The 57,671-nt window shown below is 43.8% G+C and carries 42 protein-coding genes and 3 tRNA genes (1 of these 45 running past the window's edge); 36 read left to right on the plus strand and 9 right to left on the minus strand.

Going from position 1 to position 57,671, the window contains the following annotated elements; translation table 11 throughout:
* Positions 1 to 468: 468 nt before the first annotated feature.
* A complete protein-coding gene (locus IEY67_RS24045; RefSeq protein ID WP_183672487.1) occupies positions 469 to 1,029 on the minus strand; it encodes a YdeI/OmpD-associated family protein in 561 nt (186 codons plus the stop codon).
* A 26-nt stretch (positions 1,030 to 1,055) separates the two neighbouring features.
* Complete coding sequence (locus IEY67_RS24050) at positions 1,056 to 1,907, minus strand: helix-turn-helix domain-containing protein (RefSeq protein WP_183672488.1); 852 nt, start codon at positions 1,905 to 1,907, stop codon at positions 1,056 to 1,058.
* Between the two features lie 183 nt (positions 1,908 to 2,090).
* Between IEY67_RS24050 and IEY67_RS24055 the strand changes: the two genes are divergently transcribed.
* From IEY67_RS24055 to IEY67_RS24155, 21 genes are all read left to right on the plus strand, one after another.
* The gene (locus IEY67_RS24055) at positions 2,091 to 3,215 is read left to right on the plus strand and encodes an efflux RND transporter periplasmic adaptor subunit (RefSeq protein WP_373292279.1); all 1,125 of its coding nucleotides are present in this window, start codon (positions 2,091 to 2,093) and stop codon (positions 3,213 to 3,215) included.
* A gap of 11 nt (positions 3,216 to 3,226) precedes the next feature.
* Positions 3,227 to 6,403, plus strand: a complete 3,177-nt coding sequence (locus IEY67_RS24060) for an efflux RND transporter permease subunit (RefSeq protein ID WP_183672490.1) — start codon at positions 3,227 to 3,229, stop codon at positions 6,401 to 6,403.
* A gap of 2 nt (positions 6,404 to 6,405) precedes the next feature.
* Positions 6,406 to 7,767: an efflux transporter outer membrane subunit gene (locus IEY67_RS24065; protein ID WP_183672491.1), complete on the plus strand. Its 1,362-nt coding sequence runs from the start codon at positions 6,406 to 6,408 to the stop codon at positions 7,765 to 7,767.
* Between the two features lie 127 nt (positions 7,768 to 7,894).
* Complete coding sequence (locus IEY67_RS24070; protein ID WP_183672492.1) at positions 7,895 to 9,250, plus strand: dipeptidase; 1,356 nt, start codon at positions 7,895 to 7,897, stop codon at positions 9,248 to 9,250.
* A complete protein-coding gene (locus IEY67_RS24075; RefSeq protein ID WP_183672493.1) occupies positions 9,247 to 10,557 on the plus strand; it encodes a DEAD/DEAH box helicase in 1,311 nt (436 codons plus the stop codon). Before IEY67_RS24070 ends, IEY67_RS24075 begins: the two co-directional genes overlap by 4 nt.
* Positions 10,554 to 11,810: an amidohydrolase gene (locus IEY67_RS24080; protein WP_183672494.1), complete on the plus strand. Its 1,257-nt coding sequence runs from the start codon at positions 10,554 to 10,556 to the stop codon at positions 11,808 to 11,810. Before IEY67_RS24075 ends, IEY67_RS24080 begins: the two co-directional genes overlap by 4 nt.
* 3 nt (positions 11,811 to 11,813) lie before the next feature.
* Positions 11,814 to 12,641 carry a purine nucleoside phosphorylase I, inosine and guanosine-specific gene (locus IEY67_RS24085; protein WP_183672495.1) on the plus strand — a complete coding sequence of 276 codons (828 nt, stop codon included), beginning with the start codon at positions 11,814 to 11,816 and terminating at the stop codon, positions 12,639 to 12,641.
* Between the two features lie 137 nt (positions 12,642 to 12,778).
* Positions 12,779 to 12,851 (plus strand) — tRNA-Gly (locus IEY67_RS24090).
* Between the two features lie 49 nt (positions 12,852 to 12,900).
* Positions 12,901 to 12,985: transfer RNA gene (locus tag IEY67_RS24095), tRNA-Leu, on the plus strand.
* 3 nt (positions 12,986 to 12,988) lie between these two features.
* Positions 12,989 to 13,072: transfer RNA gene (locus IEY67_RS24100), tRNA-Leu, on the plus strand.
* Between the two features lie 237 nt (positions 13,073 to 13,309).
* On the plus strand, positions 13,310 to 14,227 hold the full coding sequence (locus IEY67_RS24105; protein WP_183672496.1) for a helix-turn-helix domain-containing protein: 918 nt from the start codon (positions 13,310 to 13,312) through the stop codon (positions 14,225 to 14,227).
* Positions 14,228 to 14,347: 120 nt separating this feature from the next.
* Entirely contained in the window at positions 14,348 to 15,484 is a 1,137-nt protein-coding gene (locus IEY67_RS24110) for a GNAT family N-acetyltransferase (RefSeq protein ID WP_183672497.1), read from the plus strand.
* Between the two features lie 15 nt (positions 15,485 to 15,499).
* Positions 15,500 to 16,720, plus strand: coding sequence for a beta-ketoacyl-[acyl-carrier-protein] synthase family protein (locus tag IEY67_RS24115; RefSeq protein ID WP_122373492.1), 1,221 nt, complete (start codon positions 15,500 to 15,502; stop codon positions 16,718 to 16,720).
* 26 nt (positions 16,721 to 16,746) lie between these two features.
* Positions 16,747 to 16,998 carry an acyl carrier protein gene (locus IEY67_RS24120; RefSeq protein ID WP_122351379.1) on the plus strand — a complete coding sequence of 84 codons (252 nt, stop codon included), beginning with the start codon at positions 16,747 to 16,749 and terminating at the stop codon, positions 16,996 to 16,998.
* Positions 16,991 to 17,416 carry a hotdog family protein gene (locus IEY67_RS24125; RefSeq protein WP_122373311.1) on the plus strand — a complete coding sequence of 142 codons (426 nt, stop codon included), beginning with the start codon at positions 16,991 to 16,993 and terminating at the stop codon, positions 17,414 to 17,416. Before IEY67_RS24120 ends, IEY67_RS24125 begins: the two co-directional genes overlap by 8 nt.
* A 14-nt stretch (positions 17,417 to 17,430) precedes the next feature.
* The gene (locus IEY67_RS24130) at positions 17,431 to 17,811 is read left to right on the plus strand and encodes an ApeI family dehydratase (protein ID WP_122373310.1); all 381 of its coding nucleotides are present in this window, start codon (positions 17,431 to 17,433) and stop codon (positions 17,809 to 17,811) included.
* A gap of 10 nt (positions 17,812 to 17,821) precedes the next feature.
* Positions 17,822 to 19,297: a phytoene desaturase family protein gene (locus IEY67_RS24135; RefSeq protein ID WP_183672498.1), complete on the plus strand. Its 1,476-nt coding sequence runs from the start codon at positions 17,822 to 17,824 to the stop codon at positions 19,295 to 19,297.
* 13 nt (positions 19,298 to 19,310) lie between these two features.
* Positions 19,311 to 20,039, plus strand: coding sequence for a flexirubin biosynthesis SDR family reductase FlxB (gene flxB / locus IEY67_RS24140; protein ID WP_183672499.1), 729 nt, complete (start codon positions 19,311 to 19,313; stop codon positions 20,037 to 20,039).
* A gap of 80 nt (positions 20,040 to 20,119) precedes the next feature.
* Entirely contained in the window at positions 20,120 to 20,545 is a 426-nt protein-coding gene (locus IEY67_RS24145) for an acyl-CoA thioesterase (protein ID WP_221267845.1), read from the plus strand.
* Positions 20,546 to 20,581: 36 nt separating this feature from the next.
* Positions 20,582 to 21,562: a CDP-alcohol phosphatidyltransferase family protein gene (locus IEY67_RS24150; RefSeq protein ID WP_122373306.1), complete on the plus strand. Its 981-nt coding sequence runs from the start codon at positions 20,582 to 20,584 to the stop codon at positions 21,560 to 21,562.
* A gap of 155 nt (positions 21,563 to 21,717) precedes the next feature.
* Complete coding sequence (locus IEY67_RS24155) at positions 21,718 to 24,273, plus strand: DUF5686 and carboxypeptidase-like regulatory domain-containing protein (RefSeq protein ID WP_183672500.1); 2,556 nt, start codon at positions 21,718 to 21,720, stop codon at positions 24,271 to 24,273.
* Between the two features lie 66 nt (positions 24,274 to 24,339).
* On the opposite strand, the gene IEY67_RS24160 is transcribed toward IEY67_RS24155, so the two are convergent.
* Positions 24,340 to 25,227, minus strand: coding sequence for an AraC family transcriptional regulator (locus IEY67_RS24160; RefSeq protein ID WP_122351371.1), 888 nt, complete (start codon positions 25,225 to 25,227; stop codon positions 24,340 to 24,342).
* Positions 25,228 to 25,565: 338 nt separating this feature from the next.
* Between IEY67_RS24160 and IEY67_RS24165 the strand changes: the two genes are divergently transcribed.
* Positions 25,566 to 28,562, plus strand: a complete 2,997-nt coding sequence (locus IEY67_RS24165) for a glycosyl hydrolase (RefSeq protein WP_183672501.1) — start codon at positions 25,566 to 25,568, stop codon at positions 28,560 to 28,562.
* Between the two features lie 18 nt (positions 28,563 to 28,580).
* Here the strand turns inward: IEY67_RS24165 and IEY67_RS24170 are convergent, their stop codons facing one another.
* Positions 28,581 to 29,105: a TlpA family protein disulfide reductase gene (locus tag IEY67_RS24170; protein ID WP_122351369.1), complete on the minus strand. Its 525-nt coding sequence runs from the start codon at positions 29,103 to 29,105 to the stop codon at positions 28,581 to 28,583.
* An 821-nt stretch (positions 29,106 to 29,926) separates the two neighbouring features.
* Between IEY67_RS24170 and IEY67_RS24175 the strand changes: the two genes are divergently transcribed.
* The 8 genes from IEY67_RS24175 (at position 29,927) to IEY67_RS24210 (ending at position 39,719) form a co-directional block, all read left to right on the plus strand.
* Positions 29,927 to 30,457, plus strand: coding sequence for a dihydrofolate reductase family protein (locus IEY67_RS24175; protein WP_129734848.1), 531 nt, complete (start codon positions 29,927 to 29,929; stop codon positions 30,455 to 30,457).
* Between the two features lie 530 nt (positions 30,458 to 30,987).
* The gene (locus IEY67_RS24180) at positions 30,988 to 31,863 is read left to right on the plus strand and encodes a helix-turn-helix domain-containing protein (protein ID WP_183672502.1); all 876 of its coding nucleotides are present in this window, start codon (positions 30,988 to 30,990) and stop codon (positions 31,861 to 31,863) included.
* 257 nt (positions 31,864 to 32,120) lie between these two features.
* Positions 32,121 to 33,380 carry a DUF3575 domain-containing protein gene (locus IEY67_RS24185; RefSeq protein WP_129734852.1) on the plus strand — a complete coding sequence of 420 codons (1,260 nt, stop codon included), beginning with the start codon at positions 32,121 to 32,123 and terminating at the stop codon, positions 33,378 to 33,380.
* Positions 33,381 to 33,392: 12 nt separating this feature from the next.
* The gene (locus IEY67_RS24190) at positions 33,393 to 34,391 is read left to right on the plus strand and encodes a DUF5119 domain-containing protein (protein ID WP_262711685.1); all 999 of its coding nucleotides are present in this window, start codon (positions 33,393 to 33,395) and stop codon (positions 34,389 to 34,391) included.
* Positions 34,392 to 34,474: 83 nt separating this feature from the next.
* Positions 34,475 to 35,395 (plus strand): fimbrillin family protein, encoded by a 921-nt coding sequence (locus IEY67_RS24195; protein ID WP_129734856.1) that lies wholly within the window; start codon positions 34,475 to 34,477, stop codon positions 35,393 to 35,395.
* A 93-nt stretch (positions 35,396 to 35,488) separates the two neighbouring features.
* On the plus strand, positions 35,489 to 38,050 hold the full coding sequence (locus IEY67_RS24200; protein ID WP_129734858.1) for a fimbrillin family protein: 2,562 nt from the start codon (positions 35,489 to 35,491) through the stop codon (positions 38,048 to 38,050).
* Positions 38,051 to 38,218: 168 nt separating this feature from the next.
* A complete protein-coding gene (locus IEY67_RS24205; RefSeq protein WP_129734860.1) occupies positions 38,219 to 39,070 on the plus strand; it encodes an RteC domain-containing protein in 852 nt (283 codons plus the stop codon).
* Positions 39,071 to 39,410: 340 nt separating this feature from the next.
* On the plus strand, positions 39,411 to 39,719 hold the full coding sequence (locus tag IEY67_RS24210) for a helix-turn-helix domain-containing protein (protein ID WP_129734862.1): 309 nt from the start codon (positions 39,411 to 39,413) through the stop codon (positions 39,717 to 39,719).
* Between the two features lie 141 nt (positions 39,720 to 39,860).
* Here the strand turns inward: IEY67_RS24210 and IEY67_RS24215 are convergent, their stop codons facing one another.
* The 4 genes from IEY67_RS24215 to IEY67_RS24230 form a co-directional block, all read right to left on the minus strand.
* Positions 39,861 to 45,935 (minus strand): helicase-like domain-containing protein, encoded by a 6,075-nt coding sequence (locus IEY67_RS24215; RefSeq protein WP_129734864.1) that lies wholly within the window; start codon positions 45,933 to 45,935, stop codon positions 39,861 to 39,863.
* Complete coding sequence (locus tag IEY67_RS24220) at positions 45,922 to 46,368, minus strand: DUF1896 family protein (RefSeq protein ID WP_129734866.1); 447 nt, start codon at positions 46,366 to 46,368, stop codon at positions 45,922 to 45,924. Before IEY67_RS24220 ends, IEY67_RS24215 begins: the two co-directional genes overlap by 14 nt.
* A 158-nt stretch (positions 46,369 to 46,526) precedes the next feature.
* Positions 46,527 to 48,632: a type IA DNA topoisomerase gene (locus IEY67_RS24225; protein WP_129734868.1), complete on the minus strand. Its 2,106-nt coding sequence runs from the start codon at positions 48,630 to 48,632 to the stop codon at positions 46,527 to 46,529.
* Positions 48,633 to 48,658: 26 nt separating this feature from the next.
* Positions 48,659 to 50,257 (minus strand): DUF4099 domain-containing protein, encoded by a 1,599-nt coding sequence (locus IEY67_RS24230; protein WP_129734870.1) that lies wholly within the window; start codon positions 50,255 to 50,257, stop codon positions 48,659 to 48,661.
* A 180-nt stretch (positions 50,258 to 50,437) separates the two neighbouring features.
* Between IEY67_RS24230 and IEY67_RS24235 the strand changes: the two genes are divergently transcribed.
* The 3 genes from IEY67_RS24235 (at position 50,438) to IEY67_RS24245 (ending at position 52,854) form a co-directional block, all read left to right on the plus strand.
* Positions 50,438 to 50,824, plus strand: a complete 387-nt coding sequence (locus tag IEY67_RS24235) for a hypothetical protein (protein WP_129734872.1) — start codon at positions 50,438 to 50,440, stop codon at positions 50,822 to 50,824.
* A 136-nt stretch (positions 50,825 to 50,960) separates the two neighbouring features.
* The gene (locus IEY67_RS24240) at positions 50,961 to 51,845 is read left to right on the plus strand and encodes a restriction endonuclease (protein ID WP_165359937.1); all 885 of its coding nucleotides are present in this window, start codon (positions 50,961 to 50,963) and stop codon (positions 51,843 to 51,845) included.
* A gap of 385 nt (positions 51,846 to 52,230) precedes the next feature.
* A complete protein-coding gene (locus IEY67_RS24245) occupies positions 52,231 to 52,854 on the plus strand; it encodes a hypothetical protein (RefSeq protein ID WP_129734875.1) in 624 nt (207 codons plus the stop codon).
* A 19-nt stretch (positions 52,855 to 52,873) separates the two neighbouring features.
* On the opposite strand, the gene mobC is transcribed toward IEY67_RS24245, so the two are convergent.
* Positions 52,874 to 54,883 (minus strand): conjugal transfer protein MobC, encoded by a 2,010-nt coding sequence (mobC, locus tag IEY67_RS24250; protein WP_183672503.1) that lies wholly within the window; start codon positions 54,881 to 54,883, stop codon positions 52,874 to 52,876.
* 336 nt (positions 54,884 to 55,219) lie between these two features.
* On the opposite strand from mobC, the gene dndC reads away from it, so the two are divergent.
* From dndC to IEY67_RS25290, 3 genes are all read left to right on the plus strand, one after another.
* A complete protein-coding gene (gene dndC / locus IEY67_RS24255) occupies positions 55,220 to 56,554 on the plus strand; it encodes a DNA phosphorothioation system sulfurtransferase DndC (protein WP_129734879.1) in 1,335 nt (444 codons plus the stop codon).
* Complete coding sequence (locus IEY67_RS25285) at positions 56,554 to 57,174, plus strand: AAA family ATPase (RefSeq protein ID WP_229801190.1); 621 nt, start codon at positions 56,554 to 56,556, stop codon at positions 57,172 to 57,174. Before dndC ends, IEY67_RS25285 begins: the two co-directional genes overlap by 1 nt.
* Before the next feature lie 215 nt (positions 57,175 to 57,389).
* A protein-coding gene (locus IEY67_RS25290; RefSeq protein WP_229801191.1) for a hypothetical protein crosses the window boundary here: on the plus strand, positions 57,390 to 57,671 show its start. 999 nt of this gene lie beyond the right edge of the window; only the first 282 of its 1,281 coding nucleotides appear in the window; its start codon is at positions 57,390 to 57,392; its stop codon lies off the right edge, out of view.

Genomic DNA, 57,671 nt, shown 5'->3' on the forward strand with positions numbered 1-57,671 from the left:
CCGATCCCCGACCGATGAGCTTGAAAGAAAAACAGCGCATGACACAGTTTATTTTACGCCCCCTAAAAAAGTAATTCCATTATTATCAAACCTGCTATAAACTAGCTCTTTGGCTATTACTTATAAATCATTGAACCTTCATCATTAAGCTTTGCGACCTTTGTCGTTAAGCTTAATGACAGTGGTGGGTAAGCTTATCGAGCTTGGTCGTTAAATGAATAAACTATAATGTTTAACTTAATCAGTCTGGACTTTTCGCTCAGTGATCGATAATGTAAGTCATAATAATAAGTGATCTAAAAAAGATGAAGGTGAAGGTTTGTATAAACCATTCACCTTTTTGAGCAACCATTCACCCGATAAATAATTAATTTATATATTGTTTTTCAGGTTGTTATGCTATGTCTGGTGAACGGTGAATGGTGAATGGAAGAAGTGCCATATTATAACATGAAAAGAATATCCTTTTTACATTAACTTTTTGTTCTGCTCCAATAACCCGACTATTTTCTCTAATCTTTTCAGGCGGGTGTCTTCTCTTTTTGCTTCAAAGTAGAAACCGACAAAATTATTTTGAGTCGACTTTGCTGTCGTAAGGTAATTAGCATAAGCCTGATTGTAGTCTTTTATCAGGGATTCAAATTCAGACTTTTGAGTATCGGTAACATTTCTGTCCCGTACCTTTTCCCATTCTCCGCTTCTTTTGGCTTCTTCGATGGCCTGCATTCCGAATCCGGTCATTCTTCCTTCTTTGATAAGCTTTTCTACAATCTTTTTATTCTTTTCCGACCATTTACTTCCTTTCCTTCTTTGGGAAAAGTACTTTTTGTATTTGTGCTCGTCGATAGAGTTGATCAGCCCGTCGATCCAACCGAAACATAATGCTTCTTCCAACGCATCTTCTGCGGATAATGTTTTTAATGTTTTTGTTTTCCCGAATAGTAACCAGATACCCTCGTTTGTCTGGCCGTAATTCTTTAACCACTCCTGAAAGTCTTCTCTTGTCGCGAAAATTAATTCTGTTTCCATTTTTAATTGGTTTTATTTCGTGAGTATTATTTTAAGTAGATATTCCGGTATTCTGTCGGTGACGATCCGGTATGTCTCCGGAAGAAACGGCACATATATGACGGATCTTCGAAATTCATCTCAGCTGCGATGCTTTTAATAGATAAATTAGTATTGGAAAGATAAGTTTTGATCTCTACGATGATCATTTGTTCGATTATCTCTTTGGGGCTTTGCTCCATTCCTTTATAAGCCAATTTGTAAAGATAATCAGGTGTTATACAGAGTTTGTCTGCATAAAAACTTACTTCCCGGTGTTGATGGCAATGCTCTGCTAACAGGCTGGCGAACTTTCCCAGGATAGCCCATGTCTGATCTCTTTTATAGTGATCGTTGATTCCTATGTTTTTTTCTTTCGCTTCACTGTCGATAGCCATAAAAAGGCTGTGGATGTTGTTGCGTAACAGTGTCAGTTTATATTCTGGTGCACATTCGTCAATAATCCATTTTGTTTGCTGATACCACGTATGTAGTAGCATGGATTGATTTTCTGATAGATGGAGAATAACGTGGTCATATATGAAATACCAAAACGAAGTAGGAGTAATTTTATAAAAGACTTCTTCCATCACTTCTTCGGAAAGCGAAACATACAGGGCGGAAAATGTATCTGACACTTCGATCGTAACGAATACTATATCGGTAAAGATAAAGACCGCATCTCCTTTTTTCATTATTCGCTTTTGAAAATTGGTAGAGACAGTAGCCATCCCTGCCGTACATAACAGGATTGTGCAACAGTTTGGATCCAACGGATGTCCTATGCTCTCTTTCAGGTCGGTTATTCCGGCTGCATTTTCGTTTCCAGGTCGGTGTAAAGCGTATTTTATATTTGTCATATTTTATTCGGATCTTCTCTGCGAAGATAGTATGTTTTTTTAGAATCCCTCTTTGGTTTGTATTGAAAAGTACCCGATATGGCAGGATTATGATATGTGATCAGGTTACGACAAACTATATCTTTGCGCTCCGGTAAATCAGTTGTTACCGGAGATAGTTCCAGATAATGAAAGATTGTTCAAATTAGTAACCGTATGAAAAATTTATCTCAATTTATTACCATTCTCTGCTTTATGTTTCTGATATCTTGTAAGAATAAACAAGAAGGGGAGTTTCATCAGGCTTATCCAGTATTAACCGTGACGTCTGCTCCGGCGGAAATCAAAGAATCTTATTCAGCCTCTATCCGGGGGCGACAGGATATTGAAATTTATCCGCAAGTGTCGGGTACGATATTCCGGCTTTGTGTTCAGGAAGGCGAAAAAGTGAAGAAGGGAGAAACTCTTTTTGTTATCGATCCGGTTCCTTACCAAGCTGCTTTAAGAACAGCGACGGCAAATGTACATGCAGCACAAGCGCAAGTGGAAACAGCCCGGCTGACTTACGAAAGTAAACAGGAATTGTTCCGTGAAAACGTCATTTCGGAATATGAATTATCGACAGCACGGAATGCACTGTCTGTTGCCAATGCAGGACTGGAGCAAGCCCGGGCACAGGAAGTGAATGCCCGCAACAGCCTCTCCTACACAGAAGTAAAAAGTCCGTCGGACGGTATTGTCGGGATACTTCCTTACCGGACAGGTGCTTTGGTTAATCCGTCGATGGCTCAACCGCTGACCACCGTATCGGACAATTCACAAATGTATGTCTATTTCTCTATGACGGAAAATCGTCTTCGGGCATTGATCCGGCAATATGGTTCGCCGGACGAAACGATAAAGCAGATGCCGTCGATCGAACTGCAGTTGAATGATGGAAGTCTCTATGAGGAAAACGGATATATCGAAAGTATCAGCGGCGTTATCAACCAACAGACGGGAACAGTATCGGTACGAAGCGTATTTCCGAACGAGAACCGTATGTTATTCAGTGGCGGGATCGGTAATGTCGTTATTCCTTATAAAATGGATGATGTGATTGTCATTCCTCAGTCTGCTACCTATGAATTACAGGATAAAGTATTTGCTTACAAAGTGCAGGAAAACGGAAAACTTTCCGCTGTTCAGCTACAGCTAGAAAAGCTGAACGACGGTACTGACTATATTGTTCGCTCAGGTCTTCAGCCGGGCGACCGGATTGTCAGCGAAGGTGTCGGATTGTTGCAAGACGGAATGGAGATACTTGTCAAAGAAACCGAAAAACAATAAAATAAAAAAGTATGAACCTAAGATATTTTATAGACCGTCCTGTCTTATCGATTGTTATTTCCATAACAATTGTTCTGATGGGTATTATTTCTTTGTTTACGCTACCTGTCGAGCAGTATCCCGATATTGCGCCTCCTACGATCCAGGTCTTTACCAATTATCCGGGAGCCAATGCTGAAACTGTTCAGAAAAGTGTCATTGTCCCGTTGGAGGAAGCAATCAATGGGGTGGAGAATATGAACTATATCACTTCCACGGCCTCAAATAGTGGCGATGTGTTCCTCAATATCTTTTTCAAACAAGGAAGCGACGCAGATATGGCGGCAGTGAATGTACAGAACCGTGTTTCTACGGCGTTGAGTTTGCTGCCTGCCGAAGTAACCAAGATCGGTGTCACGACCATGAAGCAGCAGAACGCTGAGCTGAAGACTTTTGCTCTTTACTCACCGGACGATGCTTACGATCGCCAGTTCCTCAATAATTATATGAAGATCAATGTGGAACCTCGTATCAAGCGTATTGCCGGAGTAGGGCAGGTTATGCAATTCGGTTCCAATTATAGTATGCGTATCTGGCTCAAACCGGATAAGATGGCACAGTATAAACTGGTTCCGGGAGATATCTCGGCTGTATTGGATAAACAGAATATCGAAGCAGCTACGGGAGCATTCGGAGAAAATCATGATAATACCCATCAGTACACCATGAAGTATCGTGGACGCTTCTCTACACCGGAAGAGTTCGGTAATCTTGTGATACGTTCTTTGCCGGGGGGCGATGTGTTACGGTTACGTGAGGTTGCTGATATTGAACTGGGAGATGAGGCTTATAATTATGCAACGGAGGTGAATGGTCATCCGGCTGCACTGGCAATGGTGTTTCAGACTGCCGGGTCGAATGCATCAATTATCATCAATGAAATCGATGCCACACTGGAAGAGATAAGCAGTGATCTTCCTAAAGGAATGGAGTTTATAACACTGAATGACACAAACCGTTTCCTGTATGCTTCGATCCATGAGGTGGTAAAAACATTGTTGGAGGCTATCTTGCTGGTAATCCTGGTGGTATATGTCTTTTTGCAGGATATACGTTCTACGTTGATCCCGACTATTTCAATTTTTGTTTCCATTATCGGTACGTTTGCCTTTATGTCGGTAGCCGGGTTCTCGATCAACCTATTGACATTGTTTGCTCTGGTATTGGCCATTGGAACGGTGGTGGATGATGCGATAGTGGTGGTCGAGGCTGTTCAGGCGCGGTTCGATGTGGGATATCAATCTTCTTATATGGCAACGAATGATGCAATGAAAGGAGTATCTTCGGCTATTCTTACCTCGACCTTGATCTTTATGGCTGTATTTATACCTGTGTCTATGATGGGAGGGACTTCGGGAGCATTCTATACCCAATTCGGTATAACAATGGCTGTTGCCGTCGGTATTTCGGCAGTCAATGCCTTTACATTGTCTCCGGCACTCTGTGCTTTGTTATTGACTCCTTATATAGATGAATCCGGAAATGTAAAGGATAATTTTGCAGCCCGTTTCCGTAAAGCGTTTAATGCAGCTTTTGATGTGATGACCAAACGTTATGTACAAGGAGTATTATTGTTTGTCAAACGTCGTTGGCTGATGTGGGGCACATTGGTGACTGCCCTTGTTTTACTTGTTTTTCTGGTACAACATACCAAGACAGGATTGATTCCCGATGAAGATACGGGAACCGTAATGATCAGCATGAACTCCAAGCCGGGTTCATCTCTGCCTCAGACTCAACGGGTGATGGAGCAGATGAACAAACAACTTAAAGGGATTCCTGAGGTAGAATACAATGCCAATGTGGTAGGTTATTCATTTTCCGGTTCGGGACCTTCCATGGGTATGTATTTCCTTTCGCTCAAACATTGGGATGAACGAAAGGAAGAAGGACAGTCTGCTGCCGATGTAGTGAATAAGATTTATGGTTTGTCGACTGAAGTTCCGGATGCGCAGATATTTGCTATGACGCCACCGATGATCCCTGGTTATGGTATGGGTAGCGGTTTTGAACTTTACATACAGGACAAGACTGCCGGTGATCTGAACGCTTTCAAGAAAGTAACAGATAATTTTGTGGCCGCACTTAGCCAGCGCCCCGAGATTGAAGCCGTTTATTCTGCTTTCGAGACAAACTATCCACAGTATTGGGTAGATATCGACGCCGCCCAATGCGAACAATCAGGAATTTCTCCGGGTGAAGTCTTAGAAACGCTTTCAGGCTATTATAGCGGTGGATATGTATCCAACTTCAACCGTTTCTCTAAATTGTACCGTGTGATGATCCAGGCAGATCCTGAATATCGTGTCACACCGGAGTCGCTGAACCATCTTTATGTAAGGGTCGGTGAGGAAATGGCACCGTTGAGCCAGTTTGTAAAGTTGACGAAAACGTATGGCCCGCAGGATTTAATGCGTTTCAACCTCTATAATTCGATCTCGATCAACGGTTCACCGGCAAACGGTTACAGTTCGGGAGATGCATTACAGGCCATTAAAGAAACGGCGGATCAGGTGTTGCCGAAGAATTACGGATATGAATTCGGAGGTATCTCACGTGAAGAAAGTAAGACGACTAATAATGTTGTTATTATTTTCGGTATCTGCCTTTTGTTGGTTTATTTGATATTAAGTGCTTTATATGAGAGTTTTCTTATTCCGTTCGCAATTATTCTTTCGGTGCCTTGCGGATTGTTGGGCAGCTTTTTGTTTGCCCAGTTGTTCGGGTTGGGGAATGATATTTATATGCAGACCGGATTAATCATGCTTATCGGATTGCTGGCTAAGACAGCTATTCTTCTGACGGAATATGCGACTAAACGCCGGGAAGCAGGAATGTCACTGACGCAGGCTGCTCTTGCCGCTGCAAAAGTTCGTTTGCGTCCGATCCTGATGACGGCTCTGACAATGGTATTTGGTCTGTTGCCGTTAATGGTGGCGCATGGGGTAGGTGCAAACGGAAGCCGTTCGTTGGCGTCCGGTGCGGTAGGCGGCATGCTTGTCGGAACGTTGGCTTTATTATTCCTTGTCCCGGGTCTTTTCATTGTATTTCAATATCTACAGGAGAAAGTCAGGCCGATACAAGCCTCCAGGGGAGATGCCGATTGGTCTATACAAACGGAATTAGAAGAAATAGGAAAGAAAAAGTGAGTATGAAACAGTTATTTGTTTTAAGTCTTGCAATCTGTCTGATGACAGGTTGCAGGATATATAAACCTTATTCTCGTCCGGAGGTTAATACGGACGGACTGTATCGGGATATGACAGTGGAAGATACGGCAACAGTCGCTTCCCTTTCCTGGAAAGAGCTTTTTACGGATAATTTATTACAGAACCTGATCGAAAGGGGATTGGAGTATAATACCGATCTGAATATCGCTCATCTGCGGGTGAAGGAAGCCGAAGCTGTTCTGATGAATGCCCGTCTTTCCTATCTTCCTTCTTTATCGTTGAATCCGGAGGGCGGAGTTAGCAGCTTCGATGGCGCTGCTCCTGGTAAGACGTATAATTTAGCTTTGTCGGCAAGCTGGGAAATAGATGTCTTCGGTAAAGTAACGAATGCGAAAAGAGGAGCGAAAGCTGCACTTGAAGGGAGCCGTTCGTATGAACAGGCTGTACAGACACAGTTGGTGGCTACCATTGCGAATAGTTATTATACTTTGTTGATGTTGGACAGACAACTTGTAATCAATAAAAAAACATTGGAAAGTTGGTCACGTACGGTAAAGACTTTGGAAGCATTGAAACGGGCAGGGGAATCGAATGATACTGCTATCCTTCAGGCAAAGGCAAATCATTTGGCACTCGAAGCATCTATTCTATCCATACAGAAAAGTATCCGTGAAACGGAAAATAGTTTGTCTGTTTTACTGGCTATGGCACCACAAACGATTGAACGGAAGACGCTGGAGGAACAGTCGTTTCCGGAAGAGCTGAAGGTTGGGGTTCCTTTGCTGCTTTTATCTAATCGTCCTGACATACGGCAGGCGGAATTTAACCTGATGCAGGCTTTTTATTCAACCAATGCGGCACGCTCTGCTTTTTATCCGAACATAATGCTTTCCGGTACTGCCGGATGGACAAATAACGGTAGCGGTGTGATTCTGAATCCCGGTAGTTTGTTATTGAGTGCAGTAGGATCGTTGACACAACCATTATTTAATAAAGGTACGAATATCGCTAATCTGAAAGTGGCGAAAGCCCGGCAGGAAGAGGCCTCTCTTTCATTTCAACAGTCTGTTTTGAATGCAGGGAAAGAAGTGAACGATGCTCTGGTGCAGTGGCAGGTTGCTCAACAAAGGATAGAGATCGGAAAGCAGCAGGTTGGTGCTTTACAGGAAGCTGTACATAAAACGGAGTTATTGATGCAATATTCTTCTACGAATTATCTGGAAGTATTGACTGCACAAAAGTCCTTATTGGATGCGGAATTAGTACAGGCGCAGGATCAATTTGATAAAATACAAGGGGTTATTAACCTATTCCATGCACTTGGTGGTAGTAGATTCCAGTAAACATAGGAATGGAAAGTTAACATTCTGATATATTTTATAGGACAATAAAAGGTAGATTTAAGTAATTTATTCGTAAACTTGTAACCCTAAATAAAAACGTTAAATTTAAAATTAAATCTCCAGTTTTATGACAGTAAAATCGTATATAGAATCCAATAAAGATCGTTTCCTGGAAGAGCTGTTCAGCTTGATCCGTATTCCGTCAATCAGTGCAAAACACGAACATAAACCGGATATGACAGCCTGTGCCGAACGGTGGACAGAGTTATTGTTGTCTTCCGGTGCAGACAAAGCGGTAGTTATGCCGACAGAAGGAAATCCGGTAGTTTATGGTGAAAAGATCATTTCGCCGGATGCTCCGACCGTACTTGTTTATGCTCATTATGATGTAATGCCTGCCGAACCGTTGGAACTGTGGAAAAGCCAGCCGTTCGAACCGGAAATACGGGATGGTCGTATCTGGGCACGTGGTGCCGATGATGATAAAGGCCAGTCGATGATGCAGGTGAAAGGTTTTGAGACAGCATTGAAGCTCGACCTGCTGAAATGTAACGTGAAGTTTATCTTTGAAGGAGAAGAAGAGATCGGTTCTCCCAGCCTGGAAACCTTCTGCCGCGAACATAAAGAATTGTTGAAAGCAGATGTGATCCTGGTATCTGATACCAGTATGGTCAGTGCCGAAACACCTTCATTGACAACCGGTTTGCGTGGTCTGGCCTATTGGGAAATCGAAGTGACGGGGCCTAACCGTGATCTGCATTCCGGTCATTTCGGAGGGGCAGTAGCTAACCCGATCAATGTGTTATGCAAATTGATGGCGGATATAATCGATGCCGACGGACGTATCACGATCCCCGGATTCTATGATGATGTAGAAGAAGTTTCTCCGGCAGAACGGGAGATGATTGCACAGATCCCGTTCAATGAAGAAAAATATAAAGCGGCGATCGGTGTGGATGCCCTGTTCGGTGAAAAAGGATATTCGACACTGGAAAGGAATAGTTGCCGTCCGTCATTCGACATCTGTGGTATCTGGGGCGGTTATACGGAAGAAGGAAGCAAGACTGTGTTGCCGTCGAAAGCCTATGCAAAAGTTTCCTGTCGGTTGGTTCCGCATCAGGATCATACGAAAATATCTCAGCTATTCGAAGATTATATAAACCAAGTGGCTCCTGCCTGTGTTAAGGTAAAAGTCACACCGAAACACGGTGGACAGGGTTATGTTTGTCCGATTGACCTACCTGCTTACCAGGCAGCGGAGAGAGCCTGTACGGTTGCTTTCGGAAAGAAGCCGCTGGCTGTACGTCGTGGAGGAAGTATTCCTATTATCTCCACTTTCGAACAGGTATTAGGTATAAAGACCGTCCTGATGGGCTTCGGACTCGAACAGAACGCTATTCATTCTCCTAACGAGAGTTGCATGTTGGACTTCTTCTATAAAGGGATTGAATCGGTTGCCGAATTTTATAAAGAATACAAATGACACAAAATGAGATCGTAGCCCGTGCCTTATCGAATACAGGTATCGAGGCGTTGAATGAAATGCAGCAGGCCGTATTGGATGCCGGTACAACCAAAGATATGGTTTTGCTTAGTCCGACGGGATCAGGTAAAACCCTGGCATTCCTGTTGCCTTTGCTTACTACATTGACTGACGAGGAGAAAAAGATACAAGCGCTTATCATCGCTCCGTCGCGTGAACTGGCTTTACAGATAGAAACGGTATTCCGTTCTCTGGGTGCCGGATATAAGGTGAATTGCTGTTATGGCGGTCATCCGATCCGGACGGAAAAGAAGAGTCTGGAACATGCACCGACCGTATTGATCGGAACTCCGGGACGAATCCTCGACCATCTGGAACGGGGTAATATCGATTTGGATACTGTCCGGACACTGATTCTGGATGAGTTCGATAAGTCTCTGGAATTAGGCTTTCAGGATGAGATGAAAGAGATTCTGGCACACCTTCCGGGCGTGCGTCGCAGGGTGTTGACTTCGGCAACGGAAGCTGTCGAAATACCTCCTTTTACCGGTATTACGGCACCGGTACGTTTGTCATTCCTGACAGGTGTAAAGGAAGCGAAAGGTTTGACTTTGCGTATCGTGAAATCTCCGATCAAGGATAAACTGGAAACGTTATACAAACTGTTGGGCGAATTGAAAGGCGAATCAGCTTTGGTATTCTGTAACCAGCGTGAGTCGGTGGAACGTGTCAGCAATTACCTGACCGAGATGGGTGTGGATAATGAATATTTCCACGGAGGTATGGAGCAGCCGGAACGTGAACGGGCTTTGTCGCTTTTCCGTAATGGCAGTGCTTCTGTCTTTATTTCCACCGATCTGGCTTCCCGTGGACTGGATATTCCGGAAGTGAAGAATGTCATTCATTATCATCTCCCGATCAATGAAGAGGCGTTTATCCATCGAAACGGACGAACGGCTCGTATGAATGCGGAAGGAAATGCCTTTATGATCTTGAACGAAGTGGAAACTGTCCCTGAATATATCCCCCGTGAACCGGATGAGTTTTTCCTGCCGGAGAAAGCCAAGAAGCCTCTTCGTTCGGAATGGGTGACACTGACGATCAACCGCGGTAAACGGGACAAGCTGAGTAAAAAGGATGTTGTCGGTTTCCTTTTCCAGAAAGGCGGTTTGGAGAAAGAGGATCTCGGCGTTGTCGAAGTAAAGGAAAGTTGTGCTTATGCGGCAGTAAAACGCGACAAGAAAGCAGACTTACTGGCACGTATCCGTGAAGAGAAGATAAAGAATATGAAAGCGAAATTTGTATGAGCATATTGATTAAAGAGGTAGAGCTGAATGGAGTAGCTACCGATATTTATATAGAAAACAAATACATCAAACAGATAGGTGCAAACCTTCCTGTAACGGCCGATACTGTTATAGACGGTCGTCGTAAAGCCGTAGTTCCCGGTTTTGTGAATACACATGGTCATGCTGCAATGACTTTGTTTCGTGGTTTTGGCGACGATATGCCGCTGATGCCCTGGTTAGAAGAAAAAATATGGCCTAACGAAGCCAAGCTGACAAAAGAGGATGTTTATTGGGGAGCCAAACTAGCTTGTCTGGAAATGATAAAAAGCGGGACAACCACTTTCTTTGATATGTACCATAAGTTTCATGCAACCGCAGAGGCTGTGGAAGAGATGGGTATCAGAGCTAATATTTCCAGTGCCTGTTTCGACCAGTTTAAACCGGAGTTGACGGAGAAAAGTAAACAAACAATCCAAAAACTATATAATGAAATGGATCGTTACAGCAAGCGGATACATTTTTCGATAGGTCCGCACGCTATTTATACCGTTTCCGGCGAATTACTGCAGTGGGCGGATGCTTTTGCACGGGAACACAATGTTTTGATCCAGCTACATCTGGCGGAAACAGAAGGTGAAGTGGAAAACTCCGTGAAGAACTTCGGATTGACACCTGTCCGCTATTTATATAAGTTGGGAGTGTTGTCTCCCCGCTTGTTGATCTCCCACGGCATTTATGTCGATGACGATGAAATTCGTATGTTGGCAGACCATGAGGTAAAAGTGGCACATAATCCGGCATCCAATATGAAACTGGCTTCCGGTATGCACTTTAAGTTCCAGGAGATGCGTGAGGCAGGTATTTTGGTTGGATTGGGAACGGACGGTTGTTCGTCATCCAATAATCTCGATATGATAGAGGCAATGAAGCTGGCTTCTTTATTGGGAAAGGTTTGGAGAAAAGACCCTGAAGCCGTTACTGCCGACGAGATATTCCAGTCTGCGACAGTCAATGGAGCAGCTATTGCTAACCTAAAGGCAGGAAAAATAGCTGAAGGCTATCTGGCCGATCTTTCTTTGATCGATTTGAATATGCCTGCATTTACACCGAATTTCAATTTCATATCCAATCTGGTCTATGCGGCTAACGGAAATTGTATCGATACGGTGATCTGTGACGGAAAAGTCTTGATGCAGAATAGAAAGGTTCCGGGTGAAGACGAGATTATGGAGCGGGCTGCCCAAATAGCTTATAACTTAATTAAACGATAAATTATGAATCTGAGTTATACGAACGAACAATATCAGGAAGCGGCAGCATTTATAGCCGCGCGTATCACCGGCAATCCGGAGACAGCCATTATCCTGGGTAGCGGATTGGGCTCTTTGGCTGACCGGATAGAGGAGGCTATCGTGATCCCTTATGCCGAAATACCTCATTTCATGCATTCGACGGCTGCAGGACATAAAGGTAATTTTATCTGTGGAAAGTTAGGCGGAAAGCAAGTACTCGCTATGCAGGGACGCTTCCATTATTATGAAGGATATTCGATGCAGCAGGTTACTTTTCCTGTTCGCGTGATGAAACTGTTGGGGATAAAGAATTTATTGGTATCGAATGCGGCAGGCGGTATAAACAATACGTTCAAAGTAGGTGACCTGATGATTATCCGCGACCATATCAATATGATGCCGAATCCGTTGATCGGTCCGAATAATGAACTGTTCGGAACCCGCTTCCCGGATATGACACGTGCTTATGACCGCGAGTTTATCTGTGCGATAGAAGAGATTGCCGCTTCACATGCTATACCTTTAAAGAAAGGTGTATATGTCGGATTGACCGGTCCGTCTTTTGAGACACCTTCCGAATATGCTTTTTATGGTCGGGTAGGAGGCGATGCTATCGGCATGAGTACGGTTCCTGAAGTTATTGTAGCACGTCATGCCGGATTGAGAGTGTTCGGTATGTCGGTTATCACGAATGAAGGATATCATTTTGCAGACGATTTTGTGAACGACGGCGCTGATGTGATCGTTGCTGCCAATAAAGCAGCAGCTGTAATGACTACTTTGTTCAGTGAACTGGTTTCCCGCATCTGAATTTTTTTTCAGAGTGAAACTCACTGTATTAAAATAAGATAGGAAATTGAACGGGTTGGGAAGGAAAAAATAGTATAAAAAAAGTATCTTCCGGTTTTGGAAAATAAAAAAATACCTATATCTTTGCACCCGTTATCGCGAAAGTAGCTCAGTTGGTAGAGCATAACCTTGCCAAGGTTAGGGTCGCGGGTTCGAGTCCCGTCTTTCGCTCACAGATAATAAGAGCGGTAAGAGGCCGCCTTTTTTATATAATGGAAATGCCCAGGTGGCGGAATTGGTAGACGCGCACGTTTCAGGTGCGTGTGTCGCAAGGCGTGCAGGTTCGAGTCCTGTTCTGGGCACCATTGGCGCGGATGGTGAAATTGGTAGACACGCTACTTTGAGGGGGTAGTGCCGGTTACGGTGTGTGAGTTCGAATCTCATTCCGCGCACATTTACTTTAAACTTCTGAATATCAAAATCTTATTTTACTTCTCTTGTATTATTCATATAAATCTTATTTTTTGAGTTATTCTATATAAGTCATTTGTTTTTATCTGTAACAAATTTTCTGTTATGCTTCTTGTTTTTTGAAATAGGAACAATAGGACACTTTTAGGGTGATATGTAGCATATTAGAATACATTGATACAGTTATATTTGCATGGAAGTGATAATTCTATGTAGATATGGAAAGAGAAAATACAATTCGACAAGTGGGTATAAATGACATCCTGGATGCCAGTGAAAGAATCAATGCCGGTATCACGTATACTGATAAAGACATTATTGTAATAGAACACTTGGAAGATATGACGGAACGCGGATCTGTCAAGTTATCGAAAGATATGATTATGATAATCGCCTGTCTGGAAGGAAAAATGCAGGTCAATTTGAATGCTAAACTCTATACGCTCCATCCGTATGAAGTTTTAATTTGCAAACCTAATATTATTTTATATGATCATGAAAACAGGACTTCTTTCAGGGGGAATGCAGTATGTCTTTCTACCCGCATTCTCCAAAGTCTCTTGCATTATGGGAGTGATATTTGGAACAGATTTTTTCAGTTCAATCAAAATCCGGTCATTTGCATAGGAGAGGAGAGCCTGCAGTTGTTTTCCCTATATTCTGAGATCATGCGTTTAAGATTAAAATTTCCTCAGCGATCTTATCATAAAGAGGTTATGACTACTTTTATGCGGGCTATTATCTATGAGTTGCTGGCTGATTTGGACCATAATACGATTGAAACACCCCCAACTTCTATGAAACAGGGAGATATCTTATTCAAGAAATTTATAGAAATACTGGCAAACAGTGAAATAAAGCAGCGTAATCTGAGCCATTATGCCGATAGGTTATTCGTTACTTCCAAATATCTATCGACTGTAAGTAAAAAGGTTAGTGGAAGAACTGCTATGGATTGGATCAATGAATATGTCACAGACGATATTCAGCATTTCCTGACACATACCGATAAATCTATCAAAGAAATTTCTGAATACCTGGAGTTTACCAACATATCTTTTTTTGGAAAATATGTGAAGGCCCATCTGGGTTGTTCTCCGAAAGAGTTTCGTAAACAGTTGGGTTATAAAAAATGAGTTCGTCTTTCAATAAACTTTCCCGAAAATATTCTTAAATTCTCCAATACTGGTGGATTAGTCGCAGCTATTTTTACTCGCTTTGCAATTAGGAAAACCTTTCATAGTTTTACTCTCGTTATGAAAATTGTCAATGTGAAAAAGGTTGGGACGAAACACGAAATGGACGATTTCGTGAAGTTTACAGGCTGGTTGTATACCGGCTGCCAATACTATGTTCCCGACTTGGATATGGATATTCGCGAGGCTTTCGATCCACGTAAGAATGCGGGATTGGAATTTTCCGATATACAACCTTTCATTGCATACGATGAAGAAGGGAAACCTGTGGGCCGCATAGCAGGTATTATCAACCATCATGCCAACGAGAAATGGCAAAAGAAGAATGTCCGGTTTGGATTCATTGATTTTATTGATGACCCGGCTGTGTCGGCTGCTTTGCTGAAAGCTGTGGAAGAATGGGGCAAAGAGAGAGGTATGGATTATATACAAGGGCCGATGGGGATCTTCGATTTCGATAAGGAAGGTATGCTTATCGAGGATTTTGACAAACTGGGGTCGATGATTGCAATATATAACTATCCTTACTATCCCAAGCATATGGAGGCCTTGGGTTATGAGAAAGAGGTCGACTGGGTGCAGGTATGTATTGAAGTCCCTGAAGAAGTCCCTCCTAAATATGCCCGTGTGGCCGGGTTAGCAAAAGAGATGTTCGGATTGCATGTCAAAAAGTTGACTAATACTGATATTTCAGAACTTGGATATGGAAAAAAGGTATTTGACCTGCTGAATGTGGCTTATGCGCCTCTCTTCGGTTATACGGAATTGTCGGATAAACAGATTGATTTGTATATCAAACGATATCTGCCGCTGGTTGATAAGCAATTGTTGCCTGTCATAGAGAATGAAAACGGTGAAGTGGTAGGCGTGGCAATAACGATGGGCAGTTTATCGCATGCGTTGCAAAAAACAAAAGGGAAACTTTTCCCTTTTGGATGGTATCATCTTGTTCGTGCTTTGAAATGGAAAAAGGAAGAGAAAGCGGAACTGCTTTTAATGGCTGTGCGTCCTGACTATCAGGGATTGGGCGTGAATGCACTGTTTTTTGATGACCTTATACCAATCTATAATAAACACCACTTTAAATGGGCGGAAACTGGTCCTCAACTGGAGGACAATATCAGGGAACTGACGCAATGGAAACCTCTGAACCCAACTTTCATAAAGAGAAGGCGATGCTATAAAAAGAAATTATAAACGAAAATGACAATTATGGAAAGAAAAGTAGTGATAACGGGCATGGGTATATGGTCGTGCCTGGGAAAGACACTCGAAGATGTACGCGATTCGCTTTATGGCGGCAAGAGCGGTATCGTTTTCAGTCAGGAACGTAAAGAGGCCGGATTCCGTTCTGCTTTATGTGCCGATATCGAACTGCCTGACCTTAAGCCGTTCATTCCTCGTAATTTACGACAGTTTATGCCTGAAGAAGCACAATATGCTTATATGGCAACGCGTTCGGCCCTGGAAAATGCAAAACTGGATCAGGATTATATCGACAGCCATGAGGTAGGCATTATTTATGGAAACGATTCTGTAGCCGAAGCTACCATGCATGCGCTAGATAAGTTTCGTGAATTCAAGGATACATCCGCTTGCGGTAGTGGTGCCATCTTTCAGTCGATGAACTCCACCGTGTCGATGAATCTTGCGTGCCTGTTCAAATTGCGTGGCATTAATCTGACAGCTTCTGCTGCCTGTGCTTCCGGTTCCCATGCGATAGGATTGGCACATACTCTTATACGTAGCGGATTACAGGATTGTATTATATGTGGAGGTGCCCAGGAGGCCAACTTATACAGTGTGGCTTCGTTCGATGGTATTCAGTCGTTTTCCATGCGTGAAGACGAACCCGCAAAAGCTTGTTGCCCGTTCGATCGTCACCGTGACGGCCTGGTACCTGGCGGTGGTGCAGCAACAGTGATAATCGAAAGTTATGAACATGCTGTTAAGCGGGGTGCACCCATATTAGCAGAAATAGTAAGCTGGGGATTTTCAGGTAACGGTGACCATATCTCTACTCCGAATATATCCGGTCCTGCACGTTCACTGGAATTATGCTTGAAAAACGGCAATATGACTCCACATCAGATAGGCTATATCAATGCCCATGCTACTTCTACACGTATCGGTGACAGCAGGGAGGCTTTGGCTATAGCTCATATATTCGGTGATTACAAAGTGCCGGTAACTTCCACCAAGAGCCAGACGGGACACGAAATGTGGATGGCGGGTACCAGCGAACTGATCTATTCGATGCTGATGATGAAAAATGGTTTTATTGCAGGAAACATCAATTTCGTGAATCCTGACGAAGAGACGGCCTGTATCAATGTAGTGCCGGAGACACGTGAAGAAAATTTTGACGTATTCCTTTCCAACTCATTCGGGTTCGGTGGAACAAACTCGACTCTCATTGTAAAAAACATATAGTAAACAAACTGATAAAATATATTATTATGGCACGTGAAGACATTACAAAACAGGTAAATGCTATACTGGCAGAAGAATTTGAAGTTGATCCGACTCTTTTTACACCGGATGCTAATGTGAAAGATACGCTCTCCCTGGACAGCCTCAGTCTGGTTGATCTGGTGGCTATTATCCAACAGACCTATAAAATAAAGATCCCGGCAACTGATTTACGGGAGATTCAGACTTTTGATAATCTGTATGACTATATAGAGTCACATTTCGGGCAGAATGGTTAATGAAGATATAAAGAATCTGATCCCGCAACGCGATCCTATCATGATGGTTGATAAACTGATAGATGTAGATGGAGATGTGGCGGTAACTTCGCTTACAGTCAGAGATGATAACTATTTCATAGACGAGAATGGCCTGCTTGCCGAACCGGGACTTATCGAACATATAGCCCAGTCGGCTTCAGCATTTGCAGGGTACAGAGCTATGGCTTCTGGAGCTGTTATTCCTCCTGTGGGATATATAGGTGAAGTGAAAAGGTTTCATTGTTATCGTCGTCCATATGTAGATGATGAATTGCGTACTGTTATCACCATGGGTACAGAGATAGCCGGTGTGACTGTCATCACCGGTGAAATCCGTCTTGGGGATGAGATAATAGCCGATACGCAAATGAAGATTTTCATAGAGAAAAATAGTTGATCTACAGAGTTGTTATGTTACTTGAAAATAAATATTACAAGATAGTCGATAGCTGTGGTGAAGGATTGAATGCCGTTTTTCGTATTGTCCTTTTACCTGATTGTGATGTTTATCGCGGTCATTTTCCTGGAAATCAGGTATGTCCCGGAGTTTGTAATATCCAGACCATCAAGGAATGTGTTATGCAGTTGACGGAGGAAAAACTACTGATCGGCACTATAAAGCAATGTCGCATGACAGCAGTTGCTTCACCTGTCGTTTGTCCGGAGGTAAATGTGACGATCACTGTTCTGCCTATCGACAGGGGATTCACCGTCACGGCCGCAATAACCGATACGGAAAGGACGTATATGGAGTACAAGGGAGATATGATTGTAGATAGTATTCTACCTTAAAGAATAAAGAATGAAATACGATGTAATTATTATAGGCAGCGGATTGGGTGGACTGGAATGTGCTCATATTCTTTCGCGCGCCGGAATGAATGTTCTTCTGCTTGAGAGAGGAACGCAAGCCGGTGGTTGCCTTCTTAGTTACAAGCGACTTGGATTGGCTTTCGATACGGGATTTCATTATGTAGGAGGTTTATATGAAGGTCAGTCACTACATGCTATATTCGAATATCTGGGATTACTACGTCTGCCGTGGGAACGCCTTGATACCTATTTTGACCGGGTAACAATAGAGGATCGTACCTTTGCTTTTGCACAAGGGTATGATAGGTTTGTCAGGACATTGGCTGAAGATTTTCCTGCTGAACGTGAAGCTCTGAACAGATATGTAAATATGTTGAAGCGAATTGAAGAGCAACAGTTCGATATGTTGAATCCTCAATCCGGAAAACCGTCATTCCCCTTTAAACTTTTTGAAACGAGTGCTTATCAATATCTGACAGAGACGTTTCGTGATCCCTTGCTGATAAACGTGCTTTGCGGTACTTCTTTGAAAATGGAGTTGAGGAGGGAATCACTTCCTCTGTTTACTTTTGCTCATGGCAATAGTAGTTTCATAGAGAGTAGCTGGCGGTTGAAAGGAGACGGTTCGTTGATCGTAAACTCACTGGTTGATGACATTCGCAGGCATGGCGGCGAGATCCTATGCAATTCCGAAGTACAGGTACTGGTAGAGAAAGACGGAAAACTGGTACATGCTGTATGTTCGAACGGGGAGAGTTATGAAGGCAATATTTTCATCAGTAATGTGCATCCTGCCGTTACTTGCGATCTTGTAAAACAGAGTGATAGGATGAAAAAAATCTATCGTAACCGTATTGCCGGACTGGAAAACACCTTCGGTATGTTCACTGTATCGCTTTGTATCAGGTCACGAACGCTTAAATACTTCAACTGGAATCAGTATGTCTATGATCAACCTAATGTATGGACGTTTTATCTTGAAAACAGTCCTGTAAGCGGAGTGCTGGTAAGTTGCCGGATTCCGGAAGATGGTAGTGAGTATGTGCAGCAAGTGGATTTGCTTACTCCCATGCTTTGGAGTAAATGTGAGCCATGGAATATGACAGAGGTCGGCCGTCGTGGTGAAGAATATAAGGCCATGAAGAAGCGTGTGGCAGAGGAATGTATTATACTGGCAGAACGATTTATTCCCGGACTCCGGGATATGATCACCGGATATTATACTAGCACACCGCTGACTTATCGTGATTACACCCTTACTCCTGAGGGGACTGCTTATGGTCTGCGTAAGGATTTCAGAGATCCGGTAATGACTGTGCTCTCACCGCGTACACCTATTCCGAATCTGTTCCTTACGGGACAGAACCTTATGCTGCACGGTCTGCATGGGGTGACAATGACAACGCTTTTTACTTGTGCTGAAATACTTGGAAAAGAGCATATATGGAATATCGTAAAAAATTAAAAAGAACATAACCATGAAGTATGCATTAGTAACCGGAGGCAGCCGCGGCATTGGTCGTGCTGTCTGTGTGAAATTGGCCCAAATGGGTTATCGTATTATTATTAACTATGTAAACAATACGGCGGAAGCCGAAAAGACGCTTGAACTGGTAAGGCAAACTGGTCAGGATGGCGAGATGCTGAAATTTGATGTAAGCGACTATCGGGAGACCCGCGATGCGATCGAGTCATGGGAGAGCGCCCATACAGAGGAGTATATCGAAGTGCTGGTGAATAATGCAGGCATACGGCGTGATAATGTTATGGCGTTTATGCCGGAAGAGGACTGGAGCCGTGTACTCGACATCACTCTTGATGGTTTTTACAACGTGACACAACCGTTGTTGCAACCTATGTTAGTTCATAAGTTCGGTCGTATCATCAATATGGCAAGTGTGAGCGGTCTCAAGGGAATGCCGGGACAAACCAACTATTCTGCAGCCAAGGGGGGTATCATTGCTGCGACAAAAGCACTGGCCCAGGAGGTGGCACGGAAGAACGTGACAGCCAATGTTATTGCACCCGGTTTTATTAAGACTGATATGGTGGAAGGCCTTGATGAGGAAATATTGAAAAAGACTATTCCTGCCCAGCGTTTCGGTACTCCCGAAGAAGTGGCTGAAGCGGTCGGTTTCCTGGTTTCTCCGAATGCCGGTTACATTACCGGTAATGTGATTTCAATCAATGGGGGATTGTATACTTAAGGATTTATATTCAATATGACTTTTATAAACGATGTATATAATGTCGCAATCAACGACAACGTCATTAATTTCCAATCCTGATGAAAGATCTTGAAGATATTTGTCGAGTACAGGTAAAGTTCAGTGAGATAGACTCGATGCAGAGGGTGTGGCATGGGGCGTACATTACCTATTTTGAGGATGGACGCGAATCATTCGGCAGGCATTATCCCGGCATAGGTTATGCAGATATGCAGCGTTCCGGTATTTGTGCCCCCATCTATGATATCCATATCAAATATTGTGCGCCTCTCGTTATGAATGATGTGGTTATAGTGCATACGCATTATATCTATAAACCGGGTGCACGGCTTGATTACAGCTATGAAGTCTACCGTGAGCATGACAATGTGCTGTGTGCCACAGGAAACACCATCCAGTTGTTCATCGATCCTGAGGGACAACTGATGATAGATAAGCCCGAATACTACCAGAGATGGCAGGATAAATACCTGGCTCAGTTGTAATATTGTAATAAACAATGAATCAAATAGAATAAATGTATGGCAGAAAATGTCAAATCGACTTATAAGTCAGATGATACCGAAGAATGGCTTGATACTGTTTGGACACGTCCTATCGGTTATCAGTGGGCACTTTTTTTCAAACGTCTGGATATCCATCCCAATACCGTAACTGTCCTTTCAATGATTATCGGTGCGGGATCTGCCTTTTTCTTTGCACAAGGTTCTTTCCGTACAGAAGGAATGAGCGGATTATTGTGTAATATAATAGCCATATTATTGTTGGCCTGGGCGAACTTCTACGATAGTGCGGACGGACAACTGGCTCGTATGACGGGGAAGAAAACCAAATTGGGACGGATTCTCGACGGTGCAGCCAGCGAGGTATGGTTCATTCCCATCTATCTTGGTCTTGTCTATCGGTTTTATATCCACCATGAGCTTGAATTTCGTATTCTGGGTATTGAGAATAATCAGCAGAATACGCTGGTGGTTACACTGATACTTTTTATTTTGGCGTTATATTCCGGTTTTGGTTGCCACAGCCGTCAATGCGGACTTGCCGACTATTACCGTCAGATCCATCTTTTTTTTCTGAAAGGTGAGGCCGGTAGTGAATTAGATAAGTCGGTACAACAGCAAAAGATATATGATGAAACGCCCTGGAAGGGTAACTTCCTTTGGAAAGCGTTCCTGAAAACTTATGTAGGCTATACTAAAAGGCAGGAAGCACAGACTCCTGATTTTCAGTTGCTGATGGATAAGTTGCGTGAAAAATACAGTATGATGGAGAATATCCCGCAATCTTTTCGCGACAAGTTCCGTACCCTTTCATTACCCATGATGAAATGGACTAACATTCTCACGTTCAATACTCGTGCCATTGTGTTATACGTCACTTGTCTGATTGATTTGCCCTGGCTCTATTTCTTCTTTGAAATTGTCGTGATGACTGCCATTTGTTATTACATGCGCCTGAAGCACGAGAAATTTTGTAAGGAGTTATATACCCAATTATAAGTTTGGCCATACCTGAGTGGCATGTGGTTCTTTATTCATTGATGCTCATTAGAATATTATGTGCGTATTTCGGGACACTCGATAAAAAAGATACTGTCGTATTTTTGTTGTGTCTTATGTAGGGATAAAGTAAAAATAGGTGATAGGAAGTTGTGATGGGAAAGAAGTTTGTTTTTTTGCTGATATCCTTGATCTCCGTATGGATGGCAAATGCTCAGAATACGACAATAAAGGGTATTGTAACCGATTCGATTACAGGAGAGGCACTGCCTTATGTCTCCCTTATATTCAAGGGGACCACTCTGGGGACGGCTACCGACGGAGATGGTTGTTTTTCATTCTCTGCCCCGGCTACAGGCAGGATCCTGCAAGTGTCGTATCTGGGATATGACACGAAAGAAGTGAAAATTATTCAGGGAAAAACAAATGATCTGAAAATACAGTTAGCGCCAAATGGGATTACTTTGAATGAGGTCGTTATCAAACCGAAGAAAGAAAAATACAGTAAAAAAGAAAATCCGGCTGTCGAATTTGTAAAACAGGTGATCGCTTTGCGGGAAAGAAACAATCCTCGTAACCATGATTATTTTCAGTACGATCAATATGAAAAAATGATCTTTGCGATGAATGATTATCAGCCGAAACCTAAAAAGAACGGTAAGACCGGTAAGTTCGATTTTCTGGTCGATTTTATAGATACGCTCGATATCGGTACAACTATTTTGCCGGTTTCAGAAAAAGAAAAAGTCGAAACGGTTTATTATCGTAAAAATCCGAAGTCGGAGAAACATGTAGTGAAAGGAAATAAATCATCAGGTGTAGATGAAGTGTTCTCTCGTGACGGGATACAGCAGGTACTGAATGAAGTGTTCCGGGAAGTCGATATTTTCAAAAATGATGTGCCTTTATTCCTGCAGAGGTTTGTAAGTCCGCTTTCCACGATCGGACCTAACTACTATAAATATTATTTGCTTGATACGCTGGATATAAATGGGCAGGAATGTGTGGACTTGGGTTTTGTTCCCTTTAATTCGGAAACATTCGGTTTTACGGGACATTTGTATGTGACACTTGACTCCACTTTTTTTGTTCAAAAAGCAATACTCAATGTCCCGAAAGATATCAATCTGAACTTTGTTTCCAGAATGACGATCGAGCAGATATTTGAACGGACTCCGGAGGGTACCCGTGTTATTACAAAGGATGATATTAGCGTGAATTTCAAATTAAACGAAAAGACCAAGGGTATGTATGCACGGCGTTTGAATATTTACAGCAATCAGTCATTTGAGGAACCGGATGCTGAACAGGCTTGGGTCTTTAAAGAAAATGCCCCGGTCATTACTTTGAAAGAGGCTTATCGACAGCCGGAAGATTTCTGGGCAAGCAATCGTCCGGAAGAAGCGGTGAAAAAGAATCCGAACTCGGTGAAAAATCTAATGGCAAAACTACGTTCTGTCCCGGTCTTTTATGTAACGGAGAAGGTTGTAACGACCCTCGTATCTGGTTATATCGATACCAATAAGGACCCGTTGAAAAGTAAATTCGAATTTGGCCCGATGAATACAACGATCAGTGGCAATTCGATCGAAGGCGCTCGCTTCAGGTTGGGAGGAACAACGACGCCAGCTTTCAACAAGAACTTGTTTTTCGATGGCTATGTAGCGTATGGTACGAAAGATGAGAAACTGAAATATAATGCTCTTGTTGAATATTCGTTCAATGATCGTAAGGAGTTCCGCAAAGAATTCCCGATGAACTCAATCCGTTTTGAGTATATGTATGACATCAATAAGTTGGGGCAACAATATATGTACACCAGTAAAGATAATATTCTTTTGACAATAAGACGGCAAAAGGATACACGGGCCACTTACTTGCGACAGGCTGAGTTGACTTATTCTTACGAGCATTATAATGGCCTGTCGTATAATGCCATTGTTCGTAACCGTCGTGAATATGCCACGGAATATGCGGTTTTCGACCGTATCGGTACAGATGGTACTATCAGTCGTCTCGGACATTACGATATGACCGAACTGGAGTTGAAATTCCGTTATGCCAGGAATGAAAAGTTTTATCAGACGCGTAACAACCGTATTCCGATCACATATGATGCTTTGATCTTTAATTTCAGCCATGTGATGGCAAAGAAAGACCTGTTAGGCTCGGCTTATGATTATCATCGTACGGACATCGGAATCCAGAAGCGTTTATGGTTCTCCGCTTTCGGCTATATGGATATTATCACCAAGGCAGGGAAAGTGTGGACCAAGGTCCCGTATCCGTTATTGATCCTTCCGAATGCCAACCTGTCTTATACCATTCAACCGGAAGCTTATACGAATATGAATGCGATGGAGTTCATCAATGATGAATATGTGTCCTGGGATTTGACATATTATATGAACGGGAATCTCCTGAATCGTCTTCCTCTTATCAAGAAGTTGAAAGCAAGGGAAGTTTTTGCTTTCCGTGGTTTGTGGGGACATCTGACGGATAAGAATAATCCTGCAAATGGGAAGGATGGACTATATCTCTTCCCTTATGGCTCTTATACTTTGGGAAAAGCTCCGTATATGGAAGCAAGTGTGGGCATTGAAAATATCTTTCAGTTCCTTCGTCTCGATTATGTCTGGCGTTTGAACTATCGTGATCATCCGGGTATCCAGACGAAAGGTGTCCGTTGTACAATGCGGTTGTCATTCTGACAATGGCGAATAGTCCATATAATCATATTCTCCAGTGAATGTTATGATCATATGGACTACTGCCTTTTATTGAAGGCAACGTTTTCTGAACTGAGAAGGCGACATGCCTTCTTTTTTTGTAAAAAACGTAGAAAATTGAGATATTGTTTCGAAATGAAGCGTATAAGCTATCTCGGAAATATTCATTGAAGTCTCGCTCAATAACTCTTTAGCCCGTAAATAACGGAGCTGCAATTGGTATTGCAGTGGAGATACGCCTGTATACGCTTTAAAAGTACTCCGGAACCAGGAATAACTGACATTTAGTTTTTGAGCAACTTCCTTTACTGAAATAGGATTATCCAGTTTCTTTTTCATAATGGCTCTCGCCTGGTTGATCTTTTCTACGATATCTGATTGTGTTAATGAATTATTTTTCTCTTTATAATAGATTTCTCCCATCAAATACAGGACGATGCAGGATATTAATTGTTGATACCCTATTTGTTCTTTGATGGTATGGGTTACAATCTCTTCGTATAATCCTATGATAGTGGCGTTTATGCCAATTTCAAAGATGGGGTTTTCTTTGGAAAAGAACTTATTGGTTATCCAGTTTTCAATCAGATCTCCTTTGAAACCGACCCAATGTTCGTACCAACCCTCCTCATCTGGGGCATACGTATGCCATTCGTCAGGGAATAACAGGATCATGGTCCCGGCTTTGACTTTTATCCGTTTACAGGATTGAGACTCAAAAAATCCACTTCCCTGAGAAATATAAACTAATTGATATTCTGTCAATATACGTCCCTTTTCCGGGTTGAAAGAATAACTTTGAGGATGTTGCCGTTTGGATGGGTAGATACTATGTGGCGGGATACATTGATAACCGGCGGTCGTAACAGTTAATCCCCATTGCTTATCTATTGAATTAATGTTCAGATAACGAATGTTGTTGTGTTGTGTATTCATAAGCTAGTATCTTTTAGGAAATTGAAATCAGGTCAAAAATAATATAATAATATAGTCTAAACAATGCGTGAATATTTTTTTGTCAAAAAAGAATATATAAATATCATTTTTGAAAATTCAAGGGCTGTAAAATAATGAAGATTATAAAAGAATATATGGTTTATAGGCAAAAACACAAATAAAGGAATTAAGGCGGATGTTGTCATTTTTTAGAAATCTAAAGTCATAATGCTAAAATCAGAATGAAGCAGATCCGATATATTTGTACTGTCGATAAAGTATATCAACGTATTCCGGATTTTCTGAATCAACTTTTATAACCTTTTAAATTTGATTGTATGATGAAGAATGTTTTTTATTGGTTGGTGAGCATCAGCCTTTTTACACTTATAAGTACCTGTCAGGCTGAAAGTGATACGAATATGTTACGGAAAAATTTTATGATCCCGCCTGATTCAGCCCGTCCTGGTGTGTATTGGTATTTCATGGATGGTAATTTGTCTAAAGAAGGAATGACAAAAGATTTGGAATCTATGAAGAAGGTTGGTATCGGTTCTGTTGTATTTCTGGAAGTAAATGTCGGTATACCTCGTGGAAAGGTAGATTTCTTGAGCGAGGAATGGAAGGACTGTTTTAAACATGCGGTTCAGGAATGTGAGCGGTTGGGGATTAGCATGATACTGGGTATAGGTCCCGGTTGGACGGGAAGTGGCGGTCCCTGGGTAAAAGCAGAGGAATCCATGCAAAGCCTGGTTTCTTCTGTAACTCATGTGACCGGGAAAGGAAAACAAACAGTATCTTTAACTAAACCGGATCCGATGCCTCCTTATTTTGGAGAAGGAGCTTTTACTCCTGAGTTGAAAGAAAGATGGCAGGCCTTTTATAAAGATGTAGCTGTTTTAGCCTTTCCGAAGACAGATGAAAAAACTTTTATAAAAGATATTCATGAAAAAGCATTATACTATAGAGCTCCTTATAGTTCAGTTCCAGGAGTGAAGCAATTCTTGTCAAGGGATAATGACGATCTCAGTTTGAATTCGGGTGATGTCATTCACCTCGATAAAATTGTCGATTTAACCGGGTCATTGGTTGATGGGACCGTTACCTGGGATGTTCCTGCGGGGGAATGGACAATTATGCGGGTTGGTGTTCGTAATAACGGAGCTGTAACACGTCCGGCACCTCTGCCCGGAGTCGGTTTTGAATGTGATAAAGCAGATACGACCGCTTTAATGGCGCATCTTCGTGTTTTTACGGAAGAATTATTCTCTTTGCTGGGAGAACGTGATACACTTTTACCCGGAGGTTTGAAAATCTTACATATGGATAGTTGGGAGATGGGAGCACAGAACTGGACACCGAAACTCCGCCAGGAGTTTAAAAAAAGGAGAGGGTATGATCCTCAACCTTACTATCCGGTTTATGCTGGCTATATTGTGGGAGATAAACAAACCAGTGAACGCTTTTTGTGGGATCTACGACAGACTATGCAGGAACTGATGCTTGAAAATCATTCTTTATTTGTAAAGGCTTATGCTCATAAACATGGCATGAAGCTTTCTATAGAGCCTTATGATATGAACCCGATGCAGGATCTGGAATTGGGTGCTTCGGCTGATATACCGATGTGCGAATTCTGGAGTATAGGTGGGTATAATACATCTTTTAGTGCTGTAGAGGGAAGCTCTTTAGCCAATATCAAAGGCCAGCGTGTAGTGCCATCGGAAGCCTTTACTGCTGCCGGAGATGGTTGGAAGCAACATCCGGCATCTATGAAAGACCAGACCGACTGGGCTTTTGCTGCAGGAATTAACCGGCTTACCTTTCATACATTTCAACATCAGGCGTTGCGGGATGATCTGCGTCCGGGAATGACCATGGGGCCTTATGGTGTGCATTGGGACCGGAATCAGACTTGGTGGCCTTATGTAGACGGTTACCATCGGTATATAGCTCGCTGCCAGTATCTGCTACAGAAAGGGCAAACAGTGGCGGATGTTCTTTATCTGGCGCCGGAAGAGGCTCCGTTTGTATTCAGAGCTCCTGTCTCTGCATTGGAGGGCGATTTCTTAATCGATAAAAAAGGACATAACTTCGATGCTTGTCCGCCGAGTTTGTTATACAACGCTTCAGTTGAGAACGGAAAAATAAAGTTCCCTTCCGGAATGCAGTATAGTTTGTTGGTACTTCCTGTTTTTGAAACGATGACTCCCCGGTTATTGGATAAAATAAAGTCCTTGGTAGAAGATGGTGCTACTTTGGTGGGAATACCTCCTCTGTATGCTCCCGGGTTAACCGATTATCCTGTATGCGATCAGGTATTATCGACGATGATTACAGATCTTTGGGGTGGCAAAGATCTTCCGGCAGGACTCGTAAAACGTACTTATGGTAAAGGCCAGGTCTATTGGGGACAGGATATTAGAGATAAGGCAGATAATCTTTATCCGAATTACCCATTAACTTCCGGTCTACTGGATCAGATGAAACTGGGTGATGATTTCAGATCGGACATAGGAAAGATACGGTACATCCATAAAAAGGTGAACGAACAGGATTTCTATTTTGTGTCCAATCGTACCAGGGACTTATTGAATACAGTTTGTCATTTTCGTGTGACAGGTAAACAACCGCAGTTATGGAATCCTGTTAATGGGGAGATACGGAATTTACCGGCGTTCACAGATGATGGTACTTGTACGTCTGTCGATTTGTCGTTTGAACCCAATCAGAGTTTCTTTGTTGTTTTTGACGGAAAACCTCAACCTGATTTAGGTGTGAAGAATTTTTCATTATCTAAAGAGATACAGAAATTAGATAAGAGCTGGCAAGTCTCTTTTGATCCGAAGTGGGGAGGTCCTGCTAATGTTGAGTTTAAAGAATTGCAGGATTGGAGCCAGTGTCCGGATGAAGGTATAAAGTACTATTCCGGGACAGCAGTGTATTGTCAATCATTTAATTACAGTCAATCTCTACAGAAACCAGTTTATTTGGATTTGGGGCAGGTTAAGAATATTGCGAAGGTTTGGTTGAATGGTAAAGATTTAGGAGTGATTTGGACGAACCCCTGGGAGGTGGAGATAACAGATGCTTTGAAAAAAGGGAATAATGAGCTCAGAATAGAGGTTACGAACTTATGGGTCAATCGATTGATAGGAGATGAGCTTAAACAGGATGATGGAATTGTCGATGGGCAATGGCCGGAATGGTTGATTAATGGGAAAGAAAGACCAAGCAAAAGATATACTTTTGCTACTTTCAGGCATTATACCAAAGAATCTCCTTTATTGGAATCAGGTTTATTAGGACCTGTCCGTATTGTTGTGAAGGAATAATGATTGTACAGTTTCTTTTTATTTCAGTTCTTTAATTATTTGTATTAGTTCTTTTGCTGAAATATCCAAAGACTCGACAGCCATCCATACAACTTCTTTATTCTGATTTATGATATATATTCGCGGGATAGTATTATTGGCAAAGAGAGCGAAAACACTGCCATGGGTAGGATCCAGATAAAACGGCATTGTCAATTGATTCTCTTTCCAGTATTCAGAGACAGCTTCGGCTGTTTCTTCCCGGGAAATTGCTATCAGTTGGAATTTGCTGTCGTTTTTCATCTCTTTCCAGACTTCTTCGATAACCGGTAGAACCTGTTTGCAGTCAGGGCAATAAGTGCCGAAAAATACCAGTAATGATTGTTTGTCGAGGAATTGGTTGGAGCTGAATGTATTGCCTGTCGTATCTTCAACAGCGAATGAAGGTATCTGATTACCGACATTCACATAATTAATCATTGTGTCATTATCATCATCCTTTATACAAGAGTAAAAAAGGAGAGATAGGATTGCTATGAACGAAAATATTTTTGTAAGCGACATATATTTATTATTTTAGTTTACGAAGATAAGGAATGTATTTGAATCTCTGAAAGAAAAGGAGCTGCCGTTTTGTAGATTTCACAACCTGTCGTCAGAACGGACAACCCCTTTTAGCAGCATCCCCTTTTATCGCTGCAATTTTCATTTATATTACTGAGATAGGTTTTGGCTTTTTTAACTGATTCGGATTCACATTCCTATGTACATTATGAGAGGATGCTGTCATCCTGTCTGAGTTTACATTATGGGGTTAGTTTTTACTTTGTTATTTGTTATCTTTGTAGCAGTCGGAGGATAATTGCCAGACTATAAATCTCTTAAAAGACTTTGGCATGAAAAAGGGCAATGGATAGGTACGAGATAAAGTGCTTAGATACACTTAGTTTTTCATGCTTTCAAATAACTCTGTTATCTATTCGCAAAGATAGGCATTGTTTGCAAATAAGCAAATGATTTAAAGCATTTACTCTCGCGTATATTGAGATTAGGTGTTTGAAATTGCAGTATATCTTCAAAATCATTATCTTTGCAAACGTAAGAAAGTAAAAAACAGGAGCATATCTAATGATGCTTCTGATATATATAACATAACGTTCACAGAACGTCTCGATGTAGAAAACTGGTAATTTTTGAAATAAGCGAGGCGCAGATGTAATGTTCATGCTATACGTAAGTATGGCGTGGGCTCTATCTGTTTCGCTTATTAGGCATACCAGTGCCTCTACATCGGAATAGTGTGAGTTCCACGCTTCTTTTTTATGTTGCGTGTTGCCTCCTACAAACAAGAAATTGACAGTTAGTAACACGTAAATATCAGCAAAATGAAAAAGATTATTCTTCACATTGCAAGTTCGCTTGATCAGCGTATTGCAGAATCGGACGGCAGTTTGGAATGGCTTACCAGATTTCCAAATCCCAACAAGACAGATGACAATTATAAGGAGTTATTGGCTTCGGTCGATACGGTACTTATTGGTAGACGTGCCTATCATGAACTTCTAAATATGGAGGTAATTTGGCCTTATCAGGAGCAAATGACCTATGTGATTTCTCGACACGATTGGGGTACAAGCGAAAAGCTGCATTCCATTTCTGAAAATATCGTTGAAAACATATCTGCTTTGCGAGATGAGCAAGGAAAAGATATTTTGTTGATTGGCGGTGGAAAATTGGTTTCGATACTTCTTGAAGCGGATTTGATTGATGAAATGTGTATAACCTATATCCCTGTTGTTCTTGGTAGAGGTATTCTCCTGTTCCCAGAACAGCCAAAAGAATCACAATGGGAATTGATAGAGAATAAGAATTGTTGTTCTGATATTATGATGGTCAAATATCGGAAGAAAAATTAACTTCTTTTGGCGGATAATTAAATGTTATCAGTTCTTTGGGTATGACGTAACTTAAAGGCGAATGCATTTGAGGAATTCAACCAGAGGAAAGTCCGAGCACATCAAATTTACACAATGCAGATATCTACATCCGCAATTTCAGTGGTGGTAAAATATGATTGGTACGATCCGAACACTAAGATTTTCACACTTAGTTTTTCTTCGCACCAAAATTTATTTTTTACAAATTACGGGATATTTCTATTTGTTCAAGTTATTAAAAACAACAATATAGTTTGCAATTATCACGAATTATTTCTTTTTAAGAAATAGTTTAATGACATTTTCTTACCTTCGTTTTTTTGAAAATGATAAATACCACATTATATGTGGTAACATTGACAAAAAAAAGTTGTGTTTTTGATATTGGAAGGATCTGTCTAATGGCATAAAAATCAAGTTAAAAGCTGATTCAATATGTTTTTATCCTGTTGAAATGAAGAAAACACAAGAGTAGTATTTGAGTAAACACCCTAATAGTTCACAGATTTATGGAAATAATAGATAAACATCTGCATGAAAAGTGTTTTCATTTTGATAAATCGGAGCTTCCTCTCGTCGAACTGATCACAGCTCCCAAGGGCAAAAACAGTAATCTGCCTATACGAACCAACGAGATTGTTTTTTTTCTTGAGGGGGAACTACGCTTCGTATTCAGTGACTTACCGGAATACGTGGGGCGAAAGGGGCATATGGTACTTCTTCCGGCCGGAGGGCGCTATTATTTCGAAACACTTGAGGATACAGTCATGCTTATTTTGAGGATAACCAAACCGATACAGATTTGCGAGAATCTGAGCATTGAAAAGTTTTACCACCACTTTTCTGCTAATAAAAAAAAACCTAATAAAAATATGCCTCGCTTTAGCACATTGGATATGAATGAGCGGATATGGCATTTCGTGGAGGGTGTCGCCAATTGCCTTACGGACGGGGTTAGGTGTTGCGGGTATTTTGACCTTGTAGTAAAGGAGTTCATATTGATGCTCAGCGTTTATTATTCAAAAAAAGAGATATGCGATTTTCTTTATTATCTCTCCCTTAGCGAGGATACCGTCTTTGAAGAACATGTTCGGCGTCAATGGCATATTTATAAGAACGTGGAGGAAATAGCGGAATCCGTATGGATGACTCCCCGGAAATTTTCGGATAAATTTAAAGTGGTGTTCGGACAAACTCCGTACAGTTGGATGAAGGAGAATCGGGCGAAACTGATAAAAAAAGAACTGACTACTACAGATAAACTCATAAAGCAAATCGCATTTGAACAGGGATTCGAGAATAAATCACAGTTTACAAAATTCTGCAAGAAAGAGTTGGGGGCAAATCCTACTGAGATCAGAGCAGGTAAATCCCAGCATGTATAGAAATTGCAAACACATATGTGATTTTTGACAACTGGGAAATGCGAGAATTGCAAACAATTTTGTAATTTTTGACAATCTCTATTTTTTGTATAGCATCTACCTTTGCACAAAAATTGTTTCAATGTATCCAACTCTTTATTATTAAAAAGAGAAATATAGTGAAACAAAGGAATATTGATGTTGTATAATAAAATAGAATTGAATTGAATAGCATTTCAAAAATAAATAAAAATCGATTGTGGAGTAATATCATTTTGATGATATTACTCCTCGGCATGTCATTCGAGGTGCACGCTTCAACGTCTTCGACCGTCTCTGACACTCTTCCCTCTCGCTTACTGTTTTACTTTGAGAATAACAGTTCGCTGCTTTTGCGCGACTATTATACCAACCAAGATAATCTGAATAAGCTTGACGTGATGTTAGCCGATGCCGACTTCGTCTCCGGAGTGGACTCGATCGTTATTTCCGGCGGCGCTTCCCTGTCAGGGAGTTTCCAGGTCAATTCACGCCTTTCTTCGGAGCGGGCTGTGGCTTTGAGGACTGATATCCGATGGAAGCATCCCGGAGTCTACAACAACAGGATAAGTATTCTGCCTGCTGTGTTCGACTGGAACATTCTGATCGACCTGATCGAGAACGATCCGCTAGTACCTAACCGGGATGAAGTTTTAAGCATTTTGAATTCCTCAGCCGGAGACCAAATGAAAGTAACCCTGATAAAACAACTGGGCGGCGGAAGTACGGATACATATTTGAATAAAAATTATGCGAAATACATGCGTACGGCCACAAGCGTATTTTTCGCACACACAGAAAAACCAGTAGAAATACAGGAGCCGGAGATCGTAGTGGTACAACCGGAGCCGGTACCGGCAGTTGTCGAGGAAATAGTCGCAGCACCCGAAGAGGTGATTGCCGCCCCGGAAAAACTTCCGGAAACGACGCCTGTAACCTTATCCCCCCTGCCGAAAACAAGCAGACCTCTTTTCGCCCTGAAGACCAACCTACTGTTCGACGTAGCGTCGGCTCTCAACCTCGAAGTGGAGGTCCCGATCGGACAGCGCTGGTCGGTTGCGGCCGAATGGATATTCCCGTGGTGGCTGTATGAAAAGAAACAATATGCACTGGAGATTCTTAACGGTAACATCGAAGGGCGTTACTGGTGGGGAGAGCGTTCCCGGCGCGATCAGCTGACCGGATGGTTTACGGGTGTCTATGCAGGCGGAGGATATTACGATGTGGAATGGAAAACCAAAGGTTACCAGGGCGAGTTTTTCTCAGCAGGTATTACCGGTGGGTTTGCCCACAAGATCGGACGGAACCTGCGAATGGAATATTCCCTCGGTATCGGTTATCTGACCAATAAATACAGGGAATACACCCCCCAGCAATGCGGGGTTGACGGCGAGTGGCATCTGATCAAACAGGGGAACGGCACGTCCAACTGGATTGGCCCGACCCGCGCGAAGGTATCGCTGGTGTGGATGATCAATTCGGGGAATAATAAAAAATAAGGAGCCGTGAAAATGAAGATAATATACAGCATACTGATTAGCTGCGCACTGCTCCTGCTCGGCTCCTGCGAGCGCCGCCCGCTGGAAGATATGTGCCCGGGTGAGGGTCTGGTCCCGATAGGAACGGTATGGACGGTGGCTGACATAACGCCGCAGAACGTGACCGCTTTGTTCTATGATCAGAACGACGGACATTTAGTCATGGAACACCGGTTCGAGAACAGTCCGAATCGCATCCAGACCTATGCCGATGTCCCGGCGGGCAGATACACCGTGGTGGTTTTCAACGAGCTTCGCGGCCAGATCCGGGGCGTGGGTATTCGGGGTTATGAGAACCTCTCCACGCTCGAAGCGTACGATCTCCCCAATCCTGATTTTAAGAACAGGAGCAATGATAACGACTACGTGTATGATCCCGACATTCTGGCTTCGGTGATGGTCCGTGATTTCATTGTGAGGGACAACGAGTATAACGAGGCGCTCGTCGGGTTGGAGCCGTTGCGCAAAGTACATCAATTTAATATCGTCGCCCATGTGAAAGGATTGAATAACGCCCGTATGCCTGCGCTGGTCGATCTACCCGGAGTGGCCGAATCGTACAGCTTCAGTGAAGACAGGAATACGAGCATCATTGCCACGCAGCAGTTCACGATGAACGGCAGGGCGTATGACACAGGCTCGTCGAAAGACGGGATCATTGCGATAACCATATACACATTGGGGCTTTTGAATGAAGTGCCGTCCGAGACGAACGTGCAGATCGATTCTCCTGTGAAATTAGACTTCCTGTTCATGTTGGTCGATGCGGAAAAGACGCTCGTCCGCCAGGTTGTCGACGTGACGGATTTGATAGAATTCCAGCCAGAACCTCACGGAGCGGCCACGCTGAATGTATATGTGGAACTGCCTGACCGCTTACCCGATGTCGTCCCGGAAGGAGGTGAAGATTCGGGATTCGGGTCGGAAGTAATCGACTGGGATATCATCGATGTTCCACTGAATGCGAATTAAACTAAATAACAAAACAAATAAATTTCCCAAGGGAAAGACAATGTAAACAATCTGAATAATAATTTTTAAACAACAACAAGAACATGAAGAAAATTTTTATTGTGGCAGCTGCAGCCATCGCTTTGGCAAGTTGCTCGAAGACCGAAAACGAACACTCCCCTGTCGGGCAGAAAGAAATCAAGTTTACGAACCTGAACGACAAAGTAATCTCACGCGCTGCCAATGACAACAGCGACAATTACCAGGTCTATGCGGATTGGAGCGGATCATCTACCGAATGGTTTATCGATGCTGCGATTAACGGTACGACTAACCTGGCTCCGACCACGTACCACTGGCCCGCTTCCGGTACCGTCGATTTCTACTCATGGGCTCCGTCGACGATTGCGGCGACGGGCGCTTATCCCGCACTCTCGATTGCTTATACAGTTCCCGCTGCGGCCAACCAGGATTTCACGGTTGCCACTCCTCAATTGGCAAAATCTTCCGGCATCGTCGCCTTTGAATTCGCCCATATGCTCTCCAAAGTGAGCGTTACGGCTTCTCTGCACCAGGATTTACTGGATGCGGGCTATGTTCTTACCACGACCGGCCTTACCGCTACACTCAAAGTTCTGTCAACGGGTGGAACCGTAGACCCGAAAACAACTCCGGCGGCCTGGACTTCGCCCAATGCGACGGCCGCTACCTATACCGGTGCCGCTTCGTATATGATCATGCCGCAGAGTGCGGTAGGATGCAAGGTGCAGATTACAGCCGGCATCACGATCACTAAGAACGGCACGGAAATTTACAGCGGTGATTTGAGTGAATATGAGATCGCGGCAGGCAATGTCACTGGCGACCAGTTCGCTATGGGTAAACATTATATGTTGAATCTGACCATCGGCGACGCATCGACAGGCGGCGGTGGAGAAGATATCTTCAACGTAATCCAATTCTCGGCTAATACAACACCGTGGGATACCCCGGGAGGCACAGATACTCCGCTGGTACAGCCGTAATCAGAGTACGAAGAAATGCTATACAGGCCGGAGAGGGGTGATGCTCTCTCCGGTCACTATGACCACATTCAGAATTAATAAACCATAACGTTAATGGAGACTTTCAAATATATATTTGTGTGTCTGGCGGCTTCTATTTTGGCGGTCTCCTGCACGAAAACCGAGGAACCGTACAGCGGCGGCTCCGGCGAGATCCGCTTCGCCACCGCTGACGAAAATATCTGGACCCGCGGGATGCCTGTAACTTCTAATGCAGAAATTCCCGACATGGGCGTGTTTGCCTATTACACAGGTAATGGCACGGCTAACAACTGGATTGCCCAGGGAGCAAGCGCCACTCCCAATTTTATGAATAACGTCCAGATAGATCATGCCGGTGGCGTCTGGAGTTACGATGATATCAAGCATTGGCCGGAGGCCGCCGATGCCAATGTAAGCTTCTTCGCCTACTCGCCGTATGCAACCGCCGCGAATGGTATCACTATGAATGCCTCCACAGGTATACCGTCCATTACCTATACCGTTCCCTCGAACTGTTCCGACCAGCCTGACCTGATGGTTTCAGCCCTACTGAAAGACCGCAACAGGGTCAATAACGGTTCTTCGCCCGTCAATTTTCAATTGGGGCACGCGCTGACCTGTATCGGGTTCAAGGCTTCGGGCAACGGTGAACAGATAACGAAAATAACGGCCAAAGGGGTCAAAACTTCGGGTGTGCTGACTGTGGCCGAAGACGGAACCCCGTCTTGGAACACCTCAGCGTCCGGAAGTGGCAATTTTGAAGCTACGGTCGACGACGGAGTGTATCTGGGCGCTTTGGCGCAGCTCGTCAACACGGGCGGCGGCTACCTGATGATGATTCCTCAGACGCTGGGAACGGAAGCCATGATTACCGTTGAACTGAACAGCGGCCGGAGTTTCGATTTCGACCTGAGCGGGATTACCTGGCAGGCCGGGAAGTTTATCAATTACAACCTCTCCATCACCCCGGAAGCCGCGCTACTGCTTACGCCTGAAAAGATCGTACTGCCTGCTGCGGGAGGATTCTCTCAGTTCGAGGTGATCGTAGAAAACGGTTCCGCTTTGGACTGGACAATCGGGATAGACAATTCGGGCTTTATGATCTGTGATAATCTGACTGATATTCGCAACTGGGCGTCCGGAGCGACAGCAGCCGCAGATGTCCGTAATACGGACAACTCCACTCCCGGCCAACAATTTACAGGAACGGGAACAAAGACACTGTATGTCTGGAAACCTACTGCGAATACAAGCACGACTGCCGAAGTCACCGGAACGATATCCAACGTGATCGATCCTACCGGTGTCTCGATAAATGTCATTCAACTGCCGAATTATGCTATGGCAACCGTTCGGGACAATGGTTATATGTCCGGCGAGTATATAGGCGCTTTCTGGAAGGCGAACCAGCGCGGCGAACGTATCATCCGTATTCCGGTAACCAATGCCGTGCGTGCGGGAGAATGGGACGCTTCGGTATATTGGTTGGGGGACGGCTGGAAAGCGGGCGATATTGTGTTCAGCACCGAAGATTCGGACGACGAGGGGATCAATTTCAGTAATGCCGCCATCGAACATCCGGCGGATATGAATACCAACGACGCTTTGTACAGACTTTCAGATTATTACTCATCAGCTTCGGGCACCGCTGTTAGCGGTGCGGGAAACTATATTCAGTTCCGGATCGGACTTTCGACGCTTTACTCGCCCACAACCGTCAGACCCGCACGCTACGCGCTGGTAGTGCTCCGTTACGGTACTCCCCGGAAGTATCATGCCATATTCATTCGACAGGGTGATGATCCGGACTATGTGATGTCTCCCGGCGACGATGGACTGCCTCGTACAGTTGCGGCACGTTTCAGCCCATACAACACTACGGCTTCCAATTTGACCGATTATGAAGAGCTCGTCGATGTCGGGCCCGGCTATAACAACACGGTGTTCACGGACTACCCCAGTCAGGCGGGAGCGTTCTTCCAGTGGGCAAATGACGGCAACCCTGTGGCTTATAATCCGCGTTATCCCCTGAAGCCCGTTATATGGGAAGAGGCACTCACAGGCCAATACTGGATCACGGTTTCATCCGCACAGGAAAGTTGCCCTCCGGGCTATCATCGTCCCAGTGACGGGATTACCAATTGGGCGGCCGCAAACACTACCACTACCGGTATAGAAAGTTCTGAAATACGGCAATCTTTGTATTCCAATCCGACGCTGGAAAATTCTTTCAGTGCAACAAATTTCAAGTGGGGTTTTTACGCCGACGGATATTTCGACCGCCGGGATCACAACAATCCTTCTGTCACGAGTCCACACGAAGGCTGGTCAGCTATGAAGGCCGGTACGGCCGTTTCGTGGAATAGCAAAGATGTAGCCTATATAGGTACTCTCGTATTCAATCCGACTACTGGTAGTTCGCACGAAAACGCCTCCATTTTTATCCCTGCAGCCGGGTCCCGGCATGTCGATACCGGTGCACTGATAGAGGGAGGTGAAGGTGCTTTGTTTTTATCGTCGTCGGCTCCCAATACAACTGAGATGTGGTATTTTGTCGGTACTGAGGGAATCTCCTTCCAGCTGAATTCCAGCAGAACCAACGGTTTGAGTCTACGGTGTGTCCGGAATCAGTAATGAGAATCTATTATAAACAATAGGGCTATCTTTTAAATTGGAGAGTCATTTGGCAATTCTGGAAGGAATGATGAATACACATATATAAGCAAAGCAGGCATCTTGAAAAGAGAATGAACGGGCTGGAATCTTTTTTAACGAAAGATCAACCCATAATATATTTTTCTTATGATTGATTTCGTTAAAAAACTACAGGAGGAGATAGCCAAGGAGAGTGATCGCGTAGAGAGTTCAAAAGATAATGATTATATCAAGTTATCGTTAGAAATGTCGCATGTTTTGGCTGATGCTTTCGACCGTTTGAAAGAGTTTATAATTTCTTACGAATTTAGGAGTGAAGAAGAAGAAATAGATTTTTTTAAGGATGTAAAGCCCCGGCTATTCTGCAAATTGATTTACTACCGGAAGATATACAACATCGAAATGTTGCGTCCTGTAGCCAGTGTCAACCGCCAGAAAGAGTACCTGAATAACGAGTTGGACACTATCAACAAATATACAAACAAGCGGTTGGATTTCATCCGTTATTTTCGTTCAGGAGCGACTTATTTGGATAAGTTATATTTCTTACGCGGTCAGACCGATACGGAGCAATATTTGGAAGCATTTTATTATGAACTTGACCCGCAGTTTTCGACGAACTGTGACTTCAAGGTTGCCCGGATTTTGGCCAACGATATGCTACACGCCTACTTGATGAGTGAAATAGAGAAGCTGGAATACGAGCATCGCCCATGCGGTATTCAGCCGTTTCCGGAAACGCGCCTGACGTATGTAGGGCCCAAAAATCTACTGATCGAGTTTATCTATGGTTTCGATACCGAAGGCTATTTCGGGAACGTACCTTTGACTCAGGTAGCGAGCTACATTGAAAATGTATTTAACGTGCGGTTGGATAGCAATCTGTCTCGTGCATTTTCAGATATGAAAATCCGCAACAATCCTACACAGGGATTGGACGGATTGAAAGATGCACTGTTAAGGCGAATGCAATCCTGGAAGAGGAAAAAGAAAAAATAGTGTTGTGGGAAAAATTAGAAATAGTTGTCTGATAATTAAGCTCCGGCTTACCATCCAAGGTAAGCCGGTTTTATTTTTTTTGAGACCTATGTATAAACAGACAATAAAATGGGTTTTATATTAATGTTATCAGATAGCTGTGATACAATAGTTTACACATTATCAATTTAAGAGAGAAACCGTATTTTGGGCATCTTTTGTAAGCCAAAGGAGTTTAAAAGATGAATTATAAATGGCTGAATTACAGCGCCTATAATGTCGTTAGAGAAAAAACCAAGACAGAGTACGTTAGCAACCTCTGAAATACGACCGACCTTTGCAGAAAGCAAAATCAAAAGTAATGTTTTTAGATAAAGAATATTTCGACGGATGGATGCGTAGCATTGCACAGCGGTTAGAACGCATAGAGAAACTGTGCAATCCCTCGTTAAAACAAATACAGACATTCATTATGGACGGGGAAAAAATGCTGGATAATTTTGAAGTATGCCAGATGCTTAACATCAGTAAGCGAACGCTTCAACGCTATCGTTCATCGGGGGATTTACCCTACCACATGAACAAACATAAAACCTACTATAAGGAATCTGATGTACTGCGGTTCATCGAGCAAAATTTTGACAAGTTCCGTAATTTCAAAAAGAAATAAGGGTTCTTCCTGCATCAGAGTTTTTTGTTTTCTTTCTTCTATTTTTTAATTGTTGATTTTTTCTGTGAGAACTGCCCCGTTGTGATAATGCGGCGGTTTTCTTATGTAAAAAGCTGCCCGGTTTCCCGAACAGCTTTCGTGCTATAACTTTATTTTGACGGGATTATCCCTGCTCTGGGCGTTATTACCGACCGTCCCGATAACGATGCGTCCGCCGGAGTTATCCGCGATTTCCCGTAACCGGGACGGAATGTAAGGCTGTCCGTTACCATCTGTCGGAATGTGCTGCCGGTTATCCACCGGAGCATGTTTTTTAGCCTCTTGCGGCTCATCCGGCAGTTGCACCTCATCGTCGTCAATCGGTTTAAGGGAAAGCTGTATTTTGCGGTCTAAATCGGTCAGTTCAGCCCTTAGCACCGCAAGCTCTGGTTCCTTGCGCCAGGTTCCCTCTACCACCTCACGCAGTACGGGAATATCCATAGACAATTTTTCGTTGTCCTTTTGAAATTTCTCCAATAACGGCTCGATGGTTCCCAGAGCGTTTATAAAGTTTTGGGAGGCCAGTCGCGGATCAGCGGCCAGATTACCGTAATTGTATTGGTACAGATAATTACCTTCGCCACGCACATAAAAACGGTTCTGCACCAAATCCAACCCTTCTTTCTCTGTCCTTTCGCTTTTGACCACAATATCAAAACCGTACAAGCTGCCTATCTTTTCAGGCTCAATACCCGTGCGAATGGTTTCTGCGATATGGTTCAGATGTTTGCCGATAAACTTAATATCGCCACCCTGCACCCCATCGAGTTGGATCGGATTTTTATAGGAGCCGTCTTCATTAAGTTGCACCCGGCTTTTGAAGTTCTCCAAATCTTTACCGATACGTTCTATCAGGCCATCGTTCTTCTCTACCTTTTGCAGTATCTCGTCCAGCTTGTATCGGCTGGATGATTTACCCCGGACGAACGATTGCCGCTCACTTTCCAGCGTGGTGATTTTCTTTTCCAGTCGGGCTTTCTCCAACAGTTCCGTGTTACCGGACAGGATAGCCACATACTCGGAGAAATTCATACCGGACTTTTCATCTACTGAACCCTCGTCGATGGTACGTGCGCCCATACTGCCGGTCTTTAGTTGGTTTATGAAAAGCTGTTTATTATGCAACAGGTTGAATATATAGGCATCCAGCGTTTTCTCAACGGCATACAGTACAACATCTACCTTATTGTCAGCATAGTATTTGGCTACTTCGTTCCCTGTGCGAATGCCGCGCCCGTCACGCTGATTGAGGTCGCTGGGTCGCCACGGCTGATCGAGGTGGTGGATAGCTACACACCGTTTCTGGGCGTTTACACCGGTTCCGAGCATTTCGGTCGAACCGAACAATACCCGGATCTTGCCTTCGTTCATCTGGTCGATCATGTCCTTACGCATCCTTTCGCTGGTGGCTTCCTGAATGAAGCGAACCTCGCCCGGTTTAATATTATAATTCTCCACCAGTTTGCGCTTAATCTCACTGTAAATATTCCACTCACCGGACTTGTACGTGCCGAGATCAGAGAATACGAATTGCGTACCCTTATGCTGGTCGTAATCTTTATAATACTTGGCGATGTTCCGGGCGGCATGGCTTGCCTTATTGTCCACATCGTCACCGAAACGGTCGTTGTCAATCATTCGCATATCGAGCGACATTTTACGAGAGTAATTCGTAGCCAGAAGCATCTTCGCCTTGTCTTCGTTCTCGGATAGCTTGCCCCGGTAAAGCAGCTCCCCATCGCCGGTCTTGGCAAACTTAACGAGCCGGTCGATAAAATCCCGTTGGTCTGCCGTCGGCGGAATAGTATAAAGAATCTCGTTTTTTTCCGGACGGTCGATACCGATGTCGGCGGCAGTACGGAAATCGGTAATTTCGGCGTATAGTTGCGCGAGTTCCGGCACTTTGATAAAGTAGCGGAACCGCTCTTTCTGTACGACCTCGTTTGTTACCGAAAATTCATAATCGGTCGTCTTTTTAGCGAAAACGGCGGCCCAGGCATCGAAGGTTTTCATGTTGAGCCGTTCCATTTCCTGCGGACGGAGATACTTAAAGAGTAGGTATAATTCCGTCAGGGAGTTGGAAATAGTCGTACCCGAAAGGTAAGTAGCGCCCAGATCGCGCCCGGTGCGTTCCTGAATGGTACGTATGGCGAATAGCATATTGAGCGCCCGCTGACTTCCTTCGGGATTACCCAACCCCGCTACGCGGTCATGACGGGTGTTGAACGTGAGATTTTTGAATTTATGCGATTCATCCACGTATAAGTGGTCGATGCCCATTAGTTTGAAATCGACCGAATCGTCCTTACGGTTTTCAATGTTGTGCATAACGGTTTGCAGCTTGGCTTCCAGATTGAGTTTACGCCGGATGCACCCTTTCATCATACCACGCGAAACGCTTTTGCCCTGCGCTTTCAATACTTCCAGATTTTCCTCTACGCTATCCAGTTCCGTTTGCAGTATCTCCCGTTGCAATTCGGGTGATTGCGGTATCTTGCCGAATTGCTCATGCGTTAATATCACGGCATCCCAATCGTTGTTCTTTATCTCGCGGAAGATCCTCTCCCTGTTTTTGGGAGTAAAATCTTCCTTGCCGGGATAAAGCACACGAGCGTTCGGATAGGCAGTGCAGAATGTCTTGGCTATCTCGTGAATGTTGGCTTTCAATCCTGTAATCATCGGCTTATTGGCCAGTCCGAGCCTCTTTTTCTCCATTGCGCCGACGCACATGATAAGGGTTTTGCCACCGCCGACCTCGTGATCGCAGATGCCGCCACCCTGTAATTTATCCATCCAGATAGCATCTTTCTGACTCTTATAAAGGTCGTCGATACCCAAACCTTTCAGGTCAAGCCCCGGAAAGGTCTGGTGCGCCCCGTCGTACTGCGGACGCACGAAACAATTGAATTTCCGGTTATACATATCAGTCAGCCGATCTTTAAATTCGGGTGACTGTTCCCTGAGCCAGTCGGAAAACCCGTCGCGGATTTCGTCAATCTTGCTATTGGCTAACTGTATTTTCTCCCCGTCGCGCACCTTTACCTCCTGAACCTTGCCGTCGATCAGCTTGTTCACTTTCTTGGTAATGTCGGGTGTCGTATTGTGTAGGGCATGTTTCAGTAGATGCAAGCCGTTGAATTTACGGCTTTGGGAATCTACGGCATATTGATCCAATATCTTTGCATTTAGTCTGTCGCCCTTTACCCCGTATTCGTCGATGTTGGGAGCAAATGATATGCTAACGTCGGTATCGAATAACCACGATGCGTAGCGTTCATATACACCTTTGGGTATCCACCTTTCGCCAAAATTAAAGTCCAGATCGTCAAAAGCGATAGGTTTGGGCGCAGCTTCATGCAGGGCTTTGAGCGATTGCTGTGCTGCTGTATGGTCGGGGTTCTCTTTCATAAAACGCTCCACCCGTTCGGCTTTTTCGATTACATTGCCGGAAATATATTTGTCGGCCACCTCGTAACCGTCAATTTCGGGATTGAAATAGATGCTGCCTTGTAGTTCTTCCAGAATACCGTCTTTAGTTCCTCCGGTTAAGCCCGCCATATAGTCGAGGTTTACCTCCGCATACTTGTTCAGGCTGGCGACCAACGCTTCACGGGCATCGGCGGCCTCGGTCAGTTCATTGGGGTTGAACGCTACCGGATGATTGAAAATATCCGCTTTCTGCGCTACGCCGTCTATGTAGCGTTCAAGAGAAAGTATTTCCGTTCCTCGCGCGTCCATTTTGATAAGGTCGAGGTTCTTCTTATCGTTCAGTTCCCCGAAACGCTCTGTAAAATTGTCGTACAGGCGGTTCAGCATCTCCCGCAGGGCGGGATTGGCTTCGAGCCTTTCCGCCTCATTCTGGTAGAGGTGGTAATAGGTATCGCGTATTTCTACATAGATAGATGCCTTCGTTTCCTGCGCTTCGGAAAGTTCCAGCGGATGGAACATCGGCTGAAGAGCTTCGATACCGCGCAGGTAGCCGATACAGTTATTTTCGTCCGTTACCAGTGATCCCTCACGGTAATGCGGCAAAATCTCCGCTTTGAACGGTATCGGCTTATAATATTCTTCTCTTTCGCGCTGTTCTTCTTCCCGCTGCTTTTCTTGCTCGACGCGGCGCAACTGCGCTTCATGCTCTGTTTTTCGCGCATCCTCCACCGGATAGACAGGTTGCACTTGTTCCTGTCGGCGTTCTTCTCGTTGCTGGCGTTCCAAAATCAATTCCTCACGCCAGTCGAGTACACGCTGCTGCTCCGTTTGTTTTGCTTTGGTCGTTTTCTTTTTCCGGCGGCGCGGGCGGTTTATCTGACTGCGTTCCTCTTGGGAAAAGCCGAAAAGGTCGTAAAGGGTAATAAGCGGTTCTTGTCGTACATTAATATCAGGCTGGACTGGCTCCGGTTTTCTCATCATGTCCGGAGCATCCATATCGAAAAGAGTACCCGTGAAATTGCCGGGCGCGGCACTCACTTTTGGCTCCGTAGTCGTCGTTTCGACCGCTTCCGGCTGTGATAGGGTTTTCTGTGCCACAACCTTTTCCGCTATTTCCTCCGGCTCGGTAATTCCGTAATCTTCCGGCAGTGGTGGATGTTCTTCATACAAGCGGCGTTCTTGTTCCGCCGTCCATACTCCGAATTCGGCGAGATCTTCCGCCGTAGGTTCATGGGACGTGTATTCGGCCAGTGTATGTTGCGAAAGCTCCGAAGTCGCCATCGGCGTTAGTTCCCCGGTTTCCACATCTAAGTTGAAACCCTCGGATGCCGCTTTAGTAACAGCCTCGCGCTGCTGAAACCATTCATTAAAGCGCTGCCAGTCCTCCGGTGTTGCTTTCCAAAACGGATCGTCCGGGATGGACGGCTCCGGCTTCACTTCTTCGGCGACGATTTCCTTTTCATTCTCCCGAAATTTATTTTCATCAGGAAACCAATGATCCTTAACCGCCTGCCAAAAGGGATCGAGGTCGTCGGGGAAACGTTTATTTTCCCCGACGACGAGCTGTGTATTTGGCTGTTCCGATATCTGCAGCGCGTTCAAATGATAACGTTCCAAATCAAGATGCCGGGAAAAATCCTGAAACAACATCTCATCAAGGTCTTTGGCAATACCTGCTTCACCGCCGCCATGCGTATAGACGAAAGCCGGTTTACCATAAGGGTCTGTGTCTTTTTTGTAGGCGGTCGATACGATCCTTTCCGTATTGTCGGGATTGAAAAGTTTACTTGTATTAATCCCTGACCGCGATTCAGATTCGATAAAATCCCTTTGCCGCTGGGTTAAAGCCTGCTCTCCGGGCGGTCGTTTCTGCAATACGATAAGATCGCTGCCGACTTCGGTTCCGGCGTGTTCGGTAAACAGATTATTCGGCAACCGTATGGCAGAAACCAAATCGCATCGGTTCATCAGCCATTCACGCACAGGGCGGTTGCGCTCAGAGTTCATTACTCCCTGCGAAGCAATAAAGGCGATGATACCCCCATCGCGGACAGTATCGACCGATTTCATAAAGAAATAGTTATGTAACGTCCGTGTCGCCTGCCGTCTTACCGGGTCTTTATCGGTGGAAAAGGCAGGGTCGAATACCGCCACATCCCCGAACGGGACATTGCTTGTCGCTACATCGTAATAACCGTTGTATTTAGGTTCGATGCTTTCGTACCCCTGTATTCGTACATGATCCTCCGGGCGCAGGTGTTTTAGGATAAGTCCGGTTACTGGGTCTTTCTCAAAAGAGGTTATCTCAGCATCGGGGGCAAACATTTTGATACTGTCGCCGAACGCTCCGTTTCCGGCGCTGGGGTCGAGTACCCGTTGCGGGATCACTCCGTTACGCTTCAAGGCTTCGGCAATGGTATCGGCAATAACGGGAGGGGTATAAAAAGCCGAAATAATAGAGTTTTTTATACCGTCGAAATAGCGTTTATGCTCCCTCTCATTCGGAGTATTCTCTTTCAGGACGGTATTCAGTTCCCGGATCAGTGGGGTAAGCGGATTCTCGTTCGCCTTATTATCACTGGCCGGCAGAGGGTCTAATACCTCCTTAATCGCCCCAAAACCGCTGTAAGATTGCAGTATCGTCCTTTCATGGTAGGTCGGCCTGCGGTTTTCCCGTTCAAGCGTAAAGGCTACCTTTATCGCGTCGATGTTCTGGCGCAGATGCGCCTTTTTATTAAAGGCTGCCATCTTCCAGAAGTATTTGAATGGTTCCGGTAAGTTCGGTGTACAGGAGATCGTGCTGGGGATTGTCGGCAAAATCGTCCGTGAGGTCGTATTTTGCCAGCACGTTAGCGCAAAGCGGTAACGCCTCCAGTGCGACAATGCGGGCGCGGTCTTCGGGAATACTATCTGCAAACTCATCCCAAAGGATGTTTACAATAGTGCTGTAGGTGGAAAAATGCAATCCCAGGTAGAGTTCCGTACTGGCCGCTTCTTCGGCTTCGATGTGGGTAAGCCCGGCTCGTATCGTATCGCTGTAAACCTCCGCTGCACGCTCGGCACGCTCGGCGATGAATGCCATATCCGCCGCACGGTCGGGATGGCTGTCTTTCAGGTACGATAATAAGGATAAACCGTAATAGGATAATTCGCCCTGGGGCGCAAGATTATTCGTCGTCATAACATTGGATTTTTTTGTGGTTTGAAAATGTCGGATAGAAAAGCGAAAAGGCGCTCCGAGTTCCCACCCAGAGCGCCACCACAAAAAAATCGCATTGTAATTCAGTTTCTTCTTAAAAAAACCGTTACTCAACGAAATTCTTGTGGTAAAGATAGCGATTATTTCCGGATATTTCTTTTCCCGCTACTGCCCGGTTTTTTCTTCGGAAAGTCGAATACGGTCTTAAAGTCAGAATCAAAGGTTACGGCGGCATCGAACGGTTTACCGCTTTTACCTTTGAAACCCTTAATCAGTCCGGTTTTACCCTTGCCGAATAAGTCGGCAAGCTGCCCGTCGGAGAGTTCCTTTTGAGCGATGCCCCGAAATACCATCAGTCCACAATCGGGGTTCTGACACTTGGCGACTTTGGGATAGAATACAATAGGTTGTCCGCATTGTGGGCATGTTGCTCCGGAACGATTGCCTGACGATTCTATTTTGGTAGATAACAGTTCTGAGGTAATCTGCGTTGCGAATACCTCTATTCCCCGATGAAAGGTAAAAGCATCCATCTCCCCGGAGGCTATCTTTGACAGGGCAAGCTCCCATCCTCCGGTCATGGCGACATCGGCAATTTTTTTATCCTTTACCACGCTGTACACGGATAATCCTTTATCGGTGGGAACGAGCGATTTCTTTTCACGGCGGATATATTCGCGGGCAAACAGCGTTTCGATGATAGCCGCACGGGTGGCCGGAGTTCCGATACCGCCCTCTTTCATGGCTTCACGCTCCGCTTCGTCCGCCACCTCTTTACCAGCGCTCTCCATTGCCGCCAACAGGGAGCTTTCCGTATAGATCGGGCGCGGTTTAGTCTGCTTTTCCAACACATCGCAGCCTTTTACGGGCAGGATGTCGCCCTCGGCTATCTCCGGTAGAATGGTCGCATCCTCCTCTTTTTCCTCGTCTTGAGCGCCGAATACCTTTTGCCATCCGGGAGAAAGGATGAGCGTTCCCCGTGCCGTAAAATCCTTTCCGGCACATTGTAATGCGACAACAGTATTTTCTTTCCGGCAGACAGGCGAAAAGGCTTCCAGCATACGCCCGGCAATCATTTCATAAATGGTACACTCGTCAGGGGAAAGTTTGCCCGGAAGATTCTCGGTCGGGAGAATGGCATGATGGTCGGTGATTTTCGCATCATCCACGCATCGGATATTGAGAATTTTGGTATCCATGCTTTCTGCATAGGCCGCAAACCGGGGATATTTGGAAAGCCCCGTGATCAGTTCGGGTATTTCGTCCATAATGTCGGCGGAGATATAGCGCGATCCGGTACGGGGATAGGTTATCAGTTTGCCCTCATATAGCGTCTGCGCGATATTCAGGGTCTTATCCGCCGAAAAGCCATACTTGCTGTTGGCTTCTTTTTGCAGGGCGGTCAGGTCATATGGCAGGGGTGGCTGTTGGTTTATCTCCTTGCGTTCCACCTTTGCGATATGAACGTTATCGGCATCCATGACGGCAGCATATAACTTATCGGCATCGGCCCGGATGTCGTATTTATCCGTCGAAAGTGCGGAGAACATTGTAGCCTGCTTCGCGGTATGAAGTTTAAGCTGGAAATAGGTCTTGGGCGTGAACGCCTTATTTTCCAGATAGCGGGCGCAGATGATAGCCAATGTAGGTGTTTGTACCCTGCCCAGCGACCACACACCGCGTCCGGCGGCTATGGCAAGCGCCTGCGAAGCGTTAATACCCACCAGCCAATCGGCTTCACTGCGGGCTTTGGCCGAAGCATACAGGTTGTCGTATTCACTGCCGGGGCGTAGATTCTGCAACCCCTCGCGGATCGCCCGGTCAGTCAGGCTGCTGATCCAAAGACGGTCGAAAGGCTTTTTACAATCGAGGTAGTTATATATATGCCTGAAAATAAGTTCTCCTTCCCGACCGGCATCAGTCGCTACTATAATACGGTCGGCTTTGGAAAACAGGCTTTTGATAACGCCTAACTGTTTGACCGCACCGGGATCGTCCTTATAGGTTTTCCCATCTTTCGTCTGGCGGGGTTTGAGCATAAAGGGATTGGGGAGTATCGGAAGATTCTCCGTCCTAAATCCCGTTATCCCGTATGCTTCTGGCATGACAAGTCCGACCAAATGGCCGAACGCCCACGTAACGGCATATCCGTTACCCTCTAAAAAGCCATCGTTACGATTCTTTGCTCCCACGATAGCGGCTATTTCACGCGCCACGCTGGGTTTTTCTGCTATAATTACTTTCATTGTGGTTGCTGTTAATGGATGAATGATTAGGAAACTTTACGGGATGTGTTTTTCTTCCCGGTGGACTGGCCTTTGGCAGGCGGGCGTTGGCGCACCTGCGGCTTATTCTCGTCCTGCTTTTTCTTTTGAGTTTCGGTGGGTTGTTGCTGACCGGGTTTAAGCGGCTCTTTCACCTTTTTGGTCGCTTCAACGGTCTTTCCTTCGGTATTGACAGCGTGTTGTTTTTCGCTTTCGACAGTAGGTTTGACCTTCGTAGCCGTCTTCCGCACATAGTCGGGATTCCATTTGAAAAACTGCTGCTTACCGAGTTCATAATTAGGCTTCACCCACAAGCTGACGGGCTGGCCTTTACCGTCCAGCTTCATGTCTTTCATGTAGACGGCTTTCACTTCGGCGCGTTTGCTTGGGTCGACTTCCGCCGCTTTCCACACGTCGTAAACATCTTTGGGAACAGCCACTCCACCCATACTTTTGTGAATAAAGGTGTCCAATTGTTTTTTCTCTTGGGAAGCCTCTTTTTGTTCCCCTTTTTTCTCCGGCAGGTTCTGGCGGTATATCTCTTTATTCTCCTGAGCGTAGCGGTTGCGGTCTAAACCATCGTATGAAAACTCATAGTTGCGGTTAGCGGCATCTACCTGAATGTAGCCGTCGCGGTAATAACCGGCACGGGTAACGAATTTTTCCAAAAGTCCCTTACTGCCGCCGGCGATATTCATTTCCGTACCGTCGGAAAGAGTGGTTCCCTTCATGTCTTTTTTATGGGGGAAATCTGCCACACGCATATATTCCAGCGTATTGGTCAGCTCGTCGCGGGAAATATAACAGGCTTCTTTTTTACCCGGTGTAAGTTCCAGATCGACGATTTTTCCGGCATGGCGGGTGTTCTCGATGTTGGTTTTCACATCTTCGGGCAACATCACCCCGTGAAAGGGCACATTCAGATTGGGTTTTTCCTGCCAGTAGTGAGGAACAACACGCAGGCTGCCGTCGGGTTGTTCGGCCAGCGATACACGCCCTTTGGTGGGAACACGTATGCCGCCCGGCTCCATTTCCGGGTTCATCTCGATAAGTTTGTTGGATTTATGCCCGTAGGACATAGCTCGCAGGTGCGGCTCGATGGATTCCCATTTGATGCCCTTACGTTCCAAATCAGCCCGGTCAATTTTGGAGGTGTCGTAAGGCTGAACGGTTTGGGTTGTTTCGCCGTTTCCACCACTTTGCTCTTGCGCCTTATCATCCGTTTTACCCTGTGTCTGCCCCTTATCTTGCATCTTTTGGAGTTCGGCGGCGGGATCAACACGGTACTTCTCTAACTCGTTGGGGTCAAAATTGATTTTGATGAGTTTATTCAGCACGTCTTCGGTCATGATGAACACCTTTGTTACCGCGTTTTTCACACCTGTGTGCGAGGGATTGTCTGCTTCCTGCACGAATTTCTTAAAAAAAGCTTCCAGTGCGGAATCGTGGGTGTTTACATTGAACAGGTTTGCGATATTCTGTTCGGTAGGGTCGGTAACTTTAATCTTACCTTTTTTGTTGATGTCGGTAACGGCTTTCAGTGGGCCGTCGCCAGCTTGCTGAACGAGCATTATTTTCTTGGCATCGTTCTTTAACTTTTCGTCCATATTACGATTATTTAAAAGTCAGCACCAATATCGGTGCGAGGACGAAATTAGATGTAACTATTTGACAGGAAAAGGATTGTCGAGCCTGTGGCAGCTTGTGGCATCGAAGTGGAAGTAAGTGGCATTAAAGTTCTCCGATTTCTGGAAAAACCGTATCTTTGATGAGATTATTTATCAGTTATGGTAGAAAAATTCTATGATATAGGAGAATTGACGACGGAACAATTACGAGAGTTGTTCCGCACTTACCGCAGCCGGGGTTGGGTAGATTTCGAATATTACGATTTAATGCCCGAAGGAGTTACCCCGCCGCAGTTGTCGGATGAATTGATACTACATAATATCAATGGGGATAACAAAATGAATCTGTTCGTTTATATGCTCGACCATGAGGACGAACAGGACGGTATTATGATTGGCTTCGGACTGACAGAATATCCGGATTTTGCTGCTTATCTGCATTTGGATAAGAGCCTGCTGGATGAGATTGTCGCCAGATACGATCTGAAAATAAAAACCACTGATGAGATTCCTTTTCAGATCAGGCGGGATAATTCGGTGAATTAAGAATGTAAATGGATTAAAATATAATAGATATGACAGGAAATAATATGAATATACCGAATTTAAACCATCTAAGGTTGATGACTTATTCAATGAAATATTCGGATTTTATCCCATAAAACAAGGGCAAGCTTATGAGTTGATAGCAGGGGCAGCACTAAAGATTATCTATCCTGAGAAGCAAATACGGTGGGATGAAAAACGGCAAGGTGAATATGATGAAAATACGTACCAAATTGATTTAAGCATTTATTCATATGATAATGTCATAATGGGAGAGGCAAAGGATCATATTAAGCAAAGTAGTAAAGTGTCAAGGCCGGAAATAGATAAACTTGCCGGATCGCTTATAGAACTTAATTATGATAGCGGCTTGTTTTTTTCGGCCACGGACTATACAGAGGATGCTTACCGGAAATCAGCGGATTCAATTAAAAACCCGAATGCAAAAAACATATCACTTGTACATGTCAGACCTTCAGAACCACAGGATCGTGATGGTCGGCTTGAAGTTATAAACATATCTGTTGTAGTGTATAAATTGGATACATCTAAAATATTGCTACAACCATTGCTTGAACAAGCCGATTTAGAAAGATATAACGATAAAGTTAATATTCAGATGCCACTTAAATCCAAAACTCGATTTGGGAGGGATCATTTTAAAGCAGAAGCGTGGGGTGATTTTATGGATGAAAAAGATAATGTTTTGGGTAGTTATCATTTTGTCAAAGAATTTACAGAGGAAGAGCGCTCCCAGCCTGAACGGATGGAAACCGAAGAAAAAGGTGTATGGAATAATGTTGTCGGCGAAATGATATTCGGTGATGAGAAATTTATGTTATCTCGTATCGGTTACCATTTTTATTACATTCCGGAAGAGATGGAATTTAATATTGAGCAGACAGGTACACCTGTATTGTTGATTAAATACGCTGATTCTTCAGATGAAGTGGATAAGTTAATCACTGATGAAGAACTTCGCAAAATTCAGTTTAAAGATAATGGTGAAATTATATTATGAGTATTAAAAGCCTTCGCATATAGTATATCGGACAAGATAAACACATATATTTGCTAACGGATTGATTTTAAATTGAATTAAGTAATATGAACTGCTATAACCATCAAACTCAACCTGCCGTCGCACAATGTACGGATTGCGGAAAAGGACTTTGCGGAACCTGTGCGTCCTTATATCAGATGCCGTTATGTACCTCTTGCAACAAAAGTCGGATCACATCCGAAAGAAGCGGGATAATTAAAGAAATGCTCCTAACCTTTGGCGTGGGTGCGGTGCTTGCCTATTTTTTCTTTCAATGGACAAATGGCGGTCATTCCTATCCGTTACTCTATAATATCATATCCTTTGTAATACCCTTTTATGTTTTCTCCGGAATTATACCCGGTTGGAAAACTCTGACAAGAATTACTCCGAGCGTTTTTCTGTTCCTGCCGATCATCGGATGGGTGCTGTTTTTCATAATGAAATTCGCCCTATCGGTTGGATATATACTCGCATAAATCTTAAAACATCGAAATATATAGAAACGATAACTTCAGAGCGTATTAAATGGCTGTCAATAATTCGAAATGAAGTTGCAGAACTTGTTACTAATATTCAATTTGCAATAAAAAAATATGAAAATGACATTTATGATAAAACTCTTGAACGGCAGAACTATGAGCTATCTCCACAAGAAGAAATGGAATATAAAATAAGAGAGTTTGGGTCAGAGATAACGATGGGAGTAAATGAGGATGCCGTAAAATGGAGTGCAACAGATTATGTAACTAAACTCCGATTACTTCAATTACGATTCAACCCTAATGAGGATACAAAAATTATAAATGCATTGACCTTTTTTATCGAGCTTTTTAGTGGCTCATGTGTTCATCTCGAAAAAACAGGAGAAGCAAAAGAACATATAAACATAATTATAACTGAAACCCAAACGATGCTTAAAAATGAATGGGAAAAGGTAAAAAAAGAATCTTATGGTAAACGAGATAAAAAGAAAGCCGCAAAATGATGCGGCTTCTTCACTTCATCTATCCTTGCTCCGGTAATAAATGACACAGAATCGGGTCGTTCTTAATTCGTTCTAATTCGTCCTCAACAATTTGGCGGGTTTCGGCTTTGATACGGTCGTAGTTTTCCTGTATCATCTCCTGCATCCTGTCCACGCCGTCCTCATCCACAAAGTTGGTAATAACGGGTATCTTTTGGTATTTAGCGGTTTCGCGCTTTACCCGTTCGTTGTCCACGACAATTTCTGCATGAAATATTTTCTGCTCAATGCGCTCGTCAAAGTTATCGGCGACGGCTCCGACAAACATACCCTGCGTGAGTGTCGAAATTTTACTGGCTGGTATCAGACTATCGAGTTGGGTCGAAATGGATGTGGACTTGTCGTTGCGGTTAATAGTCATTGACTGCCTTTTCTGCAACACTTTACCGAATCGTTCCGAGAGATTTTTAGCAGTTTCGCCGACTACTTGACCACTGAATATGTTACCGACCGTGTTCATTACGACCTTCGCTTCCTTATCTCCATAGTCGCGCGTAAGCTGCGAAAAGTCCTGAAAACCGAGTAATACGGCTACTTTATTGCTTCGGGCGGTGGCGATAAGGTTATCTAAACCCTTGAAATATATCGTGGGCAATTCGTCGATCACAACCGAACTTTTTAGCTGACTTTTCTTATTGATGAGCTTCACAATGCGGGAGTTGTATAGTCCAAGCGCCGCACCGTAAATGTTCTGGCGGTCGGGATTGTTACCCACTACCAGCACTTTTGGGTCGTCTGGATTATTTATATCCAATGAAAACTCGTCGCCAGACATGACCCAATAAAGTTGTGGTGAAATCATACGGGAGAGCGGTATTTTGGCGGATGCTATTTGGCCCTGTAACTGGTCTTGCGCTCCACCGAGCCAAGCATCCATGAACGGCGACAAGTAGTTCTCTAACTCCGGTTTCGACGTGAGTATCGGGAATATATCTTCGTACCGCTTATTCAGAAACTCAATGGCATGGGGGAATGTACAGTATTGCCCGTCCCTATAAATACGGAGATACCAAATGATTGCTGCTAAGAGAATTATCGGACTTTCGACGAAAAAATCGCCCTGTTTTTGAACCCATGTTTTATTGAGGTTCAGCATAATGGTATAAGCCGATTCATAAGCATCGGATATATCGGTCATAAATGCTGGGTTAATAGGGTTGCAGCGATGCGACCGGGACGGATCATCGAAATTGATTACATAGAAAGTCGGCACTTTCTTATAACCGCCCTGATTGTTCAATAGATGGTTGTAGGCGATTTCCGAAAGGTCGGGAAACTTAAAATCGTACACATACATCGAAAACCCCTTTTCTATTTGCTGTTTGATGAATGAATTTACCACAGCATACGATTTACCACTGCCCGGAGTACCCAACACAATAGCCGCCCTGAAGGGATTTACGACATTGATCCAGCCATTCAGTTCTTTCTTTTGATACCAGAATTTTGTAGGGAGATTGACCGAATATTCATTTTCCTTCAATTTCGTTTCCTGCATGAACGATTCATTTTCGATATTAAACGGGTCTTCCATCAGGCGGTTCTTCAGCAGACGCGACATCCATACTCCCCCCATCAATAGACAGATATATCCGACCGACATCGTGAGAATATAGAATCCGGTATTGGCTTCCAGTGGCAACGGCAAGTGTAGCAGCCACCAGTTAAAGAAGAACAATACGAAGCCGATTGAGAGAGAAATGATAATCTTATTCCATGTTATCTTTTCCTCTTTTACGCCCTTTGTCCCCAGACAGGAAAGAGTGAGAAATACGACAGCAAATAATTTCGTCCATAATATATTATGGAATAGCCCTGCCGTGCAGTTAAAATTAAGGAGTATCTTATCAACTACTCCCACATTGATACCCCATGCGGCTATCTGCCCATAGCAATACCAATAAATGTTTATCACTACGAAAAGTATGGAGAGAGCACGCATAAAATCCATCACTTTTGCCAATCCACGGAGGTCATCTTCCTGTTGCATAATATTCGCTTTTAAATGTTTGAGAAGCGAAAATATGCAGTAGAATACTCTAATTTGCTGATTTGTAGTAGCGTGGCAGCTTGTGGCGTTGAAGTGGCAGTTTGTGGCGTCTAATAAGACTTATTTTTATTTCCTCAAGCTCAATTTATATGCTCGTTTGCTTTTATTTATAAATTTTTTCCTTTGTGAGTGGGGTAAGATGGTAGATTGTAAATGATTTCTATTTTTTCTTCTCACCTCATTTTTTTATATTACTTTTGCAGATAGATCGCAATGAATCCTAACGCTGTGAAAATTAGATTAGTTAGTACATTCATTTGCCATAAATGATAAATTATGTCTCAAAGGATAAAGCACATCATATCAGAACTTAAAGATCAATACTTAATAGAGGACTCTCTACGTCCCTGGATTATAGGTTTTAGTGGAGGGAAAGATTCTACCGTATTGCTACAATTAGTTTGGTATGCATTGATGGAAATCCCCGCCGAAAATAGAAAGCGTCCTATTCATGTTGTTTGCAATGACACCTTGGTTGAAAACCCTATAATTCAGGATTATGTTGGTGGGGTACTCAAAAAAATAGCAGATTCTGCTGTAGCACAAGGATTGCCTGTTTTTGTCGAAAATACAATTCCTCGTTTAGAAGATACTTTTTGGGTAAATGTTATTGGCAGAGGGTATCCTGTCCCGAACAATGCTTTTCGTTGGTGTACCGATAAAATGAAAATTAAACCAACTTCTCGATTTATAATCGAGCAAGTTGCCGAAAACGGAGAAGCCATAATTCTGATTGGAACACGGAGTTCTGAAAGTGCTACAAGAGCCAGGTCTATTAAGAAGCATGAGATAAAAGGGAAGCGTTTGACTAAACACCCTCATCATCCGAATACTTTTGTATATTCTCCTATAAAGGATTTGTTCTTGGAAGAAGTTTGGTATATCATCAATACGAAGACTTCCCCGTGGGGCGCAGACAACTCTAAATTATTCCAAATCTATTTTGATGCAAGTGCTGACGACTACGAATGCCCGACAATGGTTACCGATAAGAGCCATGGTTCTTGTGGACAAAGCCGTTTTGGATGTTGGACATGTACTGTTGTCAAAGAAGATAAATCTCTGACTGCACAAGTAGCAAAAGGGCAAACGTGGCTACAACCTCTTCTCTCTTTGAGAACAAGCATGTTTGATGAAAGAAATGTTTCGGACAATAGGTTGCCTACCCGTAGAAATGGACAAGCTGCGGTAAGTGATGATGGTGTAAATCAGGGGAATTATACTCCCAAGTATAGAGCCACATTGTTAGAACAACTATTGACAGCCCAACGAAAAATGCAGGTTGAGAAGCCCGGAATAGAGCTGATTACCAATCAAGAGTTAATAGCTATTCAAGTCATTTGGCATAAAGACCTACTTTTTAATTATCGGGTTTCGGAGATTTACAACAAAGTTTATGATAAAACATTAGATATGAAGAAGGATACCGAGAAAATCCAGAAGGAGATAGATTTATTGAAATCCGTCTGCGATGACCAACCGTCTGATTTTGACCTAATACAGGAGTTGTTGATAATGCAGAAAAACAAAGCATTATTGAATAGAAAACGCGGTCTGAAAGACGATATGGAGAGAGTAATTGAAAAGTATCTGGATAAAGAGCCGGCATAATGTATATCAAGGAGATACAACTGAATAATTTCAGAATATACAAAGGGACAAATACAATCTCTTTGCTTCCTTCCGATGACAAAAATATTATTGTTGTCAGTGGGAAAAACGGATATGGCAAAACAACTTTCCTCATGTCATTAGTTTGGTGTTTGTACGGCAAGCAAATGGAGAAAGTGGATGAACTATACGAAAAAGAGATCCGAGATAAGGGGAATTACACAAAATATATAGCTAATAGCCTTAATCGCAAAGCATACGAGGATGGGGAAACGGAATTCTCGGTTTCTATTACTTTCTCAGGGGTTAAAATTCCGGATATTACATGTAATGAGGTTACAATAAAACGCTCGTATAACATAGTGTCAAGCACTTCGGATAAGGTTGAAGTTTTAATCGACGGTTATCCGAATGAGTTGATTGATGACCTTACAAAAGAGAATCAAAAAGGCGAAGAAATTTTCATCCGGGACTTCATTCTTCCTATTGAAATAGCGAAATTTTTCTTTTTCGATGCAGAGAAGATAGTGTCGTTAGCTGAAGTAAATTCTAATAGCCAACGCAGGCAACTGAGCAAAGCATATTCAGAGGTTCTTGGAATTCAGAAGTACGAAGATTAAAAGCGAATCTGGAAGAAAAGCAAGACGAATATCGCCGTCGGTCTGCCAAACCGGAAGAACAGGAAGAACTCAACCAACTTCATGCAGATATTGCCAATACTAATATCGAAATAGAAAAATATCAGGATCAGATTGATGACCTGAAGCATGAAAGAAATCAGAAAGAAAAAGAAGCTGAGGACATTCAACGGAAGTTGATTCGCGAAGGAGACAAAATGACTTTGGAGGAATTAACCTCATTAAAGGATGAACAGGTCAAATTGGAACGGCAAAAAGAAGAGATTCAGGAAAAACTGAAAGATTTGCTGGATATTATTCCGTTCGCCCTTGCCGGGGATACGCTTGCAGGTGTTTCCGAACAGCTAAAGAATGAGCAGGATTTGTCCGAGCAAAAATACAGACAAGAAGATGTCAATGAAAAGATAGACCAGATTCGGCAGGATATTGAGGCGGAGCGCCTTAAAACAAACTTTGTTGTTAATGTCAATACCCGTGAT

It is taken from the genome of Parabacteroides faecis (assembly GCF_014647375.1).
Classification (GTDB): Bacteria; Bacteroidota; Bacteroidia; order Bacteroidales; family Tannerellaceae; genus Parabacteroides; species Parabacteroides faecis.

Bases quoted from the DNA above. Each gene is read 5' to 3' on its own strand.
- IEY67_RS24165 (WP_183672501.1), top strand. From the start codon at position 25,566: ATGATGAAGAATGTTTTTTATTGGTTGGTGAGCATCAGCCTTTTTACA.
- IEY67_RS24105 (WP_183672496.1), top strand. From the start codon at position 13,310: ATGGAAAGAGAAAATACAATTCGACAAGTGGGTATAAATGACATCCTG.
- IEY67_RS24170 (WP_122351369.1), bottom strand. From the start codon at position 29,105: ATGTCGCTTACAAAAATATTTTCGTTCATAGCAATCCTATCTCTCCTT.
- IEY67_RS24200 (WP_129734858.1), top strand. From the start codon at position 35,489: ATGGAGACTTTCAAATATATATTTGTGTGTCTGGCGGCTTCTATTTTG.
- IEY67_RS24235 (WP_129734872.1), top strand. From the start codon at position 50,438: ATGGTAGAAAAATTCTATGATATAGGAGAATTGACGACGGAACAATTA.
- IEY67_RS24085 (WP_183672495.1), top strand. From the start codon at position 11,814: ATGAATCTGAGTTATACGAACGAACAATATCAGGAAGCGGCAGCATTT.
- IEY67_RS24075 (WP_183672493.1), top strand. From the start codon at position 9,247: ATGACACAAAATGAGATCGTAGCCCGTGCCTTATCGAATACAGGTATC.
- IEY67_RS24190 (WP_262711685.1), top strand. From the start codon at position 33,393: ATGAAGATAATATACAGCATACTGATTAGCTGCGCACTGCTCCTGCTC.
- IEY67_RS24120 (WP_122351379.1), top strand. From the start codon at position 16,747: ATGGCACGTGAAGACATTACAAAACAGGTAAATGCTATACTGGCAGAA.
- IEY67_RS24195 (WP_129734856.1), top strand. From the start codon at position 34,475: ATGAAGAAAATTTTTATTGTGGCAGCTGCAGCCATCGCTTTGGCAAGT.
- flxB (WP_183672499.1), top strand. From the start codon at position 19,311: ATGAAGTATGCATTAGTAACCGGAGGCAGCCGCGGCATTGGTCGTGCT.
- IEY67_RS24125 (WP_122373311.1), top strand. From the start codon at position 16,991: ATGGTTAATGAAGATATAAAGAATCTGATCCCGCAACGCGATCCTATC.
- IEY67_RS24205 (WP_129734860.1), top strand. From the start codon at position 38,219: ATGATTGATTTCGTTAAAAAACTACAGGAGGAGATAGCCAAGGAGAGT.
- IEY67_RS24220 (WP_129734866.1), bottom strand. From the start codon at position 46,368: ATGACGACGAATAATCTTGCGCCCCAGGGCGAATTATCCTATTACGGT.
- IEY67_RS24160 (WP_122351371.1), bottom strand. From the start codon at position 25,227: ATGAATACACAACACAACAACATTCGTTATCTGAACATTAATTCAATA.
- IEY67_RS24060 (WP_183672490.1), top strand. From the start codon at position 3,227: ATGAACCTAAGATATTTTATAGACCGTCCTGTCTTATCGATTGTTATT.
- IEY67_RS24215 (WP_129734864.1), bottom strand. From the start codon at position 45,935: ATGGCAGCCTTTAATAAAAAGGCGCATCTGCGCCAGAACATCGACGCG.
- IEY67_RS24070 (WP_183672492.1), top strand. From the start codon at position 7,895: ATGACAGTAAAATCGTATATAGAATCCAATAAAGATCGTTTCCTGGAA.
- IEY67_RS24150 (WP_122373306.1), top strand. From the start codon at position 20,582: ATGGCAGAAAATGTCAAATCGACTTATAAGTCAGATGATACCGAAGAA.
- IEY67_RS24210 (WP_129734862.1), top strand. From the start codon at position 39,411: ATGTTTTTAGATAAAGAATATTTCGACGGATGGATGCGTAGCATTGCA.
- IEY67_RS24110 (WP_183672497.1), top strand. From the start codon at position 14,348: ATGAAAATTGTCAATGTGAAAAAGGTTGGGACGAAACACGAAATGGAC.
- dndC (WP_129734879.1), top strand. From the start codon at position 55,220: ATGTCTCAAAGGATAAAGCACATCATATCAGAACTTAAAGATCAATAC.
- IEY67_RS24045 (WP_183672487.1), bottom strand. From the start codon at position 1,029: ATGGAAACAGAATTAATTTTCGCGACAAGAGAAGACTTTCAGGAGTGG.
- IEY67_RS24225 (WP_129734868.1), bottom strand. From the start codon at position 48,632: ATGAAAGTAATTATAGCAGAAAAACCCAGCGTGGCGCGTGAAATAGCC.
- IEY67_RS24155 (WP_183672500.1), top strand. From the start codon at position 21,718: ATGGGAAAGAAGTTTGTTTTTTTGCTGATATCCTTGATCTCCGTATGG.
- IEY67_RS24065 (WP_183672491.1), top strand. From the start codon at position 6,406: ATGAAACAGTTATTTGTTTTAAGTCTTGCAATCTGTCTGATGACAGGT.
- IEY67_RS25285 (WP_229801190.1), top strand. From the start codon at position 56,554: ATGTATATCAAGGAGATACAACTGAATAATTTCAGAATATACAAAGGG.
- IEY67_RS24230 (WP_129734870.1), bottom strand. From the start codon at position 50,257: ATGGACGAAAAGTTAAAGAACGATGCCAAGAAAATAATGCTCGTTCAG.
- IEY67_RS24175 (WP_129734848.1), top strand. From the start codon at position 29,927: ATGAAAAAGATTATTCTTCACATTGCAAGTTCGCTTGATCAGCGTATT.
- IEY67_RS24115 (WP_122373492.1), top strand. From the start codon at position 15,500: ATGGAAAGAAAAGTAGTGATAACGGGCATGGGTATATGGTCGTGCCTG.
- mobC (WP_183672503.1), bottom strand. From the start codon at position 54,883: ATGCAACAGGAAGATGACCTCCGTGGATTGGCAAAAGTGATGGATTTT.
- IEY67_RS24050 (WP_183672488.1), bottom strand. From the start codon at position 1,907: ATGACAAATATAAAATACGCTTTACACCGACCTGGAAACGAAAATGCA.
- IEY67_RS24185 (WP_129734852.1), top strand. From the start codon at position 32,121: ATGATATTACTCCTCGGCATGTCATTCGAGGTGCACGCTTCAACGTCT.
- IEY67_RS24180 (WP_183672502.1), top strand. From the start codon at position 30,988: ATGGAAATAATAGATAAACATCTGCATGAAAAGTGTTTTCATTTTGAT.
- IEY67_RS24145 (WP_221267845.1), top strand. From the start codon at position 20,120: ATGAAAGATCTTGAAGATATTTGTCGAGTACAGGTAAAGTTCAGTGAG.
- IEY67_RS24135 (WP_183672498.1), top strand. From the start codon at position 17,822: ATGAAATACGATGTAATTATTATAGGCAGCGGATTGGGTGGACTGGAA.
- IEY67_RS24130 (WP_122373310.1), top strand. From the start codon at position 17,431: ATGTTACTTGAAAATAAATATTACAAGATAGTCGATAGCTGTGGTGAA.
- IEY67_RS24080 (WP_183672494.1), top strand. From the start codon at position 10,554: ATGAGCATATTGATTAAAGAGGTAGAGCTGAATGGAGTAGCTACCGAT.